Raw genomic sequence first — 56,662 nt, 5'->3', positions numbered from 1 at the left:
GCGAGACCACCGCACGGGTCACGATCACCTCGGTCGACAACCACGAGGCCGACGCGCCGTTCCCGTCACCGGAACCCACCGTGGCCCGCAACATGAACACCTTTCTGACGGTTCTCTTCCGCGGGAACTCGGTGATCTCCGACCTCGAACCCCAATTCAAGGACCGCGATCTGCTCGTCGACTGCGCCACGGATCTGATCAACGCCCAGGTCGACGCGATCGGGGATCGGTGACATGACCCCGGGACGCGACGGACGCAGCATCTCCGAACTTCTGGCAGACGAAGAGTATCGCCAGGACGCCCTCTACGACGCCATCGAGCGCCTGCGCGACCAGGACGCCCAGCTGTCGGCATCGGTTCCCTTCAGCCGCGGGCAGAAGATCATCGGGCTGACGGCACTCGCGGTCGTCGTCGTCTTGTTCGTGGTGTTCCCGGTCGGATCGGCCGCCGGTCTGATATCCATCGCGACGGTCGTCTATATCCTCGCGCTCATCGACCGGCTGACGATCTTCCGGCGCGGACTGGTCAACGGCGCCATCCAGATCAGCGACGAGCGCGCGCGGTCGATCCCCGACGACGACCTGCCGCCGTACACAGTGCTCGTGCCCGCCTACGGCGAGCCCGAGGTGGTCGGCGACCTCATCGCGGCCATGGAATCCATCGAGTACCCGCGCGAGAAGCTGCAGGTGTTGTTGCTGCTCGAAGAGGACGACGAACCGACGATCGCCGCGGCACGCGAGGTCGGCGAGAACGACCTGGTGACAGTGGTTCTCGTCCCACCGGCGCAACCCCGCACCAAACCGAAGGCCTGCAACTACGGGCTGCACTTCGCGACCGGGGACATCGTCACCATCTTCGACGCCGAGGACCTGCCCGACCCGCTGCAGCTGCGTCGCGCGGTGGCCGCCTTCCGGCAGGAGGACGACCGCGTCGTCTGTGTCCAGTGCGCCCTTAACTTCCACAATCCGCGCGACAACACCCTCACCGAGTGGTTCACCGCCGACTACGGGATCTGGTTCGGTTACCTGCTTCCCGGCCTGATGGTCAGTCGGGCGCCGATCCCGTTGGGCGGCACGTCGAATCACTTCCGACGCGACATCCTCGACGACATCGGCGCATGGGATCCGTTCAACGTCACCGAGGACGCCGACCTCGGCGTCCGCATCGCCGACCACGGCTACCGCACCGCGGTACTGGACTCGTTGACGCTCGAGGAGGCCAACGTCGACCCGATCAACTGGGTCCGTCAGCGATCACGCTGGTACAAGGGCTACATGCAGACCTGGCTGGTGCACATGCGCCGGCCGGTACAGCTGTGGCGGATTCTCGGGCCGGTCGCCTGGTACCGGTTCACGCTGCTCATCGCCGGGACACCGCTCATCGCCTGCATGAACATGGTGTTCTGGTTGATCATGGTCATCTGGATCGCCGGGCAGCCGGCGGTGTTCCACGATCTGTTCCCCGGCCCGATCTACTACCTGTCGCTGATCTCGCTGATCTTCGGCAACGGTGCCGCGATCTACATGAATCTGGTGGCGATCCGCGAGGACGGACGCAGCCCGCTGATGTGGTCGGCACTGATGATCCCCGCCTACTGGGTGATGATGAGCGTCGCCGCGATCAAGGGCATGTGGCAGATGCTGTTCAATCCGTCGTACTGGGAGAAGACCTTTCACGGGTTGTCGAGCGGATCTGCCGACAGCGACTCCAACGCGTCGGCGGAAGCGGAGCAATCCGCGAGCGGTGGGGGGAGCACCGCATGACCAGACGGCACGTGGTGGCCCTGTTCGTCGTGGTGTGGCTGGCCTACCTGGCGGTGGGGGTGTGGCTCGCCGCGGATGTCCGGTTCTACTTCGGAGATTCACTGTCCCGGGTGCAGTCGGCGCAGAGCGTGCTGTTCAGCCGCGACCCGCACCTGTCGGCGATCGGTTTCATCTTCACCCCGCTCACCGCGATCGTCCAGCTGCCGCTGACCGCGCTCACCCCGATCTTCCCGGCGATGACGACGTCCGCCCTCTCGGCGGCGGTGATGTCGTCGGGATTCATGGCCGGCTCCGTCGTCCAGTTGTCCGGCATCGGCCGGGATCGTGGTCTCGCGCCGTGGCTCTGGATCTCGATCACGGTCGGCTACGCGATCAACCCGATGATCGTGCTGTACGCGGCGAACGGGATGAGTGAGGCGCCGTATCTGTTCTTCCTGGTCTGGGCAGGCCGCAGGCTGATCCGGTGGGTCGACACCGACGACGTCCATGACCTCGTCACCGCCGGAATGGCTCTGGGCTTCGCCTACCTGACCCGCTACGACGGGGCGTTGGCGGCGTTGGGTGCCGGTATCGTCGTCGCCGTCGTCAGCTATCGCCGCGCCGACCGCACCGATCGGGTCACCCGTGCCGGGCTGGACATGCTGATCGTGGCGTTGCCCAGCGCCATCGCGTTCCTCGGCTGGGCGATCACAAGCTGGTTGATCACCGGTGACGCGCTGGCCCAGATGTCGTCGCAGTACGGAAACACGGCGATCATCGAACAGTCCGGCGGGACAGGAGTCACGGGTCCGTTCCAGGCGCTGCGGTTCTCGGTCATCGAACTGCTCATCCTGGCGCCACTGTTCCCGTTGCTGCTGGCGGCCGTCGCGATCGCGCGGATACGACGTCGCCGCTTCTATCCACTGCTCACCCCGATGGTGCTCGTCGGTGGGGTGCTGGCCTTCCAGATCTACAGCTATGCGCAGGGTTCCACGTTCGGCTTCCTGCGGTTCTACATCACGGTCGTGCCGTTGGCGTCCGGTGTCGCGTTGCTCGCCGTGCCCGCGCGGTCACCGTCGCCGTCGCGACGTCCGGGACGGCATGCCGACACCCCGCTGATCGTCGTGCGGCGTGGCCGGGGCCACTTCGTCATGGCCGTGGCCGCGGTGATCGCGGTTGCGGTCGCCGTCCCCACGACCGCGTACGGGATGTCGTCGACCAAGTATGCCCCGCAGGAGTTCCCGATCTACTCGGCGATCGGGCCGGACCGGCTTCCGGTCGACGAGAAGCGGCTCGACGGACAGCGGACCGTGCGGTCGTTCTCCACCGAGCGGTCCATGGCCCAGTATCTCGACGGACTGAATCTGCCCGACGGCAGCGTGCTGTGCGACACCGTCTACGGGTTCGCCGTCATCGCACAGTCGACACGCCCCAAACAGTTCGTCATCCCGTCCGACACGGATTTCACCGAGATCGTCAATGACCCGGCCGCGCATGGAGTCCGCTACATGCTCTCGGTGCCGAACGAAGGCCGCGGCGTCTCCGACGCACTCAACGTCCGATTCCCGACGCTCTACGAGAACGGCGGTGAGGTCGGCGTGCTGGTGATGGAGGCCCCGAATGTCGGCGCGGACCTACCGGACTGGCGGATCTACCGGGTCACCACCTCGGCGGACCTGGTGGCCTCGGACGAGGACGAACCCGTCAGGTGACCGTGTCGACGACGACCTGCCAGGCCGGGTCGGTCGGCCCGATGTCGTAGGTGCACTCGGTGGTGCGCGGGTCTGGGACGTAGGCCCACAGCAGTGCGCCGGCCGTCCCGGCGTCGCGTTGCTGACCGATCTTGATCCGCAGCCCGTCGGCGCGGGTCGTGACGTCGAGACAGGAACCGGCGTCGACCCCGATCTCGTTGACCATGATCGGCTTTCCGACCTCGCGGGCCTGCCGGATACGGGTCGGCAGGTCGCTGCCGGCCGGTCCGTAGTCGCTCAGATTGCCGCCGTAGTCATGGAAATCGAGGACATCGAGATGCTCCGAGCGGGCCACATCGGCGTAGTCATCGCCTTCGAGTCCGCATTGGTCTCCGCCGACGAATCCGGCGAAGATCGGGCGCCCGGGGTCGATGCCGTGCAGCATCCCGCCGGCGTCGTCGAAGAAGGTGCGCAACACCTGGGCGCCGCCCGGTGGGCACGCCCGCACCTGCCAGTCACAGCCGCGGGCGGTGCACACGCTCGCCTCCGGCTCGCCGACGATCTCCCAGCCGGCGATGGTCGGCCGTTCCTTCCACCGGTTCACCGCCGTGGTCAGCCACTCGGCGAACGTCATGCCGCCCAGGGTCCTCTCGGTGCGCCACCCGTCCTCGTACCAGGAGCGCTCCTTGAACCGGCCGTCCTCGCACTCGCCGGTGCTGCCGGTCAGGACGGGCAGCACCATCTGGCGGTGACGGGTGGCGGCGTCGAACACGGCGTCGAGCGGCTCGAAATCGATCAGACCGTTGTTCTTGTCGACCACGAACATCGAGAACAGGTTGAAGCGTGTCAGTGCGTGCGGAGGAAGCTTTCCGAAGTAGGCGTCGAGGTCCACCTCGGCGCCGCAACCGCGGTTCACCGACCAGTCGGTGCCGAGTTGGTACGCGTTGAATCCGGTGGGCCACCAGTCGTGGTTGTCGAGCCGCAGGCCGGTGTCGGTGACTGCGACCCGATCGCTGAAGTCCTTGGTGACCGAGGACGTGATCCGCGATTCGCCGCCGCCGATGCCGCAAGCGGTGATGCCGACCGTGACGGCGACGATGACACTCATAAGCGCGATGGCGCGTGGGTGACCCACTCCCGCAGGCTACCGCTGACTAACCTGCGAAGTATGGGGATGGTCGGCACTCGGGGATCGTCGCGGCGGCTGGCCGCCGGGCTCCTGTCGCTCGGAATGGGTATGGGCGTACTGGCGGGATGTGCCGGCGGCGACGAGTCGGCGGCACCGGCGAGCACGACGGCCGCCGCGAGCACCACATCGGCCGCGCCGTCGATGTCCACCTCAGCGGTGCCGACCACGGCCCCCGTCCTCCCGCCGCCGTACGTCGACCACGTCGAATGGGTGGACACGGCGGTCGGTCCGAGTCTGCAGGTCTACCCGACAACGTCCGGTCGCCGGACCGACAACGTCCGCGGGGCCGACATCGCCTGGGCGGAGGTGATCCGGCTCGCCCCCGACGGCGACACCCCGGGGATGCGCGCCCAGTTCGACTGTCACTGGGACTTCGCCCGGTTGGTGGAACCCGACAAGCCGAGCTGGAACATCGAGCCCGGGCGTCCCGTGGTGACCGACGACGAGATGATCGCGGCCCGTTGTAATCCGGGGTTCGCGGAGGAATAGCCTGCGGGCGCTCGCGTGCGGGTGTTGTTCAGCGCGTCACGAACTGGCGTCGATGGCCCGCCCAGCGGCAGATCACATAGATGACGAACGAGATCGTCGTGACGAACACCGACACCGGCAGGCCCGGTGCCAACGACATGATCAGCCCACCGACTGCGGCCACCTCGGCGAAGACGATCGAGACGATCACGGCCGTCGTCGGATTCGCGGTCAGCCTCGCCGCCGCAGCGGCGGGGGTGATCATCAGCGACATGACGAGCAGCGCGCCGATGATCTGCACACCCTGCGCGCAGGCGAGGCCCATCAGTACGGCGAACACCACCGACAGGGTGCGCAGCGGCACCCCGCTGGCCGCGGCCAGCCGAGGATCGAGGGACGCGAACAGCAGCGGCCGGTAGATGACGGCCATCACCGCGAGCACGACCACGGTGGTGATGGCCACGGCCGTCAGCCCGTCGGTCCCGACGCTCACCACCTGCCCGGTGAGCATCGCGAAACCCGTTCGGGCACTGCCGTAGAGCGCGAGGAACAGCACGCCGAGACCGAGGCCGAACGCCATCACCACGCCGATCACCGAATCTCGTTCGCGCGCACGGTTACCCATGTAGCCGAACACCGATGCCGCGATGACCGCCCCGATCACGCCGCCGACGTTGATCCCGACGCCGAGCAACAACGCCGCCGCCGCGCCGGTCACCGACAACTCGCTCACCCCGTGCACGGCGAACGACATCTGCCGCGCCACGATCAGCGGACCCAACAGACCGCCGAGCAGCCCGAGGAGGGCGATAGCCAGCAACGACTGCTGGACGAAGTCACGACTCAACAAGTCGGCGGTGGCGCTGAGATCCCAGAAGCTACTGAGCTCGATGTCCGCGGCCGCCAAAGGCTGTGCGAGCGTCATACGCCGGCGTCTCGCTCTCGGCCGGCCGCGGTGGGCGCCGGCGAGGTGGGCGGTTCGGCGAGGTGATCACAGTGATGGCTGTCCTCGCCGCCGATCACGAGAAGGCGACCGTTGACCCGCAATACCTCGACATCGCTGCCGTAGAGCTCCGACAACGTCCCGGTCGTCATCACCTCATCGGGTGTCCCGATGCGGAATCGCCCCCCGACCAGATACAGCACCCGGTCCACGTAGGGCAGGATCGGGTTGATCTCGTGGGTCACGAAGACGACCGCGGTGTTCGCGGATCGACGGCGTTCGTCGATCAGTTCGACGACCCGCTGCTGATTGGTGGGGTCCAGACTCGACAGCGGTTCGTCGCACAGCAGCAGCGACGGATTCGTGGTGAGCGCCTGCGCAACCCGCAACCGTTGCTGTTCGCCGCCCGAGAGCAGGCCCATCGGAGCGTTCGCATAGGCCGTCGCGCCGACCTCGGCGAGCGCGGCGTCCACGAGGCGGCGGCGACGGACACGTCCGCGCAGACCCACACCCCACCGTGAGCCGTCCACCCCGAACCCGACGAGATCGCGACCACGCATCGCCATCGGATCCGAGTCGTCGGCGTGCTGTTGCGGGATGTAGCCGATCGCGTCGGTGACCTCCAGGCGGCCCCGGTCGAGGCCGTACTGCCCCAGCAGACAACGCAGGAACGACGTCTTGCCGGAACCGTTGGGCCCCAGGACCGCGACGAACTCGCCACGCGAGATGGTCAGGTCCAGGTCGTCCCAGAGCACACGGCTGCCGAAGGCGAGTCGGGCGCGTTCAAACGTCGCGACCGGTGCCGCCGGGTCATCGTCGATGACCGTGCGTGCCGACGAATGATCGGGGTCTGCCATGAGGTTCAGTGTGCGGTATCCGAGTCGAGAGCGGTACGCAGTGCGTCGATCTGGGCGGTCTGCCACGCCACGTACCCGTCGACGCCGTCGGGCAGGGTCTCGGTGAACTCCACCACCGGGACGTTCGCGCCCTGGGCGGTGGCCAGAACCGCTTCGGTGACCGAGTCGACGGCCTGCGTGTTGTAGATCAACGAATGGACCTCATGGCCGGTGAGCAGGTCCTCCAACGCGGCGCGATCGGCCGCCGAGGGCGACTGCCCTTCCTCCACGGCCTGGGTGAATCCGGCGGGCGCGGCGTCGACGAGGCCGGCCTCGGCCAGCAGGTAGTCGGCGAGCGGTTCCGTCTGCGCGACCTCGGTGCCGTCATGGGCGGTGCGGATCTGCGCGAGATTCTCCTGCAGACCGTCGATCTCCGCGTTGAACGCCTCGGCGTTGGCCCGGTAGGCGTCGGCGTGGTCGGGGGCGATCTCCGCGAGCTGGTCGCCCACCTGGGTCGCGACCTCCCCGACCACCTCGAGGTCGTAGAAGACGTGCTCGTTCATCGCACTGTGATCGTGGTCGGCGTGGTCGTGATCACCGTGATCGTGGCCGGCGTGGTCGTCACCGCTCTCCGCGGAGTCGCTCTCCTGCGCCTCGCCGTCGGAGGCGTGCGCCTCGAAGAGCTCGAACGCGTTGACCGCCGGCACCCCGGTGTCGGCGACCGCGTCCTCGAGGTACTGGTCGTAGTGGCCACCGTTGAGCACGACGAGGTCGGCATCGGCGACCTCGGCGGTGTCGGCCGCGGACGGCTCGAACTCGTGTGGGTCCGCCGACGGATCGGTGAACATCGCCGTGACCGTTGCGTTCTCGCCGCCGACCGCGGACGCGACCGAGGCCCACACGTTCGTCGAGGTGACGACGGTCGGGGTTCCGGGTGCCGCGCCGGAAGCGTCGGTGCCGTTGTCGTCCGAGCAGCCCGAGAGTGCCAACGCTCCCGCGCCGATCAGGGCAACCGACGTGGTCAGTACTCGCCTCATCTGTCTCCGCCTCACGCAAATGACAATCGTTACGGAGAGAAGCGTAGGCGAACCCGGCGTCGAGTCGAAATCGGGCGACGTGGCCGAGGTCGCCGCGGCGCGCACGTTCCAACCAAACGCGCAGCCGGCAACCTGCGCGCGTGGTTGGCTGCCGCGCGTTTGAGCGCGTGCCCGCCGAACGGTGACCGCACGGGTCAGCCGTCGCCGACGACGACCGGCACGACGAAGCGTTCGAGCAGCGCCCGTTCCTCGTGATCCGAGGCGCCCGGGCTGGTCAGCAGGGAGACGATCACGCGGACCAGCCAGCGGGCGCGCTCGCGCAGGTCATCGAGGTCGGCGGTGGGCAGGATCTCGGTGAGGAAGACGACGGTGATCTGTTCGATCGCGGGGGAGACCAGGGCGAGCGAGGTCGACTGAGCGGCGGTATCGGGCACGAACCAGGCCGACAATGCTGGGTTCGATCGCACCCCGGCGACCGCGGTGGTGACCGCGGCGACGAGGCGGTCGGCCGGAAAGGTCTCGTCACCGACGGCCGCGGCGACCGATGCGCCCAGTTCGGTCGCGGCGCGGTCGACGTAAGCCGCGAGGAGTTCGGCCTTTCCGGCGTAGTAGCGGTACAGGGTCGCCCGCGAGCACCCGACCGCGTCGGCGAGGCCCCGCATGGTCACCGCCGCGACGCCGTTCTCGACGAACAGTTCTTCGGCGACGTCGAGGATGCGGGTCGTCGCGAGGTCGGCGCGTTCGGTCGCCAGCCAGTCCGATCGGGCCCCTCCAGACATTGACGGCTCAGACATGAAACGGAACACGGGTCGGACGTCGGACGTAGTTGCCGTCGGCCCACTCGATGCCGTCGAGATCGACGCTGAAGTCGGGGAATCGGGCGAGCAGTTCGGTCAGCGCGACGCGCGCCTGCATGCGGGCGGCCGCGGCGCCGAGGCAGTGGTGATTGCCGTGGCTGAACGTCAGGATGCCGCGGGGCCGGCGGGTGACGTCGAGGTCGTCGGCGTCGGGACCGAATGCTCGCGGATCGCGGTTGGCCGATGCGTAGCAGAGCAGCACTTTCCGTCCGGCCGGGATGGTGACCGGGCCGGACGGGTGGTCGGCGTAGGTGACATCTCGGGTCGTCGTCCGTGCCAGACCCTGCACCGGCGAGGTGAGACGCAGGAGTTCGTCGACGGCATCGGAGATCAACCCGGGGTCGTCGACGAGTCGCCGGCGCTGCGTGCGATGGCGTTCCAGCAGTCCCACACTCCCGCCGAGCATGCCCGTGGTGGTGTCGTTGCCGCCGGCGACCATCGTGAAGGTGAACGCCAGGATCGAGAGCAGTCCGCCCGGGTCATCGGGGTCGTCGGCGAGCCCGGCCGCCACGAGTTGGGAGACCGTGTCGTCGGCGGGATGGGTCTTGCGGAAGTCGACGAGGTCGGTGAAGTAGGCGAGCATCTCCATCGTCGCCGTCCCGGCGGTCTCGGCGGCCGCCGCCATCCCACCTGTGCCCGACGTCGCGCCCACGATCGCCTGCGTCCAGCCGTCGAACCGCCCCCAGTCCTCCTCCGGCACGCCGAGGTAGTGGGCGACGACCATGCTGGGCAGCGGCTTGAACAGTTCGCCGACGATGTCGGCGGGGCCATCGGTGGCCAGCCCGTCGAGCCGCTCGACCACGAACTCGCGCACCTGCGGCTCGATGTCGATCACCTGCCGCGGTGTGAAGCCCCGCGCGACCAGCTTGCGGAACGCAGTGTGCGACGGCGGATCCTGCATCACCATCGGCGGATGGTCGGCCATCCCGATCGCCTCGAGTTCGCCGTAGGTGACGGTCAGTCCCTGCGCCGACGAGAACGTCGCGGTGTCGTCGGCGGCCGCGAGCACATCGGCGTGGCGGGTGAGCACCCAGAAGTCGGCGGCCGGGTCGTCGGGGTGCGCCACCCGGTGCACGGGGTCGTGGTCACGCAATGCCGCATACATCGGATACGGATCGGCCCAGCCGGCGCCGGATCGAAGAGTGAAGGTCGCCGGGCGGTCGGACACTTCGGGCGTCATGTTCAGATCCTGAGACACTTTGTCAGAAGTGTCAACCGGTGGTGGAACTCTCGGCGAGATCCCGGACACGGTCTGCGGGGATCGGGGCAGTTGGGAGCGGGTGCGAAGAAGGCTCCCGACCGGTTTTCTCTAAGGTGGAGGGATGACCAGCCCACCGGTGCCGCGGCGCGTAGCACTCATCTCCGTGCACACGTCACCGCTGGCGCAGCCGGGCACCGGCGACGCGGGCGGGATGAACGTCTACGTCTGGCAGACGGCCACCCGGCTCGCGCAACGGGGGATCGAGGTGGAGATCTTCACCCGCGCGACGTCGTCGTCGGATGCGCCGATCGTCTCCGCGGCACCCGGCGTCACGGTCCGCAACGTGGTGGCCGGCCCGTTCGAGGGGCTCGACAAGCGCGACCTCCCGGCGCAACTCTGCGCGTTCACCGCAGGTGTGCTGCGCGCCGAGGCCATGCACAAGCCCGGGTACTACGACCTGATCCACTCGCACTACTGGCTCTCCGGGCAGGTCGGGTGGCTGGCCCGCGACCGGTGGGGCGTGCCACTGGTGCACACCGCGCACACCCTGGCCGCGGTGAAGAACGCCTCACTGGCGAAGGGCGACACCGCCGAACCGATGTTGCGGGTCATCGGCGAGCAGCAGGTCGTCGACGAAGCCGACCGCATGGTGGTCAACACCGACACCGAGGCCACCGAACTCGTCTCGATGTATCACGCCGATCGAGCCCGGATCGACGTGGTGAATCCGGGTGCCGATCTCGACACGTATGCGCCGGGCCCGCGGTCGGCGGCCCGCGCCGAACTCGGCCTGGACCCCGACGAGACGGTCCTGACGTTCGTCGGGCGCATACAGCCGCTGAAGGCGCCGGACATCTTGCTGTCGGCCGCGGCCCCGATCATCGGCCGGGCACGCACGACGGGGCGCCGCGTGCGGGTACTCGTCGTCGGCGGCCCGTCGGGAACGGGGCTCGATCAACCGACCGCACTCATCGATCTCGCCGACGAACTCGGCATCGGCGACGCCGTGTCCTTCCTGCCGCCGCAGCCCGCCGGACGGCTGGCCCAGGTCTACTGCGCATCCGACCTCGTCACGGTGCCCAGCTATTCGGAGAGCTTCGGCCTCGTCGCGATCGAGGCGCAGGCATGCGGGACCCCGGTCGTCGCCGCCGACGTCGGTGGGCTGAGTGTTGCTGTGGCCGACGGGAAGTCGGGAGTTCTCGTCGACGGTCACGACGTCGAGGACTGGACGGCGGCCATCGACGGTCTCCTCGCCGCGCCCGACCGGTTGGCCGACATGCGTCGCCACGCCCGTCCGCATGCCGAGCAATTCTCCTGGGAGCACACGTCCACCGAACTGTTGGCCAGCTACTCGGCGGCCATGCAGTCCTTCGCCGCCCGCAACCCCGGATCGATCGGCGCCGCCTCGGCGCGCCGTTCCGCCCGGCGTTGGCGGCGCGTCCGGGCGAAGATGCCGGTGGGGCAGTAGACAACCGCAGGAACTGTTGGGCAGCAACCGTAGTGGGGTGATCGCATGAATCAGGCGGAGATCGTCGACGTTCTCGAGAAGGCCCTGACCGAGCGTGAGATCGAATTCAGCCGTCGGGACGCGTCGGGCGCACAGGCCGATCACTTCGTCCTCGAACTCCCCGGCGACCGCAAGCTCACGACCACCGTCCTGCTGACCGCGGGGCCGCACGGTGTCCGGGTCGAGGCGTTCGTGTGCCGCCGGCCCGACGAAAACCACGAGACCGTCTATCGTTACCTGTTGCGGCGCAACCGACGTCTCTACGGCGTCGCCTACACCATCGACAACACCGGCGACATCTACCTCGTCGGGCGGATCTCCGGTGACGCGCTGACCGCCGACGAGCTCGACCGCGTGCTCGGACAGGTCCTCGAGGCCGCCGACGGCGACTTCAACACGCTCCTCGAACTCGGATTCCTGACGTCCATCCAGCGCGAATGGGCCTGGCGGGTGTCGCGCGGCGAGTCGCTGCGCAACCTCCTGGCCTTCGAGCACCTCATCGACAAGGACGCGCTACCCGAGCCCGGCGAACCCCTGCCCGGCCGGTACGTGCCCGGCGAGACCACCGCGGTCGACGCCGCGGGACTCCCTCCCGATCCCTGAGGAGCCTTCTCCCCCCGATCCCTGAGGAGCCCGGAGCTTGCGGAGGGCGTCTCGAAGGGTGGGGTTTCACTCCTCGTCGACGAACTCGAGGATGTCGCCGGGCTGGCAGTCGAGCACGCGACACATGGCCTCGAGCGTGCTGAACCGGATCGCCTTGGCGCGACCGTTCTTCAGCACCGACACGTTGGCCGGTGTGAGTCCGACGCGTTCGGCGAACTCGCCGACGCTCATCTTCCGTTTCGCCAGTTCCACATCGATGCGCACGATGATCGGCATCAGATCACCGCATCCATGTCGGTGCGCAGGTCGGTGGCCTGCCGGAGCAGCGCGCGCATGACGATCATCAGCAGACCGAACACCGCGACGAACGTCAGACACACGAACATCAGCAGCGGCAGACCCGGGTCGTCGGCGTTGACGCCCACGTAGACGAAGGCGGCCGCGAATGCGACCCAGCCGACGGCCACCGTCCAGACGATCACGTCCACCCAGATCAGCGACGCCCGGGTGAAGATCCGGTCGCCGCGGACCAAGGTGAGCAGTCGCCAGATGCAGACCAGCACCACCTCGACGCACAGGATCAGGAACGCCGCCAGCGCTGTCGCCGGCCAGCGCAGGTGGGCCGACTCGGGCGACTCGGCCGCCATGTGCGCGAACTGTCCCGGGAACGACAGCGTCTGCAGCACGATCAGTACGGCGAGCAGGACCAGCAGCGCGGCGCGAAGCGGGATGACGACTCGATTGTCGACGTTCATGTATCGATAATCGATGTGTAGCTATCGGAAGTCAATATTCTTGGTGGGTCGACGGGTAATTTGGGGGAGTCGCGGTCACGGTCGCCCGGGCGACGTAGAGTTGTGCGCTGTCCACGCATGATCTGCTACGGGGAAACGGATGATGCGGACACGCTCGGACAGATCGTGACAACGAGTGTTGCTACGATTTGTCGGAATCCCAACGGAGGTGTCATGAGCTTCAAGAGTCCCTTTCCCGATGTCGAGATCCCGAATCAGACTGTCTACGACTTCCTGTTCGGATCGATCGCCGACGACGACATGGATCGGGTCGCGCTGGTCGACCCCAAGTCCGGCGACGAGACGACCTACGCTCGCCTGATCGGGCAGATCCACGCCGCGGCGGGCGCCCTGGCGGCGAAGGGGATCGGTGTCGGTGACGTGGTCGGGATCCTGTCGCCCAACATCCCGGCGTTCGCGACCGTGTTCCACGGCATCCTGCGCGCAGGTGGCACGGCGACGACGATCAACGCACTGTTCACCGCGCCGGAGATCGCCAAGCAGCTCACCGATTCGAAGGCGAAGATGCTGGTCACGGTGTCTCCGCTGGCCGAACAGGCCAAGGCTGCGGCGAAGGAGGTCGGCATCTCGGATGCGGACCTGATCATCCTCGACGGCGCCGGACTCAAGGCGACCGGACACCCCAATGCGGTGGATCTGCTCGCCCCCAATCTCCCCGCACCCGACGTCACCATCGACCCGGTCACCCACGTGGCGGCGCTGCCGTACAGCTCCGGCACCACCGGCAACCCGAAGGGTGTTGCGCTCAGCCACCGCAACCTCGTCGCCAACGTCGCCCAGATCAAGCCACTGCAGGGCATGACCGCCGACGACGTGGTGATCGCGGTGCTGCCGTTCTTCCACATCTATGGCATGACCGTGCTGCTCAACGCGGCTCTCTACAACCGCGGCCGGCTGATCATCATGCCGAAGTTCGACCTGGTCGAGTTCCTCGAGAACATCCAGAACCACAAGGTGACCAGCGCCTACATCGCGCCGCCGGTCGCGGTCGCGCTGGCCAAGCACCCCATCGTCGACAGCTATGACCTGTCGTCGCTGGAGATGATGATGTCGGGTGCCGCGCCCCTCGACGACGAGCTCGGCAAGGCGGTTGCGAAACGGCTGGACCTGCACATGTTGCAGGGCTACGGGATGAGCGAGCTGTCGCCGGTGAGTCACCTGATCCCGATCGACACGCAAGCGGCCCTGGGTCAGGAGGATCCGCCGCTGTCGTCGACCGGATGGGCGATCCCCAACACCGAGAACAAGATCGTGGACCCGGCCACGGGCGACGAGATCGACCTGCCGAGCGAGGGGCTGTCCGAACCCGGGGAACTGTGGGTGAAGGGGCCGAACGTGATGCTCGGCTACCTCAACAACGAGCAGGCCACCGCCGACACCATCGACGCGGACGGCTACCTGCACACCGGTGACCTGGCCCAGGTCGATCCCACCGGCTGCGTCTACATCGTCGACCGGCTCAAGGAGCTGATCAAGTACAAGGGCTACCAGGTTCCGCCCGCCGAACTCGAGGCACTGCTGCTGACCAACCCGAAGATCGCTGACACCGCCGTTGTCGGTGCGGTCGACGACGACGGTGAGGAGATCCCCAAGGCGTTCGTCGTCAAGCAGGCCGACGCCGAGCTGACCGCCGATGAGGTGATCGAGTTCGTCGCGGCAAAGGTGGCTCCGCACAAGAAGGTTCGCGCGGTCGAGTTCATCGAGGCGATCCCGAAGTCCGCTTCCGGCAAGATCCTGCGCAAGGACCTGCGGAAGTAACCTTCGCTCGCGACGTCGAGTGGGTGCTCTTTCGTGTCGAGTGGGCGCTGTTTTCAGTCGACTGGGCGCGGGATTTCGTCGGCTGTGCGCGGTCAGGTGGATGGCCGCGCCCAGTCGACTGAAAACAGCGCCCACTCGACCTCCGTGCTGGTGGCGTCCGGAGCTTGGCTTACGACTGCCGCGCCCACTCGACGCAAAACAGCGCCCACTCGACCCTTGTGCTAGTTGATCTCTTCGAGATGCCGATCGTCGGGGATGTGCTGACGACGATGCCACCAGTAGGTGAAGACCCACAGGACCACACCGAGTAGCAGCAGCCAGCCGGCGATCACGTACTGCTCGTTGTCGGCGCGGGCGAACGGCAGCGTCAGCGCGCCCGAGGTGACCGCGCCGAGCACGGCGAACACCGTGTTCGTCTTGAAGTGCTTGTGCTGCACCTTGTCCCGGCGCAGAACCAGGACCGAGATGTTGACGACGGTGAACACCGCCAGCAACAGCAGGGCGGTGGTGCCGCCGAGGAGCCCGACGACGTTGCTCTCCGGGTCCGAGCTGACGTAGACGAGCAGGCAGAGCGCGATGACGGTGGTGAAGATGATCGCACCGAACGGGGTGCGGCGGCCCGGGTGGACGTAGGACAGGAACTTCGGCAGCACGCCCTGTCGCGACATCCCGTACAGCAGGCGGCTGGCCATCATCATGTTGATCAGCGCGGTGTTCGCGACGGCGAACATCGAGATCCACGGCAGCAGTTCGGTCATCGGGAAGTCCGGGGCCGCCGCCTCGACGACCTCGACGAGCGGGGTGTCGCTGTCGGCGAGATCGCCCACGGGGACGATCGCCACCGCCGCGATGGCGATCAGCACGTAGACCACCGCGGTGATCCCCAGGCCGGTCAGCATCACCTTCGGGAAGATCCGGGTGGGTTCCTTGCATTCCTCGGCCATGTTGACCGAGTCCTCGAATCCGACAAGGGCGAAGAACGCCAACGCGGTCGCCGCCGCCACCGCGACGAAGGCGTTCTTGTCCGCAGTGGTTTCGAAGGCCACCACCGCATCCCAGTGTTCGGCGTTGCCGCCGATGATGAACCAATAGCCGATGAAGATCACCAGCAGCAGGCCGGTGAGCTCGACCAGCGTCAGCACCACGTTGGTGCCCACACCTTCGGCGACGCCGCGGAAGTTGATGAACATGACGAGCAGCAGGAAGCCGATGGCGAAGAACAGCAGCGCCGGATTGGTCGATTCCGGGCTGTCGCCGCCGCTGAATGCGGTCAGCATGTTCGCCGAGAACGCGCGCGACGCAGTCGTTGCCGAGGTGATGCCGGAACACATCACCGTGAACAGGACGATGAAGGTCAGGAAGTGCACCCCGAACGCCTTGTGGACATACAGAGCGGCGCCGGCGGCCTGGGGATACTTGGTGACCAGTTCGAGATAGGAAAACGCGGTGAGGGTGGCGACGGCGAAGGCGATCAGGAACGGCAACCACGCCGCACCGCCCACCTCGCCCGCGACCTGGCCCGTCAGGGCGTAGACGCCGGTCCCCAGGATGTCGCCGATGATGAAGAGCAGCAGCAACTTCCAGCCGAGGACACGCTTGAGTTCGGGTTGTTGATCGGATTTGCCGGCGCCTGTCGCGCCGGTATCCGCGCTGACGGTCATGTAGTGAAGCTAGACCGGATTCCGGTGATTCGCGCGTTCGTTGACCGATTTGATGCGGACGGAATGCGCGGCCAGGGTGTGCGAGACTTCTCTCATGAGCAACGGCACCCTCATTCTGATGCGGCACGGCGAAAGCGAATGGAACGCGTCCAATCAGTTCACCGGATGGGTCGATGTGGCCCTCACCGAGAAAGGTGAGGCCGAGGCGCTACGAGCCGGTGAACTCCTCATCGAGCACGACGTCCTGCCCGACATCCTCTACACGTCGTTGTTGCGGCGGGCCATCCAGACCGCTCAGATCGCGCTCGACAAGGCCGACCGCCACTGGATTCCGGTCACCCGTGACTGGCGGCTCAACGAGCGCCACTACGGCAAGCTGCAGGGCCTCAACAAGGCCGAGATCAAAGAAGAGTTCGGGGACGAGCAGTTCATGCTTTGGCGCCGCAGCTATGACACCCCGCCGCCGCCGATCGACCCCACCGCCGAGTACAGCCAGACCGACGACGCGCGCTACGCCGATCTGGCCGAGGTGCCGCTGACCGAGTGCCTCAAAGACGTCGTCGAGCGGATGGTGCCGTATTTCACCGAGACCATCGCCGCCGACATCCGGGCGGGGAAGACCGTCCTCATCGCGGCGCACGGCAACTCGCTGCGCGCGCTCGTCAAGTACCTCGACGAGATCTCCGACGAGGACATCGCCGGCCTCAACATCCCCACCGGCAACCCGTTGCGCTACGACCTCGACGACGATCTGAAACCGCTCAATCCCGGCGGCACCTACCTCGATCCGGAGGCTGCGGCGGCCGGTGCGGCAGCGGTGGCGGCGCAGGGACAGAAGTGATCAGCGGCTGACCAGCTGTAATGAAAACGTCATGGTCCCGATGATGTGATGCACGCTACATTGGATGCCATGGCGAACGTCGGGAGTCTGAGGATCAATCATTCCCCAGCTCAGGAACGCTACGAGGCGATCCTGAAGCCGGGTTCCACAGCCGGGTCGACAGAGTCCGGGGACTACGTCATCGACGACGAGCAGGTCGTGGGCTACCTCGACTACGTGTCGGAGCCATATCAGGTGGTGTTGACCCACACCGTGATCCACGAGCAGTACAGCGGTCACGGTTACGCGGGGCAGCTCGTCCGGGAGGTCCTCGACGACATCCGCGACGCGGGCAAGCAGGTGGTGCCGGTCTGCTCGTACGTGCAGCGGTTCATCACGCAGCATCCGGAGTATGCGGACATGGCGGTGCCGGTACCGCAGTGAACCCGGGGGTGCGGTGGCAATAGCAGCGGCACCCCATCGGCACAGTGGGTAGGTGGAACGCCATATGAACAGCGGCAGAACAATGCCTTCGAATGTGCAGAGTGCGTTCGTCGGGCCGTAAGCTGCCATTGTGACCGTTGCACAGCTCGTCGCGGCGATCGCCATCGCTCTTGTCTGCCTTGCCGGTGGGATCATCATCGGATTCAGCGCGCGGCGCCATGGCCGTGGCCCACTCTTCTCCCGCACCAAGTCGTCGGCTGACGACCACCCGTCGGCGGAGACCGCATCCGCCGTGACGGGGCTGGTCAGCCGCCGGGTGATCGCCGCCAACGCACCGCGTGAGGTGGCCGAGACCGCCGAGCTCCGTGACTCGGACGTCTCCGTCACCACCGACGACGGGCGGATGACCAAGGCGGGGCTGCTCAGCCTCATCGTCCGCAACAGTGAGAACGCGGTCGCGGTGGTCGATCGATTCCGCGACGTCGTCTTGTTCAACAACCAGGCCGTCGAGCTGGGCGTCGTCCACGACCGGCTGCTCGCCGACGCGGTGTGGGACGCCGCCAAGGAAGTCCTCGACACCAAGGCCGAGGCCCGGTTCGAGTTCACCCCGGTCCAGTCGTCGTTCGGGTTCGTCTCCACCGGACGCGCGACCACCCGCCAGGTCGAGTCGGTTCGATGCCTGGTCCGTCTGGTCGCCCACGAGGACGAGAGTTACGCCGTGGTCTACGGCACCGACGACACCGAGCACAGCCGGGTCGAGGCCACCCGCCGCGACTTCGTCGCCAACGTCTCCCACGAGCTGAAGACGCCGGTCGGTGCGATCGGCCTGCTCGCCGAGGCGCTGCTCGAATCGTCCGACGACCCCGAATCCGTCGAGCACTTCGGCCGGCGGGTGCTCACCGAGGCCGATCGCCTCGGCAACATGGTCAGCGAACTCATCGCCCTGTCCCGCCTGCAGGGCGGCGAGACGCAGGAGTTCACCGCCGTCGACGTCGACGACCTGGTCCGCGAAGCAGTCGAGTCCTCGGCCACAACCGCGGAGGCGGCGGGCATCACGCTCCGGACCGACGACGACACCGGGCTGCACGTGCGTGGCGACCGTGTGCTGCTGCTGACCGCGATCAGCAACCTGGTGGTGAACGCGATCGCCTATTCGCCGGCGAACACGACCGTGTCCATCAGCCGACGGATCACCCCGATCGACGGACGGCCGATGGTCGCGATCGCGGTGACCGACCGCGGCATCGGCATCGCGCGCGAGGATCAGGAGCGCGTGTTCGAGCGGTTCTTCCGGGTCGACAAGGCTCGCTCGCGACTGACCGGTGGCACCGGGTTGGGCCTCGCGATCGTCAAGCACGCGGCGGCCAACCACGGCGGGTCGATCGGGTTGTGGAGCAAACCCGGCACCGGATCGACCTTCACCCTCTGCATCCCCGAGGACCTCACGGCCGAGATCGCAGGTGCCGGAGAGGTGCCCGATCTCGTGATCGACGACGGCGTGTCCGACCCGGTTGCCGTCGAACACCCCCAGAGCGAGCCGGGGATCGCCCGGACAGTCGACCATGCCCAACGACAAGAGGAACTTCATCGGTGACGCACGTACTGATCGTCGAGGACGAGGAATCCCTGGCCGACCCGCTGGCCTTTCTGCTCCGCAAAGAAGGTTTCGAGGCCAGTGTCATCAACGATGGGGCGCAAGCGATCTCGGCATTCGACCGAGTGAGCCCCGACATCGTGCTGCTGGACCTGATGCTGCCGGGCATGTCGGGTACCGAGATCTGCAAGGCCCTGCGCTCACGCTCGAGCGTCCCGGTGATCATGGTGACCGCGCGCGACAGCGAGATCGACAAGGTCGTCGGCCTCGAACTCGGTGCCGACGACTACGTCACCAAGCCGTACTCGGCCCGCGAACTGATCGCCCGCATCCGCGCGGTGCTGCGCCGCGGCGGTGACGTCGGCGAGGAGGAACTCGCCATCGGTGTCATCGAGGAGGGCCCGGTCCGCATGGACGTCGAGCGCCACACGGTCGCCGTCAACGGCGAGTCGATCACCTTGCCGCTCAAGGAGTTCGACCTCCTCGAATACCTGCTGCGCAACGCCGGCCGGGTGCTGACCCGCGGACAGCTGATCGACCGCGTGTGGGGCGCCGACTACGTCGGGGACACCAAGACCCTCGACGTGCACGTCAAGCGGCTGCGGTCCAAGATCGAGCCCGACCCCGGCAACCCCAAGCACCTGGTCACCGTCCGCGGCCTCGGCTACAAGTACGAGCCGTAAGCCACCGCTCCTCACCTCACCAACGTGCCCAGCACGGAGGTCGAGTGGGCAACGAAAGCTCACCTCCCAACGTGCCCAGCACGGAGGTCGAGTGGGCAACGAAGGCTCACCTCCCAACGTGCCCAGCACGGAGGTCGAGTGGGCGCTGTTTTCGGTCGAGTGGGCGCGGCATCCCGCCAAACGCACGATGCTTCGCCAACTTCCGCGCCCACTCGACCGAAAACAGCGCCCACTCGACACGAAAGGCAAAGCCGAGACGCACGAAACGCTTGCCGAAAAACCCCAACCGACCCACGAAACGCGGGCACAACCAACCCCTACTCCTCGATGAGGTTGTACTTCTGATCGCTGTCCCGCCGACTGGTCGCGGCCGTCGTCGCCGGGTGAACGGCGATGAGGCCCAGTCCGTTTCGTCGTCGGCAGGCGTCGGCCAGCGCCTTGTAGGCGCGTCGGCCGATGAGTTCGGTCAGTTCCGGCGCATACGACTGCCACACCTGGGTGGCGCCGACGTGGGCGTCGGGGGAGCCGGAGCAGTACCACTTGAGGTCGTGACCGCCCTCGCCCCAGCCGCGACGGTCGTACTCGGTGATCGTGGTGCGGAGCACCTCGGTGCCGTCCGGACGTTCCACCCAGTCCTGTTCGCGTCGGATGGGGAGTTGCCAGCAGACGTCGGGCTTGACGGTCAGGGGTTCCAGGCCCCGTTTCAGCGCCATCGAGTGCAGCGCGCATCCCTCGCCGCCGGCGAAGCCCGGACGGTTCAGGAAGATGCACGCGCCCTTGTGTTTCCGGGTCTTGAGGGCCGGTTCGTCGTCGAGGTCGCCCTCTTCGAGGTAGCCGCGTGGGCCGAGCGGATCCTTGCCCGTGCCCTTCTTGTAGAACTGCCAGTCGTCCTCGGTGAGCATCGCCATCGCCTTGGCGAGCTTCTTGCGGTCGTCCTTGTCGGACAGATATGCGCCGTGGCTGCAGCATCCGTCGTTCTCGCGGCCCTCGATGATGCCCTGGCAGGCCGGTGTCCCGAACACACATGTCCAATAGGACAGGAGCCAGGTCAGGTCGGCCTTGATTACGTGTTCCGGGTTCTCCGGATCGGCGAATTCGTACCATTCGCGCGGAAAGTCGAGATCGACCTCGGGCGCGGGGGTCATGCGTTCGGGGGCCGCGGGGCGCGAGGCTTCGGTACGGGTCACAACTCAACGGTAACCGCCGTCGGCGAGGTGGCGCCCGATGGGCGGACCCGCATGTTTGGGCCTGCCGCGTCCCGATGGCACCACGCCAGGCAGTACTCTTGGGGTCCGTGCGTCTAGGAGTGCTCGACGTGGGCAGCAACACCGTTCACCTGCTGGTCGTTGATGCCCATCGCGGTGGCCATCCCAACCCGATGAGTTCGACGAAGTCCGTTCTGCGGCTCGCCGAACAGATCGACGACCGCGGGTGTCTCACCGACCGCGCGGCGTCCAAGCTGATCGAGTCGGTCGACGAGTTCACCCACATCGCGTCGACGTCCGGTTGTGAACAGATCATGGCGTTCGCGACCTCCGCGGTACGCGATGCGAGCAACAGCGACGAGGTCCTCGCCCGCGTGGCCGCCAAGACCGGCGTCGAGGTGACGGTCCTGTCCGGCCACGACGAGGCCCGGCTCACCTCGCTGGCCGTGCGCCGCTGGTACGGCTGGAGCGCCGGCCGCATCCTCGCCCTCGACATCGGTGGCGGCTCGCTGGAGATGTCCAACGGCGTCGACGAGGAGCCCGACTCGGCGATGTCCCTGCCGCTCGGCGCGGGTCGCCTGACACGTGAGTGGTTGCCGGGTGACCCGCCGGATCGCCGCCGGGTCGCGGTGCTGCGGGATTGGCTCGACGCCGAGCTCCGGCCGGTGGCCAAGGAGCTGACCGCGCCGGGTCGCCCCGACCTCGCAGTGGGTACCTCCAAGACGTTCCGCAGTCTCGCCCGGCTGACCGGCGCCGCACCGTCGAGCGCGGGTCCGCGGGTGAAACGGGAGCTCACCTCCAACGGTCTGCGTCAGCTGATCTCGTTCATCTCGCGGATGACACGCGACGACCGCGCCGAACTCGAGGGTGTCAGCGCCGATCGGGCCGGACAGCTGGTGGCGGGAGCGCTCGTCGCGGAGGCGGCCATGCGGGCGATGTCAATAGATACACTTGAGATCTGTCCGTGGGCTCTGCGCGAGGGGGTCATCCTGCGACGGCTCGACGCCGAGCCGGTGCAGGCGGCGGAGGCCGTCGCGGCCGAGGCCGTCGGTTCCGGCGGCTGACGGTACGGACGAATCCGCAACCGGACGGGCGAGACAAGCGCCGACACGAACGAGCGTCCGGCGTGCGGGCGAGCAACATCGAGGACGGAGAGCACCCTGTATGGCTAGCGAATCGGGTTCCGGGGGACGAGCGAGCGGGCCTGATGACACCGACTCCCGACCGATCTCGGTCTCGGAGTTGTTGGCCCGCAGCCGGGAGGACGGCGGGACGTCGACCGCCCCGGGGCGCGAGTCGCGCAACCGGCGCCGGGTGGGCCGCGAGGGTGCGGTCTCGGTGTCGGAGCTGACCGGGGAGATCCCGCGCATCCGATCCGCCGATGCCGAGACCCCATCCTCGTCGGGCGAGTCCGCGCCGTCGACCGCACCGCGTCGTCGCGGCGCCGGCCCGGCCTCCGGACCGTTCCCGCGCTCGGCCACTCCCGTCGCGCGACGCTACGCGGAGGACCGTCCGGTACCCGACCGTTCCGTCGACCCGGCGCCGACACCCCGGCCGACCAGCTCTGATTCCTCGGCCCCGAGGCCGTCGACCCCCCGAACGTCACCGCCGGTGCCGTCGAGCGGCATGCCCGGGTTCGCCCCGCCGGCCACGCGCGACTTCAGTGCCGCCGACGTTGCCCAGCGCGCGTCGACGAAGCGGCCCGAACCGGCCGGCGCGTCGGCCGAGGAGACCGAGAACGCGAACGCGGTCACCGGCATCATCCCGGTGGTCGGCGACGATCGCGAGGGCCTCGTGGTGGTGGACTCCGACGATGTCGACGTCGTCGACCTCGCCGCCCCAGCGACATCGCCCGGCAGTGACACCACCACTGGCGAGAACTTCGGCGAGGTGATGGAGGACTTCGATTCCTACCGGGCGTTCGCCGACGTCGAGGAGGACGAGCCGAAGCCGCGTCGGAAGCTGTTCGGACGCCGCAAGAACAAGGATCGGTCGGCTCGTCCGGCAGCTGCCCGGGAACGCGAGCAGCGCGAGGCAGGCGCCGTCGACGAGGTCGCCGACGGCTCGGTCGACGACCAGACCGCCGACAACGGAGCCGTGCTGGGCATGATGGCCGCCCCGGTGGTCGCCGGAGCTGTGCACACCACCACCGACAACAGGCCCGACACCGACGACGCATCGGACGGCGACTCCCTCGGTGCCGACGCGACCGACACCTCGGCCGCCGAGGCGGGCACCACGGCGCCCGATTCTGCGGACACCGCCGAAACCCCCGGCGCCGACACCGAGATCGCCGACACCGAGAACGCCGGCTCCGCATCGGCGGCCGCCGGGCCCGACGCCGTCGACTCCGCGGACATCGCCGATCCGCCGTCGGCCCATCCGACGACGGACCACGACGTCGTCGGCGACACCGAATCGGCCGAGAGCGTCCCGTCGACGACCGCCGGGACCGCGGCGGAGACCACGAACACGGGCACCACGAACACGGATGCCGTCGCCACGTCCACCGACGCAGTGGCGTCCGCGGACCGCCCGGACGAGACGTCGCCGGTCCTCGCCTGGCTGCTGATCATCGGGCAGGCGCTGGCCGGACTGGCCGTCGGCGTCGGGCTGTTCTGGGGGTTCACCGAGCTGTGGAAGTGGAACGTGTACTTCGCGTTGGTGCTGGCCGTGCTGGTGATCTTCGGCATCGTCACCTTCGCGCACCTCGTGCGGCGCACCAAGGACCTGACCACCACACTGCTGGCGATGGGAGTGGGTCTGATCGTCACGATCGGTCCGCTCGTGTTGTTGGCCACCTGATCGGCTCGTGAACACCATCCTGCCTGCGCACCGCGGCGAGATCCCCGTCGCACTGTCCACCGCGTCGGTGTATCCGCAGAACACCGAAGCCGCGTTCGCCTACGCCGCCGAGCTGGGGTTCGACGGCGTCGAGCTGATGGTGTGGGGCGAACCGGTCAGCCAGGACATCAAGCACGTCGAGTACCTCTCGGAGCGCTACCAGGTCCCCGTGCTGTCGGTCCATGCGCCGTGTCTGCTGATCTCCCAGCGGGTGTGGGGGCGGGACCCGCTGGTGAAGCTCGGCCGCTCGGTCCAGGCGGCCGAGGACCTGGGCGCGCAGACGGTCGTGGTGCACCCGCCGTTCCGCTGGCAGCGTGCCTACGTCGAGGGGTTCGACGACCTCGTCGCCGAACTCGAGGACGACAGCGGCATCGACGTCGCGGTGGAGAACATGTTCCCGATGCGGGTGGACCGCCTGTTCGGGGCGGGCGAGCGGTCGGCGCGTCGGCTCCGCGAGCGGGGCGGCGGCCCGGGGATCTCCGCGTCCGCGTTCGGCAAGTCCATCGACCCAACCGACGACGGCTACGCGCACTACACCCTCGACCTCTCCCACACCGCGACGGCCGGCGCCGACGCGATCGCGATGTTCGAGCGGATGGGATCGGCGATGAGCCATCTCCACCTCGCCGACGGCGACGGCGCCGCCACCGACGAACACCTGATGCCCGGCGACGGCGATCAACCCTGCGCGGAGATCTGCCGCCGACTCGCCGACAGCGACTTCGCCGGCACCGTTGTGCTCGAGGTCACAACCAGCTCGGCCCGCACCAAACCCGAACGCAGTGCGCTGCTGGCCCGTTCGCTAGATTTTGCCCGGCGGCACCTCGCACGGGGGCTGTCTGCCGACGATGCCGGGCGTGTGCGTTCCGAACGGAGCTGACCTCCCGGCGCAGCCGAGGGGGAACCGACATGAGCCGTAAGCTTGCCGACCTGCTGACCCTCACCGAGGTGTCCCGGCCGGGAGAGGACCGCATCACCTACCGCGCGGTGATCGATCCGGTCTTCACGATCGGCCCCAAGGTGCACGGCGGCAGCCTGCAGATGATCGTCGCGCGTGCTGCGGCGCAAGCGCTGACCGACCTCGCGCCGGCCGGCGACGACCGAGCCCTGGGCAAGATGCCGGTCGCGATCACCAGCGACTTCCTCGCGGCGCCCGATGCCGCCGAGATCGACCTCGAGGTCACGGTCCGCAAACGTGGACGCACGGTCACCGTGATGACGGTGGATGCGGTGCAGAACGGCCGGACCATGGTGCCCTCGTCGGTGACCTGTGCCCGACCCGACACGGGCACCCCGCACCATTCGGCGCCGACGATCCTCGACGACACCGCGGCCGAGCCGCCCGCCGACGGCATCGGCATCGACAACTCCCCGGTATCCGAGGTCATGCACCTCGGGCCGGCGCTGGACCTCGTGCTGGATCCGGCCACATTCCCCATCGTCCGCGGGGAGACCGGCGCGCCCGTCGTGCGTGGGTGGGTCCGGCCCAAGGAGGACCGTGCACCCGACACCGATTTCGCGGTGCTGGTCTGCGACATCTCGCCGCCGGTGGTGATGAACCTCGCCCTGTTCGGCTGGGCCCCGACGGTGCAACTCACCACCTATGTGCGTCGTCACCCGGCGCCCGGGTGGCTGCGGTTCGCGGCGACGAGCACCGAGGTGGGACCCGGCATGTTCGAGGAGGATCACCTCGTGGTGGACTCGACCGGTACCGTCGTCGCGCAGTCGCGGCAGCTCGCCCTCATCCCGCAGCAGTCGTGACCGGCGCGACGCCAGGCATCAGTCCCCCAGACATCAGTTCAGAAAGGCATCACCAGTGACCGAACGCATCGCCATCGTCGGTGGCGGCAAGATCGGCGAAGCGCTCTTGGCCGGCCTGATCCAGTCCGGCAAGCAGACCAAGGATCTCGTCGTCGCCGAAAAGATGCCGAAACGTGCGAAGGAGATCGCCGACGAATACGGCGTGCTGGTCACCGACGTGACGACGGCCGCCGAGGGTGCGCACTACGTGTTCCTGGCGATCAAGCCCGACGACGTCGACTCGGTGTTGCGGGAACTGTCCAGCGCCGAGGATGCCGCCGAGACCGAACGTGTCACCGTCACCCTGGTCGCCGGGCTGCCGCTGTCGCGCTACGAGAACGGCCTGCAGGCGGGATCGCCGGTGGTGCGCGTCATGCCCAACACCCCGATGCTGGTCAACGAGGCGATGTCGGCGGTGTCGGTCGGCCGCTACGTCGGCGACGAACAGCTCGACGCGGTGGTGCGGCTACTCGAGACCGTCGGCAAGGTCGCGGTGGTACCGGAGCGGCACATGGACGCCGTCACCGCCATCTCCGGGTCCGGGCCCGCCTACGTGTTCCTCATGGCCGAGGCCATGATCGACGCGGGCGTCGCGCTCGGCCTCAGCCGGGTGCAGGCCGGCGAGCTGACCGTGCAGACCATCCGCGGTGCGGGTCTGCTGCTGAGCGAGTCGGGTCTGTCGCCGGTCGACCTGCGTGCCGCGGTCACCTCGCCCGGCGGAACGACCGCGGCGGCCATCCGGGAGTTCGAGGCGAACGGCTTCCGGCACGGTGTCTATGAGGCGACCCGGGCGTGTGCAGCGGCCAGCAAGAAGGCCGGACATCGACCCGACATTGAGGGTTTGAGCGGCCCCAACGGGGGGCGAAGCGACGTCGACGCCCCATGATTTTGGGGTAGTTTGGCGAGAAACCCCAGTATGTAGGGTCAGAAGGTCACAACCGGCGCAACATTCACACAACTCACGTCGCTTTTTTCACATCAGCCACGCTAAGCTCCTTTAAGCACGTGCGTGTCTGGTGTCCGCCGGAGGGGAAGCCGGCGGCCGCGACGCGTGCTCCGGAGGTATGAGTAATTCATGGCACCTGCAGACAATCCTGGTGACAGGACCGGCGCAGTGAGCAACGCGACCTCGGGCTCGCAGTTCCTCACGGTCGCCGAGGTCGCATCTCTGATGCGGGTTTCGAAGATGACGGTCTACCGGCTCGTGCACAGCGGTGAGCTGCCGGCAGTCCGTGTGGGCCGTTCGTTCCGGGTTCACGCCAAGGCCGTGCACGACTACCTGGAGACCTCGTACTTCGACGTCGGATAGTTCCGGCGCGAGGCTCTTCGATCCACGACGACTCCCTCGGTGGACGCACCTCAGGTGTGCTCCGCAGGGGGAGTCGTGGCGTCTGCGGATGACCGGATTTCTTCTGGTAGGCGACGAGAAGGTAATGTGGGAGGTCGCGTGCTGATGCCCCCGCGATGCGTCACGCACCGGCTGGGCACACCAGAGAAGTCAGTAGAACCGCGTCAACTGTGAGGAAGCACCCCAATGGGTTCAGTGATCAAGAAGCGCCGCAAGCGCATGTCGAAGAAGAAGCACCGTAAGCTCCTGCGACGGACCCGGGTGCAGCGCCGCAAGCTCGGCAAATAGTCGGCTCGGGGCGACGACCCCGTTCCGACGCCTCCGAAGAACCCGCCCTGGTGGCGGGTTCTTCGTCGTTTCTGCGCCGGCCTGACGGGTAGCCGGGCGGGTCGTCGCGCCCGCGGCTAACCTGGTGCCATGTCCGACGAGCAGCCCACAGCGCCCCGGACCGTCCTGGTCACCGGCGCGTCCACCTTCCTCGGCGGATACCTCGTGGCGCGCCTGGCGGCGAATCCCGCCATCGAACGGGTGCTGGCCGTCGACTCCCGCGTACCGCGCAAGGACCTCTTGCGGCGGATGGGTCGCGCGGAGTTCCTCCGGCTCGACATCCGTCGCCCGGCGATCGCCAAGGCGATCGCCGGATACGAGGTCGACACGGTGGTGCACGCGGCCACCTCGATCATGGAGACGGCCCCGCACTCGGCCGCGATCAAGGAGTTCAACGTCGTCGGCGCGATGCAGGTGTGCGCCGCCTGCCAGCGCAGCCCGTCGGTCAAGCGCCTCATCCTCCGGTCGACCGCGATGGTGTACGGCGCCAGCGGACACGACCCGTCGCACTTCTCCGAGGAAACCCCGGCGCGGCGCGAACCCAAACGCGGATACGGCCGCGACCTGCTCGACATCGAGGGCTACGTCCGCGGCCTCGGTCGTCGACGCCAGGACATCGAGGTCACCATCGTCCGGCCGCAGGCCATCCTCGGGCCACGCATCAACACCCGCATGGGGTCCTACCTCTCGCTGCCGATCGTGCCGACGGTGATCGGGTATCAGCCGCGACTGCAGTTCCTGCACGAAGAGGATGCGCTCGCCGCGATGGAGCACGTGACACTCACCGGAAAGACGGGGACCTTCAACGTATCCGGGGAGGGCGTGGTCACCCTCACGCAGGCGATCCGCCGGATCGGCCACATCGAACTCCCGGTTCCGAGCAGCCTGCTCGCACCGATCACCGGGGTGTTCCAGGATCTGCGGTCGGCGAAGCTGCGGTCGAGCCAGACCGAATACCTCACCTACGGACGGGTTCTCGACACCACCCGGATGCGTACCGAGCTCGGCTTCGCGCCACGCTTCACCACTCTCGAAACCGTCGACGACTTCATCGAGCGGGGGAGTTCGGCGCCGGTCATCGGCGCCGACTCGTGGCGCGGCATCGAGCGTCGCGTCGTCGCCGCGGCGCACCAACTCCAATGAGATGGTCAAGCGGGGGCAAAGAAATCCGGCCGATGTGAATCGTGGCTAGCCGCGACGCGCCGAGAGTCGATGCGATATGCGGCACAAACGAGCGCAAAGGTGAGTCACGCTCTAGACTTGGACGCCAGACCCACTCGGGGGGCGCGTACCATCGAGTCTGTTCGCCAATGGGGACGGTGGGGGGTTGACGATCAATTGACGCAGAGGTGAGGATCTTGGCAGGTGGCGGCGCTACGGACGCACGTACCGCAAAGGTGATCCAGCTGTATGCGACCCCCGGTGACGGAGTCGATTCGCGCGGGAGTCGGAGTGCAGCTCGGGAGCAGGGTCGCCGTCGGCATCCCAGTCAGCAGGCCGGGGGCTCCCACCCCGCCAAATCTGCACCCGCTCAACGCAAGTCCCGGCAGAATGCGCAACTCGGACATCCCAACACCGACGGCTTCGGGCGTCCCGCGGCGCCCGTGACGCCGATCAGCGACGACGTGCAGGTTCCCACCGAATCGCTCGGCGTCGAACACCTCGGACCGAACCGCTCGAGCCCACTGTTCTCGCTGTCCGGGATCCGGGGCGCGGTCGCCGATTCGTTGACCGCGACGGCCGGGTTCATCCGGGAGCGGATGACGGGTGATTACGAGGTCGACGAGTTCGGTTTCGACCCGCATTTCACCGAGTCGGTCTGGTTCCCCGCGGTGCGACAAGTGTATGACAACTGGTTCCGGGTCGAGGTGACCGGCGTCGAGAACCTGCCGGTCGAAGGCGGTGCGCTGCTCGTCGCGAACCACGCCGGCACCCTTCCGATCGATGCGATCATGACGTCGCTCGCGGTGCGCGAGAATCACCCGACCGGCCGTTTTCTTCGAGTTCTCGCCGCCGACATGGCCTTTGACACCCCCGCCGTCGGCGAGGTGGCCCGCCGGATCGGTGCCACACTCGCCTGCACCCAGGACGCCGACCGGCTGCTGCGCGCCGGTGAACTCACCGCCGTGTGGCCGGAGGGATACAAGGGAATCGGCAAGCTCTACAAGGACCGCTACAAGCTGCAGCGTTTCGGTCGCGGTGGATTCGTGACGACGGCACTGCGCAACGCGGCACCGATCATCCCGGTGTCGATCGTCGGGTCCGAGGAGATCTACCCGATGCTCGCCGATCTGAAGCCGCTCGCCAAGATCCTTGGGCTGCCGTACTTCCCGATCACGCCGATCTTCCCGTGGCTCGGTCCGCTCGGGATGGTCCCGCTCCCGTCGAAGTGGCACATCCACTTCGGCCGGCCCATCGAGACCGGCTCGTTCGACGAGGCGTCCGCCGACGACCCGATGGTGGTCTTCGACCTCACCGACCACGTCCGTGAAGAGATCCAGCAGACCTTGTTCCGGATGCTCAGTCGTCGCGGTAGCGTCTACTTCGGCTGACGGGCGGGTGCTCGCACCCGCGCGGCCGCACGGTGAGGCGACGAAGGGCGGGCGTGGATGAAGGCAGTGGCGTGTCAGCACGGGGAGCTCTCCGTCGTCGATCTACCCACTCCCACGCCCGGGCCCGGCCAGGTCCTCATCCGCGTGGTCCGCGCCGGCATCTGCGGCTCCGATCTGCACGCCCGGACCCACGGCGACGCCAGCGCGGATGTGGCCGACGAGGTCGGCTATCACGCGTTCATGCGCTCCGACGAGTCGGTCGTCATGGGTCATGAGTTCACCGGCGACGTCGTGTCCTACGGTCCCGGCTGCCGCAAGCGGTGGGCGCCGGGCACCCCGGTGGTGTCGGTGCCGATGATCAAGCACGGCGACGACGCGCATCTGACGGGTCTGTCGGCCCGCGCGCCCGGCGCCTACGCGGATCTGATGCTGGTCTCCGAAGACCTCACGATGCCCGTCCCCGACGGGGTTCCGGCCGAGCACGCTGCCCTCACCGAGCCCCTCGCGGTCGCCCATCACGCGGTGCGGCGCGGCGACGTCGGCAAGCGCGACGTCGCGGTGGTGATCGGCTGCGGACCGATCGGCCTCGCGGTGATCCTGATGCTGAAGGCGGCAGGCGTGCGGTCGGTGGTCGCCTCCGACCTGTCCGCGGGGCGGCGCGATCTGGCCCGTCGCTGCGGCGCCGACGTCGTGGTGGACCCGCGCGCGGATTCGCCGTGGCAGGCGTGCACACAGCGGCGTCGCTACCTCACCGACGCATCCGACCTGTTCGACACCGCGTTCTCCGCGATGCACGAGCTCCAGCGGATTCCGGGAGTGCCGTGGGCCAAGGTGATGCGGGTGGCCGAACGGATCGGCGCAACCCCGCAGGGGCCGGTCGTGTTCGAATGCGTCGGTGTGCCCGGCATCATCGAGGACATCTGCTCGCACGCCCCGTTCCGGTCGCGGGTCGTGGTGGTCGGGGTGTGCATGCAGCCCGACACCTTCCGACCCGCGATGCCGATCAACAAGGAGATCGAGCTGCGCTTCGTGTTCGCCTACGATCCCGGCGAATATCACGACACGCTGCAGATGATCGCCGACGGAAAGGTGGACCCGGGCCCGCTGATCACCGCCACGGTCGGCCTCGGTGGTGTCGCCGCGGCCTTCGACGCGCTGGGGTCGGCGGAACACCATGCGAAGGTGCTCATCGACCCGACCTCGGACGTCGCCACCTTGTAGGCGGCCAGTCCGCGGCCGGGTCAGTCCTCGTCGGTCGCGGCGATCCGGCCGGACCGGACCGCCGCCACCAACGTCTCGTGGTCGGCCTCCGTCCGGTCGGCATAGCGCACCGCGTACCGGCCGATGACCTCGTCCAGATCGGAGTCGTCCTCGAAGTAGCCGCTCAATTCACGTGGATCGAGCGAGCGGGAATGCGCGCGGGCGAGCAACGCACCGGCCAGGCGCCCGTAGTCGTCGAGATGATCGCGCTCCAACGCGGTCGGGTCGATGTCGCCCTTCAAGTTGCGGAACTGCCGCACGATGAACGGCATCCCGTCGATGGTGGTCCAGCCGAGCAGGATGTCGGTCTCGGTCTGCACGAGACGCGCGCCATGCACGATCCGCTTGCCCTCGTGTCGCGGCGTGGGCCCGGTGAACCGTGACGACAGGAACGGCGCGAGCGACGACGGCTGCGCCTGCTTGAGCTGCAGCACCAGGACCTCGTCGGCGTTGCCGAGCATCAACGCCACATAGCTTCGCAGGCCGACGCTGCCGGTGCCGACGATCCGGAACGCGACGTCCGCGACGGAGTACCGCGCGATCAGATTGCGCCGCGACTCGCGCAGCGTGTCGGCATAGCGTTCCAGGCCGTCGACGACGGCATCGGCCACCGAAGAGTCGACCGACGTCAGGATCGGCGGATCCTCGACGAATCGCCTACTGCTGATACCGGTTTCGTGATCGTCGAGGTGCTCTGTCCATTTCGCCGCCACCTTCGCGCTGGTGTTGCGGCGGGCCTTCTTGGCCGCTTTCGCGAAGTCGTCGAGCAGTTCGTCGGCCTTCACCCGCTCGAGCACGGATTCGTCGGGCAGCGCATTCCAGGCGCGCAGGAACGGGACCTCCGCGAGACCCCGGATCGTCCGCCGGTACGACTTCACCGCGTCCTCGGCGGCCTCGACACACCCGGATTCGGAGACGCCGCCCTCCCGGCCGGCGAGGACCAGACTCGCCGCGAGGCGTTTGAGGTCCCACTCCCACGGGCCCGGGATGGTCTCGTCGAAATCGTTGATGTCCATCACGATCTGCCCGTCCGGCGAGCCGTAGAGGCCGAAGTTGGCAGCGTGCGCGTCGCCGCAGAGCTGCGCCGTCAGGCCGCTGGCCGGGCTGTCCGCGAGGTCGGCCGCCATCAGGCCGGCCGCGCCGCGGAAGAACGCGAAGGGCGACGCGATCATCCGGCCGATCCGCATCGGGATCAGATTCGGCAGCCGGCCCGCGTTGCTCGCGTCGACGAAGTCCAGGACATCGGGACGCGACCCACCCTCGGCGGCGTGGTCGTGCGCGTCGATGGGGATCTGCGCACGCAGGGCGCGTCCCCGTTCGACGACCTCGTCGGACTCGACACGCGTGCGCAGGTCCACGCGTTTGCGTTGCTTCGCCACAGGGCGAATCTAGTGGATACCGGCCTGCTCAGCCGCGATGCTGGCGGATCAGCCGGGTGGCCGTCGCGGCGCCGGCCCCCGCGGCGCCGAGCACCAACGCGGTGGTCGCTCCGTACTTCGCGGCCTTGCGGGCGGTGCGGAAGTCGTAGATCTCCCAGCCGCGGACCTTCGCGACGTCACGCAGGTCGGCGTCCGGGTTGATCGCCACCGCGGTCCCCACCAGCGACAGCATCGGCACGTCGTTGTGCGAATCCGAATACGCGGTGCAGCGCTTGAGATTCAGGCCCTCGCGGATCGCCAGTGCCCGCACCGCGTGCGCCTTGCCCGGCCCGTGCAAGATGTCGCCGACGAGACGGCCGGTGAACACGCCGTCGACGCTCTCGGCGACGGTGCCCAGCGCTCCGGTCAGCCCGAGGCGTTCGGCGATCGTCTGCGCGAGCTCCACCGGCGTCGCGGTCACCAGCCACACCTGCTGCCCGGCGTCGAGGTGGCGTTGTGCCAGCGCACGCGTCCCCGGCCAGATCTTCTCCGCGATGTAGTCGTCGTAGATCATCTCGCCGAGTTCGGCGAGCTCGGAGGTGCGGCGTCCGGCGATGAACGACAACGCCTTCTCCCGGCCCTCGGCGACGTCGGCCGCGTTCTCCTTGCCGGTGAGCTGGAACTTGGCCTGTGTCCACGCGAAGTCGAGGATGTCGCCGTAGGAGAAGTACTTGTGCGCGGCCAGACCACGCGCGAAATGGATGATCGAGGCGCCCTGCACCAGCGTGTTGTCGACGTCGAAGAACGCGGCCGCGGTCAGGTCGCGGGGCGTGCTGGTGGGCTCGATGTCGTCGCTCGGGCGTGCCCGCAGCGAGTCCACGGCCGCCTTGGCGCTGGCCTCACCCGCGAGCCGCTGACGCAGTTCGTGGGCGGTCTGCCGGAACCGGCCGCTGGTCGCCCGGGCGCGTTCGGAGATCCAGGTGGCGACCCGCGACGCCTCTTCGTCGTCGGCGTCGTCGAACTCGTCGGAATCCTCGTCGCTGTTCGCGCCACCGTCCGGGTCCATCGCGTCGGCGTGCGCTTCCCAGTCCTCGCCATCGATCGCGATGTCGTCGCCGACGGCGTCGGCGGCCGTCTCCTCGGTCTCCTCAGGCGTCGGATCGTCGTTGCGATCTGCGTCCTCGGAGCCCGGGACCTCCTCGGCCACGGCTCACCTCCACTCCGCTCGTCGCCCCCGGTCCGGAACTCCGGAACCTCACAGTAGCCGCGGTCCAGCGTAGTCGGGAGCAATCGCGAGCAGTGACACACTGATCTGCGTGACCGGTCACCCGGCCGGGTCCCCCGATCACAGGAGGCTGTCATGTCGTTGACGCTGTTGACGCGGGCCGGCTGCTCGGCGTGCGCCACCGCACGCGCCGAATTGGCGCGTATCTGTGCGGATCTCGGAGTCGAGTTCGACGAGGTCGACGTGGACCGGGCCGCCGACGACGGCGATCCGATGGTGCGTGCGGAGTTCGGTGATCGGCTCCCGGTGGTGTTGCTCGACGACGAGGAACACAGCTACTGGGAGGTCGACGAGCCGCGGCTGCGCGCCGACATCGCCTCTCGGCGGCCGTGACGTCGGCCGCTCGCGTTGCGGGTGGGCCAGGGGAGGAACACGTTATCGCGCGGTATACGCTGACCCGTGATATCGGGGGTTCTTCAAGTGGGCGTGGGGGCGCCCCGGAGGCCGGAAGAAGGTGACCAGGGCGTGAGCGGCAGGGCGACGTCATCGGAGCCGTCGTCGGATGACCCCGGCTCCGATGACCCCGACTCAGAGATCCCCGAGCCGACCGTCACCCGTCTGGCGACCTATCTGCACGTGCTGCATTCGTTCTCCCAGCGGGGCATCCTGGTGGCCTCCAGCGGTCAGTTGGCCACGGCGGCCGGGGTGAACTCGTCGATCCTGCGCAAAGACCTCTCGCATGTCGGTGCCAACGGTGTGCGCGGCGTCGGCTACGACGTCGGACGCCTCACCGCGCGGATCGCGATGGTTCTGCACACCGACAGCACCCACACCGTCGCACTCGCCGGTGCCGGACGTCTCGGGCGCGCCTTGCTCGCCCACGCCGGATTCGACCGGGGATTCCGGGTCGCGGCGATGTTCGACGCGGACCCGGACATCGTCGGGACCGTGGTGGAGCCGGGCGGGCCTACGGTCGCGCCGCTGGCCGCGATCGCCGACGTCTGCGCAGGTAGAGACGTCGAACCCATCGAGATCGGCGTCATCGCCACCGCGGAGGACGACGCCCAGGCGGCCTGCGAAGCGTTCGTCGGAGTGGGTGTGCGTCAGCTGTTGAACGTAACGCCGACGACTCTGAACACGGACTCCGATGTCGTCGTGAGACAGGTTGATCTAGCCTTGGAGCTACAGGTGTTGGCGTTCAACGCGTCGCGTTCGCGTGTCCGCCGACCAGTCATGGGTGAGGAAACGGTGACGGCGTGAGTGTTTTGTTGTTCGGGGTCTCGCACCGCAGCGCACCGGTCGAGGTGCTCGAGCGGTTGGCGGTCTCCGACCACGATCGACCCAAGCTCGTCGACGAACTGCTGTCGTCGCGGGCCATCTCGGAGGCGATGCTCGTCTCCACGTGCAACCGCGTGGAGATCTATGCGGTCGTCGACGCCTTCCACCCTGCCCTCGAGGCGGTCGGAGCGGTGCTCGGCGACCACTCGGGGATGACGGTCAACGAGATGACCCGCCACGCCTACGTGCGGTACTCCGAGGCCGCCGTCGAACACCTCTTCACCGTCGCCGCCGGACTCGATTCGCTCGTCGTCGGTGAGCAGCAGATCCTCGGTCAGATCCGCAACGCCTACCTCGACGCCGATTCCAACCAGTCCGCCGGCCGGGTGCTGCACGAACTCGCCCAGCAGGCGTTGCGCGTCGGCAAGCGGGTGCACACCGAGACCGGCATCGACCGTGCCGGCGCATCCGTCGTGTCGGTGGCGCTGCACCGCGCCCAGGCGCTGCTCGCCCGGGAACCTCGCGGCGGCGCCATGCGGTCCGCGGTCGTCGTCGGCGCCGGCGCCATGGGTGGCCTGGCCACCGCACAACTCGCCCGCGAGGGCGTCGACGACCTGGTCGTCGTCAACCGCACCGTCGCCAACGCGCAACACCTGGCGGGCAACGTCGCCGCCACGCACGGCATCACCGTGCGCGGTGTGGGCCTCGACGACCTGCCGGCCGTGATGGCTTCGGCCGACGTCGTGGTGACCTGCACCGGATCGGTCGGTTCGGTCGTCGGCGTCGGTGAGGTGCACTCTGCGCTGGCCGCGCGGACCGCCGCCGGACCTCTCGTCATCTGCGATCTCGGGTTGCCGCGCAACGTCGACCCCGCCGCCGGTCGGCTCCCCGGCGTGCACGTGGTCGACATCGAAGGTCTGCGTGGCGACTCGGAGACCCAGGCCGCCGAGAACGACACCAGCGCAGCCCGCTCCATCGTCGCCGCCGAACTCGCCGACTACCTGACCCATCAGCGTCAGGCCGAGGTCACCCCGACCGTCGCCGCGCTGCGGCAGCGTGCCGCCGACGTCGTGGAGGCGGAGATCCTGCGGCTCGACGCCCGCCTACCCGGTCTCGACGATCCGATGCGCGACGAGGTCGCCAAGACCGTGCGCCGTGTCGTCGACAAGTTGCTGCACGCGCCCACCGTGCGGGTCAAGCAACTCGCGTCGACCCCCAACGGCGACCACTACGCCGAGGCGCTGCGTGAACTGTTCGAACTGAAGCCGGGCGCCGCGGAGTCGGTGTCGGCCCCGGAGGCCACCGGGCTCGGCGACAGCGGTCCCGGCCGGACCGAGAAGTGAGCGCGGCAGCGAGCCCCGACGTGATCCGGATCGGTACGCGGGGATCATTGCTGGCCCGGACCCAGGCCCAGACCGTCGCCGACGCCCTGATCGCGGCCGGACATCCGGCCGAACTGGTCATCATCAAGACCGCCGGTGACGCCTCGCAGGCGCCGGTCGCCGAGATCGGCGTGGGTGTGTTCACCACCGCCATCCGCGTCGCCCTGCAGAATCGCGAGGTCGACGTCGCGATCCACTCCTACAAGGATCTGCCCACCGCGCCCGAGCCCGGCCTCGTCATACCGGCCATTCCGCCCCGCGAGGATCCGCGCGATGCGCTGGTCAGCCGCGGCGGGATGGTGCTCGGTGAACTGCCGCCCGGGTCCACCGTCGGGACCTCGGCACCCCGGCGGGCGGCACAGCTTAGAGCATTGGGTCTCGGTTTGGAAATCCGCCCCCTACGAGGCAACCTTGATTCTCGGTTGGGCAAAGTCGCCAGCGGTGAACTCGACGCAGTCGTGGTCGCCCGGGCCGGTCTGGTACGGATCGGCAGAGCCGATGAGGTCACCGAGTCGCTGGACCCGGTGGTCCTGCTACCGGCACCGGCACAGGGCGCCTTGGCCGTGGAGTGCCGCTCCGACGATGCCGAACTGGTGAGAATACTCGCCGAGTTGGACGACGCGTCCACACGTGCGGCGATCGACGCCGAGCGATCGGTGCTCGCGGCCCTGGAGGCCGGGTGCACCGCTCCGGTCGGGGCGATCGCCGAGGTGGTCGAGTCGATCGACGACGACGGGCGGATCTTCGCCGAGCTGTCGCTGCGTGCGGCGGTGGCGGCCGAGGACGGATCGGATGTGATCCGGGCTTCGGTGGTGGGACCGATCGATCGTGCGGAGCAACTCGGCAAGAATCTCGCCGCCGAACTGCTGGAGTTGGGAGCGGGCGAGCTCGTATCGCAACTCCGGTAGCAGAAGGAACTGCAGCTCCGAACCAGGGGCAGGAGAGTGCGAACTCATGAGCCGTACGAAAAAGGTCAATCCGGGACGGATCTTGTCGGCGCCGGGAGCGAAGCGAGCGGGCCGGATCCTTTTCGTCGGGTCGGGTCCGGGGGATCCCGATCTGTTGACCGTGCGCGCCCGCAATGCCATCGAGAAGGCCACCACCGCCTACATCGACCCCGACGTCCCGTCCGGGGTGGTCGAGATGCTTGGTGCCGCCCATCTGGACGAGACCGTCGAGTCGACACGGTCGGGTAGGGCCGCCACCAAGAGCTCCAAGAAGGCCCAGGACGGCACCGCCAAGGCGGATACCGCGTCCGACGGCGCGACTGCCGATGGCGTGAACGCCGACGGCGCGAACGCTGACGGCGACGACGCGGAGACCACCGGGGACTCGGTGGTCCATCCCGCACTCGGTGATCCCGCCGAGGTCGCCAAGACGCTGGTCGCCGCCGCGAAGGCCGGCGAGGACGTCGTGCGGGTGGTGTCCGGCGATCCGCTGACCACCGACTCGGTGCTGGCCGAGGTCAACGCCGTTGCGCGCACCACGGTCGGGTTCGAGGTGCTGCCGGGGCTGCCCGCCGCATCGGTCGTGCCGAGCTACGCCGGTATGCCGCTCGGTTCCACCCACAGCGAGGCCGACGTCCGCGCCGAGGGCGTCGACTGGGCTGCGCTCGCGGCCGCACCGGGTCCGCTGGTGCTGCACGCCACCGCCGGCCACCTCGCCGAGACCGCGAGCGCGCTGACCGAGCACGGGATGGCCGCCCAGACGCCGGTCGCGATCACCGTCAACGGAACCACCTGCGCGCAGCGCACCATCGAGGCGACGCTGGCCACCCTCAACGAGCAGGGCAATGCGCTTGTCGGTCCGCTGATCCTCACCGTTGGCAAGGTCGTCGCGCAGCGCGGCAAGCTCTCCTGGTGGGAGTCACGGGCGCTCTACGGCTGGACCGTGTTGGTGCCGCGCACCAAGGATCAGGCCGGTGACATGAGCGAGCGGCTGCGCAGCCACGGCGCCATCCCCAAGGAGGTGCCGACGATCGCCGTCGAACCGCCGCGGAGTCCCGCCCAGATGGAAAGGGCCGTCAAGGGTTTGGTCGACGGTCGCTACCAGTGGGTGGTGTTCACCTCCACCAACGCGGTGCGCGCCGTGTGGGAGAAGTTCGCCGAGTTCGGACTCGACGCCCGCGCATTCTCCGGCGTGAAGATCGCCTGCGTCGGCGAGGCCACCGCGGAGAAGGTGCGCACGTTCGGTATTCAGCCGGAGCTGCTGCCGTCCGGTGAGCAGAGCTCGCTCGGACTGCTCGACGACTTCCCGCCGTACGACGACGTCTTCGACCCGGTCAACCGAATCCTGTTGCCGCGCGCCGACATCGCCACCGAGACCCTGTCCGAGGGGCTGCGTGAACGTGGCTGGGAGATCGACGACGTGACCGCGTACCGGACGGTGCGCGCCGCGCCGCCGCCCGCCGAGACGCGCGAGATGATCAAGACCGGTGGCTTCGACGCCGTCTGCTTCACCTCGAGCTCCACCGTCCGCAACCTCGTCGGCATCGCCGGAAAGCCGCACGCACGCACCATCGTTGCGTGCATCGGACCGAAGACGGCCGAGACCGCAACCGAATTCGGCCTCCGAGTCGACGTGCAGCCGGAGAACGCGTCGGTGCACGAGCTGGTCGACGCGCTCGCCGAGCACGCCGCACGGCTTCGGGCTGAGGGTGCACTTCCGCCGCCGCGGAAGAAGTCGCGTCGGTCGCGGTCCTGATGCCCCCCGGTCCCTGAGGCGCCGCCCTGAGGTGCGAGCTTGCGAGCGTCACCCCCTGGTCCCTGAGGAGCGAGCTTGCGAGCGTCACCCCCTGGTCCCTGAGGAGCGAGGCGCTAGCCGAGCGTCACGAAGGGCCCTTCGTGACACCCCTCCGCTAGCGCTCCGGGGTTCCTCAGGGATCAGTTGAGACACGCGAAGGAGCAGACATGGCACCGACCATCCGTCCCCGCCGCCTGCGGTCGACACCCGCGCTGCGCCGCCTCGTCGCCGAGACGACCCTGGCGCCGCAGGATCTCGTGTTGCCGATGTTCGTCGCCGACGGCATCGACGCGCCCCGGGAGATCTCGTCGATGCCCGGTGTCTACCAGCACACCTTCGACTCGCTGCGCACGGCCGCCGACGACGCGGTCCGCGCCGGGGTCGGCGGACTGATGCTGTTCGGTGTGCCGGCCCCCGACGACAAGGACGCGGTCGGCTCCGGCGCCGACGACGATGAGGGCGTGCTGAACCGGGCGCTGCGGACGCTTTCCGACGATCTCGGCGACAGCACCGTCCTGATGGCCGACACCTGCCTCGACGAGTTCACCGACCACGGTCACTGCGGCGTCGTCGACGGCCGCGGCCGCGTCGACAACGACGCCACGCTCGAGCGCTACGTGTCGATGTCGCTGGCCCAGGCCCGCGCGGGTGCGCATCTGCTGGGGCCGAGCGGGATGATGGACGGTCAGGTCGCCGCGATCCGCGCCGGCCTGGACGCCGAGGGGTTCACCGACACCGGAATCCTCGCCTACGCCGCCAAGTACGCGTCGGCGTTCTACGGGCCGTTCCGCGAGGCCGTCGGCTCGTCGCTGCAGGGTGACCGGCGCACGTATCAGCAGGACGCCGCGAACCGTATCGAGGCGATGCGCGAGATCCGCCTCGACATCGAGGAGGGCGCCGACCTGGTGATGGTGAAGCCCGCCATGAGTTACCTCGACATCGTCCGCGACGCCGCCGAGATCGCCGACGTCCCGGTGGCCGCCTACCAGATCAGCGGCGAGTACTCGATGATCACCGCCGCCGCCGAACGCGGCTGGATCGACCGCGACGCCGCGGCGCTGGAGTCGCTCACCTCCATCAAACGCGCCGGTGCGTTGATCATTCTGAGCTACTTCGCCACCGAGGTCGCGACCCGGCTGCGCTGACGGTCACGGCCACCGACCCGCGGATCCCCATTCACTACCCTGGAGACCATGACCGCTCCGCTCGAACCAGCGTCGACAGACCCGGGGGCACGCCCCCGTAGGCCCGACGCCGTCTCCATCGCCACCGAACTCTGGGTGGTGGTCATCCTCGGTCAGCTCATCGCCTTCATCGGTCAATACCCGTCGCTGCGCGAGACGTGGGATCAACAGGTCGGCGCCCTGCCGGCCGACACCCCGCAGGAGGAGCTCGACCTGCTGACGTCGTCGGTCACCCTGATCGTCGTACTCGGTCTGCTGGCACTCGCACTGACCGTCGCGTCCGGCGCCGCGGTGCTGCTGACCCGCAACGGCTACAACTGGGCGCGGCTCGTCGTCGCCGCCATGGGTGTGTTCATCGCGGTGAACCTGATGTTCTCGCTGTTCGGCGACGTCCAACCCACCTGGGTGATGGTCCCGCTGGTGATCAGCGGCGTCGCCGCACTCGGCGCGTCCGTGCTGCTCCTACGCCGGGAGAGCGAACAGTACTGCCGGGACATGACCGCCCACCGACGCCGCCCGAGTGGGCCACCGAATCCGCCGCAGCAGGGACCACCCTGGGGCGGCGGCCACGGCCAGCAGCACGGCCCGGCCCCGTGGACGTATGGTGGCGGGCAGCACAGCGGCGGCCACCAGACCCATCCGGATCGTCCGCGTTCGAACGAAGGAAACGAATCCCGTGGTGAGTCCTGACCCTGCACACCGACCGAAGCTTGTCGTGTGGGCCTACCGGTGCTGGATGACCTCCGGTGCCCTGATGGTGGCCATCGGCGTGTTCTGCGCCTATCTCGGGGTCACCAGCGCCGCATCGGCGTTGTTCCCGGTCGGCATCGGCATCCTCGTCGCCGCGGTGGGTGGCGGATTCCTCGTGATGGGCGGTCGGGCATACGCGGGCGACGCCCGTTGGCGCTCGTCGCTGGCCGCACTGACCCTGGTCGTCGTCATCATGTTGTTGTTCTTGAGCTTCTTCGTCCCGATCCTGGCCTTCGCGCTGATGGCGTCGCTCGTCGCCCTGTTCGGATCGCTGCTTGCCTTCCGCCCGGAGTCCGAGCAGTGGTACGCGACCTTCGACCCGGACGCCCCGACAAACCAGAGCCCCAGGTGACCGACGCCGCACCAGCTGACGAGCCCGACCCCGACGAGGCCCACGGCACCGACGAGGCCGACCAGCCCCAAAGCGCCGACCAGCCCGACAGCGCCGATCAGCCCGACACCGCCGACGAGGCGGTGAGTCGCGATGCTCCCGAGCCGCCCGTCGACGAGGGCGAGCTGCTGTTCTACGAGCCCGGCGGAAGCTGGTGGGTGGTCGCGATCGGGCCGGTGCTGATCGGCGCCGTCCTGGCGATGGAGATCGCCGGCCCCGGACAGGTCCATTGGCTGGTGCTGGGCATCTTCGCCGCGATCCTCGTGGGCTTCTCGGTGGTGCAGGTCTATGCCGCCCGCACCCACGTCAGCGTCCGCCTCACCGAGGCGACGCTACGCCAGGGCACCCAGACGTTGCCGCTGACCGACATCGCGGTCGTCTATCCCGCCAACAACAGCCCGGAACACCAGACGTGGGAGAGCGCCCGCGCACTCGGCGAGCTGCCCGCCGTCCCGCGTCGCCGCAAGGGCGTCGGTGTGAAGCTCGCCGACGGCACGATCGCGCAGGCGTGGGCTCGCGACGTCGACCGGTTCCGCACCGAACTCACCGAAGCGCATCTCGCGGCGCAGATCGGGCGCGATTCCTGACCGGTGCGTGGCCGAGCAGCGGTCAGTCGTCAGCCGTTCTGCAACATCGGCGCGGCCATCAGCTCCTCGGGGATACCGAAGGCGTCGACGATCGTGCGCAGATGCGGCCGCAGCTCCTGACACAGTTCGTTGACGCCGCGCCGGACCGCCTTGGCCCGCTCCACCGACACGTGCCGGTGCATCAGGAACCACGCCATGTCGTCCTCGAGTGCCGAGTACACGAACAGGTCGCAGATCTTGCCGAGAAGCTCTGCCGCCGACCGTGAATCGCAGTCCTCGATGGCCTGCACGAAGGCCTCGAGCACGATGCGCTCGGTTCGCACGCGGCCCACCTTCAGCAGATGATCCTGTGCCCGGTTGAACACCTCGAACGGATCGTTCTCGTCGTCGGTGGCGCGGCGCAGCCGCTGCGCACACGTACGCACCAGATGATCCTCGCGATTGCGGAACAGACGGACCTGCGTACCCCGATCGGTCAGGTTCGACTTCTCGGTGTCCTCGTCCGATCCGTCCAGCAACGTCTGGACCACTTGTCGGACAGCAGTTTTCTCGACGACGACGTCGCGAGCCATGCTCGCGATGAACTTGACCCAACCGCCGGCGGACAGACCTTGGACGTCGTCGGCGTAGGCCGACAACACCTCTTTGGCCACCAGCTGCGTCAGAACTGTGTTGTCACCCTCGAACGTGGTGAACACGTCGATGTCGCCGCGCATGATGGAGAGCTGGTTCTCGTCCAGATAGCCTGCGCCGCCACACGCCTCACGGCTGACGTTGATCGAGTGCGACGCATGCCAGGTGGAGTACGCCTTCAATCCCGCTGCGGCACTCTCCAGCTCGCGCTGACGGCCGGCGTCCGAATCGTCAGGAGCCAGTGACTGCACCTCGTGCAGCTCCTCGGTCAGCTCGTTCTGCGCGAACATGATCGCATACGATTTTGCGATGAGCGGCAACAACTTTCGTTGATGTCCGAGGTAGTCCATGACGACGATCTCGTTGTCCTCGTCGTCGGGGGCCTCGAACTGACGTCGGATCGACCCGTAGCGCGCCGCCAACGCCAGAGCCTTGCGCCCCGCCGCGCCCGCCGTGGCGGCCACACTCACCCGGCCGCGGATCAGTGTGCCGAGCATGGTGAAGAACCGGCGGTTGGGATTCTCGATGGGGGAGTCATAGGTGCCGTCGGCCTCGACATCGGCGTAACGGTTGAGCAGATTCTCGGCCGGGATGCGCACGTTGTCGAACACGATGCGGCCGTTGTCGACACCGGCCAGCCCGCCCTTGTAGCCGCAGTCGCTGGTGGTGACGCCCGGCAGGTCGTTGCCTTCGGCGTCGCGGATCGGCACCACGAAGCAGTGCACCCCGCGGCTGGTCGGCTCCTCGCCGGGGCCGCCGGTGATCAACTGGGCGAACACCGCCGCCACGGTGGCATGCTGTGCGGCGCCGCCGATGTAGTCCTTGCGCGCCGACGGTGTCGGCGAGTGGATCACGAACTCACGGGTGTCCGGGTCGTAGGTCGCCGTGGTCTCCAGCGCCTGCACGTTGGAGCCGTGCCCGGTCTCGGTCATCGCGAAACAACCGAGGAGATCGAGGTTGATGGTGTCGGTGACGTAGCGGTCGTGGTGGCGCGCGGTGCCCAGGTTCTCGATGGCGCCGCCGAACAGTCCCCACTGCACACCGGCCTTCACCATCAGGGACAGGTCGGCGTAACCGAGCATCTCGATCGCCGTGATCGACGCCCCGACGTCGCCGGTACCCCCGTGCTCGCTGGCGAACCCGGCCGCGGAGAACCCGCTGCCGCCGAGTTCGCGCATCTCCTCCAGCATGCGGGCACGCGCCTGATCCAGGGTCAGCGACGGATCGGGGAGCAGATCGGAGCGGCCCGCGAACTTCTCGCGCGCCATGTCGCGGGTGGCTCGCCATCTCCCGTCGAGTTCGTAGCGGAGGTTGTCGACGAGAAGTGCTCGCTCGTCGTCGGACAGGTCGTCGGTGGGTGGCGTGACGGTCTCGGGATCGTCACGGACCTCGCGGTCGGCGGTCGGGCCGGCAGGGCTCTCGGTGGATGTCGCCATGGCTCCAGGCTACGGACTCGTCGACGGCCATTTCAGAAGTTTGTGACGCACGCCGCTGGCCGGCTGCTTCGGTGGCAGTCGGCAGCCGCGACTGCTACCGAACCGCACGGAGAGGTGCTATTTTTTGCCACGTGCACAGCGTGTGCTGCCCGCCGGCGGGTGGTGGGCAGCCTTGCTTTCAGGAGGTGGGAAGCTGTGTTCGGATCGAGTCAGTGCAGTGGTGGCGGTCACGATGACAAGTGCCACGGTTATGTGTTGGCGATCGGTTCTGCCGGCCCGGTGAGTCGATGCTCGACGGCGGTCGGCTCGCGGTGGCATCAGGTCACCCTGTGCGCGACACCTCCTCCCGACGTCGTCGATCGCTGAGTTCCGGGCGGGATCTGCTCCCGCATCCGAAGAGCTCGACCACCAATCGTGCGGTCATCTTCGAGTAGCCGTCCATCCATTGGTGGTTCGGCACCGAAGTCATCTGTGGGTCAGCGAACTGCCACCGTTCCGGAGCGCGTCGGGCGGGCGGTCTCAGAAGAGGTACGGCGATGAACAACATGGCGATGAGCAACACGGCGAAGAACTCGATCGGCAACGAGGTGCACCACTCGATCGCCGACCTCGCCCGGCGGCTGCACGACGTCCCCGAGGAATCCGAGCACGACGACGGGCTGTTGCGGTCGGTGACCGCCGCGGCGATCGAGAACGTGCCGGGCGCGCGGCATGCGGGCGTGCTGCTCGTCGACAAGAAGCGCAACTTCGAGACGATCGCGCCGACCGGTCCGGTGATGAGCCAGGTCGACCGAATCCAGGTCGAGACCGGCGAAGGCCCCTGTCTGCAGGCGGCCTGGAACCACCAGATGGTGCTCATCAACGACATCGCGGGCGACCCGCGCTGGCCGGCCTTCTCCGCCCGGGTGGTGAACGACACCCCGGTGCGCGCCGGACTGTCGTTTCATCTGTTCACCCACAAGGGGACGATCGGAGCGCTCAATCTGTTCGCCGACGAGGTCGATGCGTTCTCGGTGGAATCCGAGGAGGTCGGACTGATCTTCGCCACGCATGCCGCGCTCGCTCTCGGAGCCGTTCGCCAACAGCAGGACTTCCGCAGCGCGCTGGCCAGTCGAGACACCATCGGACAGGCCAAAGGCATGCTGATGGAACGGTTTTCGATTGACGCCATCGCGGCGTTCGAGCTGCTGCGACGGCTCTCGCAGGACACCAACACCCCGCTCGTGGATGTGGCCCGGCAGGTCATCGACGCCGAGAAGCCGGTGAAGGCGTGATCATTCCGGCGAAATCACCCGGCCGCCGACGACCCCGTCGTCGCAACCGGCCGGCCGCCTGCGGAGGCACGAGTTCGTCAGGGATCACGAAGCCGCCGACCGGCTCGGTGCAGGTGAGTACGTATGCGGTACCTGCGTGCTTCACGTGCAGAATCCCGGCTGTGCTCAATGCGTCGACCCGGTCGCCCAGGCGCAGCACGATGCGGTCCGGGCCGTACTCGGCCGAGATCGGGCTGCCGGGGCGCACCTCGCGGCGGTAGTGCCGGCGGATACCGAAGAACATGAAGTAGCCGACGATCCCGACGATCATGACCGTCATGTAGCCGCCGATGGCCATGGTCTCCCACGTCACTCCGCCGGTTTCCCTGGCGTGCAGTGTCACTCCGATCATGGGCACGGGTGCCGTGGCCAAGGTCAGGTATGCGCCCGGACTTCGTCGTGCGGCGCGGGCGAGCCGATCGGGCAGGTCCGGGCCGGCGATGGCGGACGCCCGGATCACGCCGTCGGCCCCGAACGTGACGTGTGGCGGGGGTGGTGGACAGGCCGGCGCCGGCGCGACCCGAGAGGTGTGATTGCGGGTGTGCCCGCGCCGGTATCGCTCAGTGAGATCGGCGTGCGCCCGCGGTGGCACCATCTCGTCCGGGATGGTCAGAGTGGTTGGGCCCCCGCTGATCACCAGCACCGACCCGATGTGCCGTACCCGGTCGATCTGGCCGACCGCGACCGCTTCGTACACATCGCCGTGGCCGAATCCGATCCACTGCGGCCCGACGTCGGCGTACAGCGGTGTGCCGGCCGGGATCTTGCGGTGCGCGTGCCGGGGTCCGGTGGTGAGCAGGAGTATCGCGAGAAGCATCACGAACGACGCGGCGCCGACGACCGGCGACAGCGCCAGGGTGACCATCGCGCCGGGGCCGGTGCCGAGGTCGCCGAACACCATGTCGGCGATGTTCCAGACAATCGGGCTGACGACGCACGCCGGCGCGAGGACGAACCAGATCGCACGCATCCCGAGGTACTCGGCGCGTGCCATCCGCGTGACGATCTCGCGGTTCGCGAGGGCATGTGTGCGGGTTCCGCCGTCGGGCAGGCGGGTGGTTCGGAGGGTCTCGTGCACGGCTGGCTCCCGGGCTGTCGGCGGCATCATCGCGGATTGGACGCGCCCGGAGGTGGAAAAGTTGCCCGAGATGGAAGTCCCCACGATGGGGGCGAGCGGACGCGCTCGGCTCCGGTGAATACTGACATCCATGCCGAGTGCACCGCCCACCACCGACGACCCCGCAGACTTCCGCGTCCACGTCGTCGCGGAATCGATCCGCCTGTTCGCCGAGCAGGGTTACGAGGCCACCACCGTCGAGCAGGTCGCGGCGGCCGCGGGCATCTCGCGTCGCACGTTCTTTCGTCAGTTCGGCGCCAAGGAAGATGTCATCTTCGCCGACCACGAATCGTTGCTCACCCAGGTGTCGGCGCATCTCGCGGCCGACGATGCCGACCCCTATGCAGCCGTCTGTTCGGCGGCCGAGGTCGTCTTCCTGCATTTCCGGGACAGTCGCGAGATGGCGGTGCGGCGGCTGCGCGTCGTGCAGGGGGTGCCGGCGCTTCGTGACCGGGAGCTGGTCACCACGTATCGGTATCAGCGGGTGTTCGAGGACTTCCTGCGCGCCCGATTGCCCGAGGAGTCCCCGGCCCGGCTGATCGGCTATGCCGCCGCCGTGACGAGTGCGCACAACTTCCTGTTGCGCGCCATGATCCGCGGCGACGAGGACGCCACCCTGGAACGCCTGCGTGCCGAACTGGGTCACCTGCGCGGTGCCTTCACCAGGCCGGAGGCGGCGTTGGGCGACGATCTGTCGGTTGCCGTCGCGGTCGTCACGCGGCCGGTGGGGTCGTCGCCGGAGGAGGTCGGCCGACTGGTCGCCGAACAACTGCGTGCGGCGCAGCAACATCGCGGACAATAGAGATCGGACCCGTCGAGGGGTTTGGCACTAAGTGCCGCCCGCGTCTACAGTGAACACTAGAGATGGCACGCAGTGCCACACATTGAGCCGATAGGAGTGACCCATGGCGTTCGGCAATCCCGACTTCAACGTCTTCGAACTGCCCGAAGAGCACGTCGCGCTGCGTGAGGCCATCCGTGCGCTGTCCGAGAAGGAGATCGAGCCCCACGCGGCGGACGTCGACGAGAACTCGCGTTTCCCGCAGGAGGCACTCGATGCCCTGGTCGCGTCGGGCTTCAACGCGATCCACGTCCCCGAGGAGTACGACGGCCAGGGCGCCGACTCCGTCGCCGCGTGCATCGTCATCGAAGAGGTCGCCCGCGTGTGCGCGTCGTCGTCGCTGATCCCGGCGGTCAACAAGCTCGGGACCATGGGTCTGATCCTCAACGGCTCCGACGAACTGAAGAAGCAGGTGCTTCCGTCGATCGCGTCCGGCGAGGCGATGGCGTCCTACGCCCTGTCCGAGCGGGAGGCCGGCTCCGACGCCGGGTCGATGAAGACCCGCGCCCGTAAGGACGGCAGCAACTGGGTGATCAACGGCTCCAAGTGCTGGATCACCAACGGCGGCAAGTCGAGCTGGTACACCGTGATGGCCGTGACCGATCCGGAGAAGGGCGCCAACGGCATCTCGTCGTTCATGGTCCACAAGGACGACCCGGGCTTCACCGTCGGACCGCTGGAGAAGAAGCTGGGCATCAAGGGATCGCCCACCGCCGAGCTGTATTTCGAGGACTGCACCATCCCCGAGGACCGCATCGTCGGCGCCGAGGGCACCGGTTTCAAGACCGCCCTGCAGACCCTCGACCACACCCGGCCGACCATCGGCGCGCAGGCCGTCGGCATCGCACAGGGTGCGCTCGACAAGGCGATCGAATACGTCAAGGACCGCAAGCAGTTCGGGCAGTCGATCAGCAAGTTCCAGGGCGTCGAGTTCATGATCGCCGACATGGCGATGAAGGTGGAGGCCGCGCGCCTGATGGTGTACACGTCGGCCGCCCGTGCCGAGCGTGGCGAGGGCAACCTCGGGTTCATCTCCGCCGCGTCGAAGTGCTTCGCCTCCGACGTCGCCATGGAGGTCACCACCGACGCCGTGCAGCTGTTCGGCGGCGCGGGTTACACCCGCGATTTCCCCGTCGAGCGGATGATGCGCGACGCCAAGATCACCCAGATCTACGAGGGCACCAACCAGATTCAGCGCGTCGTGATGAGCCGCGCGTTGCTGCGCTGACGCGGTCCCCGCGCTCTAGGTCGTCGAAAGGGGCGCCCACTCCGTCGAGTGGGTGCCCCTTTCCGTCGACTGGGTGCCGTTCCCCGTCGAGTGGGTGCCACTTCGCGTCGAGTGGGTGCCGTTTCGCGTCGACTGGGCACGGAGCGACTCGGCGCGTGCGCGGAATCGACGGCTCGGCATGGAACCAACAGGGCCGTGATCGCGTCGAAGATGCATGACGCTCGACGATCTTGCGATACCCCGCACCATCTCCCGCAAGGACGCACTGGTCGACCTCGGGATGACACCGCAGCAGTTCGCGGCGGAGTTCAGCGTGTTGCGCGGCACCAAGCATCTGCATCGGAGTGAGCTCATGACGGCGCAGGAACGGATCGTCGCTGTCGTGAATCAAGCCCACGGAGATCCGGTGGTCGCCGGCGAGTCCGCGCTGATCATGTATGGCAGCCGGTGGCACGACCAGGACTTCACGATCGAGCTGATTCGTGGGACGTCCGGTTCAGGACGTCCGGCACGGGGGACGGTGACCCGCCGGCTCGACCTCCCGTCGTCGGAGATCGTCGAGATCCGAGGGGTGAAGGTCACGTCCCCGATACGGACGGCGTTCGACCTCGGACGGCAGCGCTCACGGATGCAGGCGATCGGTGACCTCGACGCGCTCGCCGCGGTGACACCCCTGGACCTCGACGAACTGATGGCATTCGCTGTGGAACACAAGCGGTCCCGATATGTCACCGTTCTGCGAGAGCTCATTCCACTCATCGACGGGCGTGCCGAGTCACCGCGCGAAGCTGCGTTGCGGCTGTTCATGCACGACGCCGGACTGCCCAGGCCCGACCTTCAGGTCGAGATCTTCGACGAGTACGGGATGCTGTTCGCCCGATGTGATCTCGCGTATGAGGCGGCGAAGATCGCCATTGAGTACGACGGCGAGGCGTACCACTCGACGCCTGAACAGCAAGCGAGCGATGGGGCACGGGACGCCGAGCTCGACCGGCTGCAGTGGGAGGTCGTCCGAGTCACGGCGAAGCGCCTTCGTGAGGAGCCCTTCGGGGTCATCAAGGAGATCTGGGACAAGCTCCATGCCCGTGGCTTCTATTTCTGCTGACGCCCAGTCGACGGAAAGTGGCGCCCAGTCGACGGGAAACGGCGCCCAGTCGACGGGAAGGGTCAGGCGTAAGCCGGGCGGAACTCCAGCCGTGCACCCTGCTTGCGTGCCGCCGTGCGGAAATCGTTCAGGGCCCGGCCCATGTGGAAGCCGTTGGTGACGATCAGCGCGCCGGTGGCACCCATGTGCTTGAGCATCGCGACGGTGTTCGTGGCGTTGGCGACGGTGCTGGTCGAGGCGGCCTCGTTGATCATCTGCCAGATCGGCACACCGCGCCGGATCAGTCCGACGTTCATGAACTGCGCTTCGGACACCGGCAGCCACCAGGTGTTGCCGCCGGAGACGATCATCCGGTTGAACGGATGCGACAACGCCAGGTTGGCGGCGACGTTCATCCGCTGCTCCAGGATGGCCGGCGTCTGCCCGAAGGTACCCATCTTGGCGCCCAGCACGACGATGTAGCGAGTCGGCGGACTCTGCCACAGGAAGAGGCTGTTGGGCGAGAAGATGTCGGCGCTACCGAATGCCGGAGTGGGCGTTTCGGCGCGCGCCGGCGCGGCGACGGTCACGCTCAGCGTGGTGAGAAGTGCGATCAGTATTGCGGCCACCCGAACTCGCATGGCACGAGTGTACGCAAAATTGTTCGCTGTGCTGAAGAGTTTTGACGACCTCGCATCCCGTGTCCCGGTCAGGAGGGTCAGAAAGGTCAGATCACTCAGGTCAGAGCGATGTACTTGACCGACAAGTACTCCTCGATTCCCTCCGTGCCGCCTTCGCGGCCGATACCCGATTGCTTGACGCCGCCGAACGGCGCTGCGGGATCGGAGATCACGCCTCGGTTCACGCCCACCATGCCGGAGTCCAGCGCAGCCGACACGCGCATGCAGCGTTCCAGGTCGCGGCTGTAGAAGTACGACGCCAGGCCGAACTCGGTGGAGTTGGCCGCCTTGACGGCATCGGCCTCGGAGTCGAAGGTGCTGATCACCGCGACGGGGCCGAAGATCTCGTCGCGGGTCACCGGGGCGTACGGGTCGACCTGATCGAGCACGGTCGCCGGGTAGAAGAACCCTTTGCCCTCGGGCAGCTTGCCGCCCAGTCGAACCCGGGCGCCGTCGGCGACGGCACCGTCGACGGCGTCGGCGACCTTGTCGCGCTGCTTGGCGCTGACCAGCGGTCCGAGGGTGACGCCGTCCTCGTAGCCCGCCCCCAGTCGGACCGCCGCCATCTTCTCGGTGAGCTTCGCGGTGAACTCCTCGGCGACGCCCGACTGCACCAGGAACCGGTTGGCCGCGGTGCACGCCTCGCCGCCGTTGCGCATCTTGGCCAGGTAGGCGCCTTCGACGGCGGCATCGATGTCGGCGTCGTCGAACACCAGGAACGGCGCGTTGCCACCGAGTTCCATGGAGGTGCGTTGCACGCGATCGGCCGCCTGTGCCAACAGGTTCCGACCCACCGGTGTCGAGCCGGTGAAGCTGATCTTGCGAATGCGGTCGTCGGTGATGATCGCCGACGACACGTCGCCGGCGTTGCTGGTCGGCAGCACCGACAACACACCCGGCGGCAATCCGGCCTCGGCGAACACGGCGGCCAGCGCCAACATGGTCAGCGGGGTCTCGTGGGCCGGTTTGACCAGCATGACGTTGCCGGCGGCCAGCGCCGGACCGATCTTGCGGGTCCCCATGGCGAGCGGGAAGTTCCACGGCGTGATGGCCAGCGACGGACCGACCGGTGCGTGCGACACCAGGATTCGGCCGTTGCCTGCAGGTGCGTTCGCGAAGCGGCCGCTGATGCGGACCGCCTCTTCGGCGAACCATCGCAGGAACTCGGTGCCGTACTTCGTCTCGGCCTGGCTGTCGGGCAGTGCGCGGCCGAGTTCGATTGTCATCAGCATCGCGATGTCGTCGGCGCGCTCGGTGAGCAGATCGAACGTACGGCGCAGGATCTCGCCGCGCTCACGCGGCGGTGTCGCCGCCCAGTCGTCGGCGGCCGCGACCGCTGTGTCCAGAGCCTGCCGGGCATCGTCGACGCCGGCGTCGGCAACGGAGACCAGCGATTCCTCGGTGGCCGGGTCATTCACCGCGAACGTGGCTCCCGACGACGACGGCACCGATTCGCCGTTGATCCACAATCCGGTGGGCACACCGTCGAGGACGGTCTGCGGGTTGGCAATGATCGTGTCGGTCATGAGATCTCACTTTCTCGTCGGGGCGAGTGGGTTCGGGTCACGCCGGTGTCAGCGCCTCGATGACGATGCCGAGGGCCTCACGCAGCAGGTCGTCGTCGATGACCAGCGGTGGCAGCAGCCGCAGGATGTTGCCGTACGTGCCGCAGGTCAGGACCACCACCCCGCGCGAGAACGCGTGGGCGGCGGCAGCTTTGGCCAGTTCCGGGTCGGGTTCGGTGGTGCCGGGTTTGACCAGCTCGATGGCGACCATCGCGCCGCGCCCGCGGACCTCACCGATCACACCACGACCCTGAGCCGCGAGTGACTCGGCGGTCGACGACAGTGCCGCGATCGCGATCTCGCCGATCCGGCGGGCCCGGGCGTTCAGGTCGAGAGACGACATCTGCTCGATCGCGGCCAGCGCGGCCGCGCATGCCACCGGGTTGCCGCCGTAGGTGCCGCCGAGGCCGCCGGGATGCACGGCTTCCATCAGCTCGGTACGACCGGTCACCGCCGACAGCGGCATGCCGCCGGCAATGCCCTTGGCCATCGTGATGATGTCGGGGATCACCCCTTCGTGCTCGCAGGCGAACCAGTCGCCGGTGCGGCAGAACCCGCTCTGCACCTCGTCGGCGATGAACACCACACAGTTCTCGCGGCACCAGGCGGCGAGGGTGGGCAGGAACCCCGGCGCGGGCACGATGAATCCGCCCTCGCCCTGGATGGGTTCGACGATGACCGCGGCCAGGCTGTCGGCGGTGATCTGCTTGTCGATCATGCCGATGGCCCGCTCGGCGGCGGCAACGCCGTCGACGCCGGTGTCGTCACGGAACGGGTAGCTCATCGGCATCCGGTAGACCTCGGGGGCGAACGGTCCGAAATTGTGCTTGTAGGGAATGGATTTGGCGGTCAGGGCCATCGTGAGGTTGGTGCGCCCGTGGTACGCGTGGTCGAAGGCGACGACCGCGCTCCGGCCGGTGGCCAGGCGCGCGATCTTGATCGCGTTCTCCACCGCCTCGGCGCCCGAGTTGAACAGGGCGGTGCGTTTGTCGTGGTCGCCGGGCGTGATCTCGTTCAGTTTCTCCGCGACCGCCACGTAGCCTTCGTAGGGCGACACCATGAAACAGGTATGGGTGAAGTGATGGGCCTGTGTCGCAACGGCTTCGGCGACGGCCGGGTTGCTGGCGCCGACCCCGGTCACGGCGATGCCGGATGCGAGGTCGATCAGCGAGTTGCCGTCGACGTCGACGATGATGCCGCCGTCGGCGTCGACGGCGTACACGGGGGCCGCCGATCCGACCGCGGTGGGCACCGAGCTGCGTCGACGTTCGGTCAGTTCGGCCGACCGCGGACCCGGCAGGTCGGTCACCAGGTGTCGCTTCTGCGGAAGCCGATGCGTGATGGTGGTCATCTGGTCCTCGTCGGTTCGGTGCGGTCTTCTCGGTCGCCCGGAAGAATGCTCGACCCCAGTCTTCGCCGACGATCGCCGCAGGGTGACCTGACAGTTTGTCCATGAGAAGTCTCGGTGCGCTCCATTGTGTCCATCGCCTGCCGGTAGGGTGGGAGTTATGACCACGGTGCGGTGGCTGCTGGCCCAGCGGCGGCTGCAGTTGACGCTGCGGGGCGGGATGGCCGGCCTCGACCGTCAGCTCGATTGCGCGGTCAGCAGCGAGTTGCTCGACGCTGCGTCGTGGCTCTCCGGTGGCGAGGTGCTGCTCACCACCGGGCTGCGACTCGGGGACCCGGGTGTGTGGCGCGACTACCTGAAGCATCTCGACGATGTCGGCGTCGCCGCGGTTGGTCTGGGGGTCGGGTTCGGTTTCGACACGGTGCCCGACGAGATGGCCGCCGCCGCAGAAGATCTGGGTCTGCCGCTGTTCGAGGTCCCGCTGCCGGTGCCGTTCTCGGCGATCACTCGGGCGGTGCTCGATCAGATCGCGGCGCAACGATCGTCGCGGCTGGTCGCGGCCACCAAGGCGCAGCCGAAGATGACGCGCGCGGCGGCGTCGGGCGGGTCGGCGGCCGTGGTTCGGGAGCTCGCGGACGCGGTGGGCCAGAATGTGGTGCTGCTCGACCCCGGGCTCGCGGTGGTCGCCAGTGCGCCGCGGACGATGCCGTCGGCCGACCTCAACCACATTCGGGATCTGCTGGGGCGCGACCCGGCGTCCGCGGGGGCGGTGTGGATCACCGACGACATCACGATGACGGTGGCCCGCATCGGATCTGGCGGACACACATACGGCCATCTGGGCGTCGTCGGGCGTGAGGCCCTCGATGATGTGGCCCGCATGCTGGTCGGACATGCCATCTCGCTGCTGGCGATCGAGCAAGCGAGGTCGGGCGAGGTGAGTCGAGACGTCGTCGAGCTGTACGACGACGCGCTCGCCGTGGCGATCGACGGGGACTCAGGGCCCGGTGTCCTTCGTGTTCTCGGTCGGGCCGCGGATAGGGCCGGCCGGGTGCGTGCGGTCGTGTTCCGGTTCACCGACGAGGAGGCCGCGGCCCGGAGTCGTCGCCGGGTGGTCGATGAGCTCGACCATCGCTGGCGTCCCGCCGTCGTGCATCGCGACAGGGCGGATCTGCTGGTGGTGCTGCGCGGTGACGATGCCGACGACATGGCGGCCGGGCTGCTCACGCAGGTGAACTCGGCCGGTCCGGCGGCGGCCGGGATCGGGCCGGCCACTGCGGTCGGCGACGTCGCCGAGTCGGTTCGGCAGGCGCGGCTGGCGTGCCGGTCCGCGGCGCCGGGCCAGCTCGTAGACCTCGAGGGCAGCCGGTCGCTGCTGGCCGTCGACCCGGTTCGGCAGGCGCTGTCCGATGCGTACGTCCAGCGGCTCGCGCCCGTGCTCGACCACGATGCCGAGCACGGGACAGACCTGCGGGCGAGCCTGCTGGCCTACCTGGAGGCGAACGGCAATTGGGGTGTGGCGGCGGCAGCGCAAGGCGTGCACCGGCATACGCTGCGGCACCGGATGGAACGGGTCGAGGACATGCTCGACGTCGACCTCGACGATGCCCGGACCAGGGCCGAGTTGTTGCTGATGCTGTTGGGTGGCACCGCATGAGGCGGATTGCTGCGGTGCTCGCCGCGACGGTGCTCGTGGTGGGCGGCTGCGCACAGTCCGTCGATGATCCCGCGCCGTCGACACCGAGCTCCGCGCCCGTGTCCGAAACGGATAGCGCTCAGCAACATCTGGTGAATCTCGGGGACAGCTTCAGCGCCGCTGCGGGTGTGCAGCCACTCGTCGCCGGATCGCCGGTGATGTGTTTGCGGTCGTCGCTCAACTTCGCCCATCTCGTGGCGGCCGACGGAGGTTTCCGCCTCACCGACGTGAGCTGTAGTGGCGCGGACACAACGGATTTCACCGATCCGCAGTACGAGGGTGTAGCGGCGCAACTCGACGCGATCACCGACGATTCCGACGTGATCACGGTGATGATCGGCGGCAACGACAGCGCGTTGTACTCGACTGCCATCCGGGAGTGTTCGGATCTCGCTGCACAGGACGTCGCGGGGGCTCCGTGCCAGGCCGAGCACGGCGACGATTACACCGACATCATCGAAAGCGACACGTACCCAGCGCTTGTCGAGGCGCTTGGTGAGGTGCGTGCCCGGGCCCCGGACGCCGACATGCTCGTCGTCGGTTATCCCTGGATACTTCCCGCGAGCGGCGGCTGCTACCCGACGATGCGTGTCGCCGCGGGTGATGTTCCGTATCTCCGTGCGCTGCAGGCCGATCTGAACGATGCGATTCGACGCGCTGCCGAACGGTCGGGCGCGAGATTCGTCGACATGTCGGCGGTGTCCGAGGGGCGTGATGCGTGCGCGCCTTCCGGGCAGCGGTGGATCGAACCGCAGAACGGCGCGTCCGGCGCGGCCCCGGTGCACCCGAATGCGGAGGGGCAGAGGGCGATCGCGGATCAGGTCAGCGCGGCACTCGAGTGACCGTCACCCGCGCCTGCCCGTCAACGCGGGTGGGTGATGATGGTTTCGCCGGTGCGTAGGTTGTGCCAGGTGATAGTGCGGTCGGTGTGCATGGTGGGTATCCAGCCGCCGTCGTGTTTGCGATGGTGATCAGGGCGGCAGAGTGGTGCGAAGTTGTAGGGCACGCTCCAGCCGCCGGCCAGGGGGTCGGCATGGTTGAACTTGACCAGGTGGTCGAGTTCGCATTCGTGGGACGGGCGGCTGCAGTAGGGGTAGCGGCAGCGTCGATCAAGGTAGGTGATCTCGGCGCGTAGCCGGTCAGATGGTCTGTAGATGAGGGCGCCGGGTGGTGGGATGTCGAATCCGCCGTGCCCGGTGGGGTCGATGGGTGGCGCCAAACCTCGGTTGCCGACCACGATCAGTCGGCTGGCCGGTTTCGGAGTGGTGAGGGCCGGGATGGTGATGATCTTGGCCCGTTGTGCCAGGTCGGCGGCGTGGGCTGGATCGATGGCGCCGTAGCCCTGCAGTCGGGTGGGTTCGGTGCCGGTCGGGTCGTGCAGCAGGGTCCAGGCGGGTGGGGTCGGGAGGTCGGTGGGCGCTGGGGCGGTGTCGGTCTGTTTGGTGCTGTCGGCGTCTTCGGCGTTGCCGGAGTCGTCAGTGGTATCGGCGCCGTTCTCGGTCGTGTCGCCATGAGGTTCCCCCCGAACCGTAGAGGCATCGATAATGAGGAGCACGATGCCAGAGAAGCGCAAGAAGTACGACCGGGAGTTTCGTGATGGGGCGGTCCGGATCGTCGAGGAGACGGGTAAGCCGATCG

General features: G+C 68.0%; 54 protein-coding genes (1 of these 54 cut by a window edge). 36 read left to right on the top strand and 18 right to left on the bottom strand.

Translation table 11 applies throughout. From position 1 onward, the window contains the following. The 3 genes in view from V1Y59_RS22455 to V1Y59_RS22445 are tightly spaced (at most 1 nt apart) and all read left to right on the top strand, a layout consistent with a single transcriptional unit that may run on beyond the window. Window positions 1–233 carry the final stretch of a hypothetical protein gene (locus V1Y59_RS22455; RefSeq protein ID WP_330507260.1) on the top strand. It extends 1,291 nt beyond the left edge of the window, so 233 of the gene's 1,524 nt are visible here — the last part of the coding sequence; the start codon falls outside the window, past its left edge; it ends in the stop codon at window positions 231–233. A 1-nt stretch (window position 234) separates the two neighbouring features. Then, window positions 235–1,764 carry a glycosyltransferase gene (locus V1Y59_RS22450; RefSeq protein WP_330507259.1) on the top strand — a complete coding sequence of 510 codons (1,530 nt, stop codon included), beginning with the start codon at window positions 235–237 and terminating at the stop codon, window positions 1,762–1,764. Beyond that, window positions 1,761–3,455, top strand: a complete 1,695-nt coding sequence (locus V1Y59_RS22445) for a glycosyltransferase family 39 protein (protein ID WP_330507257.1) — start codon at window positions 1,761–1,763, stop codon at window positions 3,453–3,455. Before V1Y59_RS22450 ends, V1Y59_RS22445 begins: the two co-directional genes overlap by 4 nt. Here the strand turns inward: V1Y59_RS22445 and V1Y59_RS22440 are convergent. Then, the gene (locus tag V1Y59_RS22440) at window positions 3,448–4,542 is read right to left on the bottom strand and encodes a glycoside hydrolase 5 family protein (RefSeq protein ID WP_431309274.1); all 1,095 of its coding nucleotides are present in this window, start codon (window positions 4,540–4,542) and stop codon (window positions 3,448–3,450) included. The two genes, V1Y59_RS22445 and V1Y59_RS22440, sit on opposite strands and share 8 nt — an antisense overlap. A 60-nt stretch (window positions 4,543–4,602) precedes the next feature. Here V1Y59_RS22440 and V1Y59_RS22435 point away from each other — a divergent pair, with 60 nt between their 5' ends. Then, window positions 4,603–5,112: a DUF2599 domain-containing protein gene (locus tag V1Y59_RS22435; RefSeq protein WP_330507255.1), complete on the top strand. Its 510-nt coding sequence runs from the start codon at window positions 4,603–4,605 to the stop codon at window positions 5,110–5,112. A gap of 28 nt (window positions 5,113–5,140) precedes the next feature. On the opposite strand, the gene V1Y59_RS22430 is transcribed toward V1Y59_RS22435, so the two are convergent. The 5 genes from V1Y59_RS22430 to V1Y59_RS22410 form a co-directional block, all read right to left on the bottom strand. Continuing rightward, a complete protein-coding gene (locus tag V1Y59_RS22430; protein WP_330507254.1) occupies window positions 5,141–6,016 on the bottom strand; it encodes a metal ABC transporter permease in 876 nt (291 codons plus the stop codon). Continuing rightward, window positions 6,013–6,891, bottom strand: coding sequence for a metal ABC transporter ATP-binding protein (locus V1Y59_RS22425; RefSeq protein ID WP_330507253.1), 879 nt, complete (start codon window positions 6,889–6,891; stop codon window positions 6,013–6,015). The genes V1Y59_RS22430 and V1Y59_RS22425 overlap by 4 nt, the downstream gene beginning before the upstream one ends. 5 nt (window positions 6,892–6,896) lie before the next feature. Then, a complete protein-coding gene (locus V1Y59_RS22420; protein WP_330507252.1) occupies window positions 6,897–7,907 on the bottom strand; it encodes a metal ABC transporter solute-binding protein, Zn/Mn family in 1,011 nt (336 codons plus the stop codon). Window positions 7,908–8,101: 194 nt separating this feature from the next. Continuing rightward, window positions 8,102–8,686 carry a TetR/AcrR family transcriptional regulator gene (locus V1Y59_RS22415; protein WP_330507251.1) on the bottom strand — a complete coding sequence of 195 codons (585 nt, stop codon included), beginning with the start codon at window positions 8,684–8,686 and terminating at the stop codon, window positions 8,102–8,104. A gap of 7 nt (window positions 8,687–8,693) precedes the next feature. Further along, window positions 8,694–9,944 carry a cytochrome P450 gene (locus tag V1Y59_RS22410; protein ID WP_330507250.1) on the bottom strand — a complete coding sequence of 417 codons (1,251 nt, stop codon included), beginning with the start codon at window positions 9,942–9,944 and terminating at the stop codon, window positions 8,694–8,696. Between the two features lie 142 nt (window positions 9,945–10,086). On the opposite strand from V1Y59_RS22410, the gene mshA reads away from it, so the two are divergent. After that, window positions 10,087–11,433 carry a D-inositol-3-phosphate glycosyltransferase gene (gene mshA, locus V1Y59_RS22405; protein ID WP_330507249.1) on the top strand — a complete coding sequence of 449 codons (1,347 nt, stop codon included), beginning with the start codon at window positions 10,087–10,089 and terminating at the stop codon, window positions 11,431–11,433. Window positions 11,434–11,478: 45 nt separating this feature from the next. Continuing rightward, window positions 11,479–12,075 (top strand): type III secretion system chaperone family protein, encoded by a 597-nt coding sequence (locus V1Y59_RS22400; protein WP_330507248.1) that lies wholly within the window; start codon window positions 11,479–11,481, stop codon window positions 12,073–12,075. A gap of 66 nt (window positions 12,076–12,141) precedes the next feature. Here the strand turns inward: V1Y59_RS22400 and V1Y59_RS22395 are convergent, their stop codons facing one another. Both V1Y59_RS22395 and V1Y59_RS22390 read right to left on the bottom strand, forming a co-directional pair. Further along, on the bottom strand, window positions 12,142–12,351 hold the full coding sequence (locus V1Y59_RS22395; protein WP_330507247.1) for a helix-turn-helix domain-containing protein: 210 nt from the start codon (window positions 12,349–12,351) through the stop codon (window positions 12,142–12,144). Beyond that, window positions 12,351–12,830, bottom strand: coding sequence for a DUF2975 domain-containing protein (locus V1Y59_RS22390; RefSeq protein WP_330507246.1), 480 nt, complete (start codon window positions 12,828–12,830; stop codon window positions 12,351–12,353). Before V1Y59_RS22390 ends, V1Y59_RS22395 begins: the two co-directional genes overlap by 1 nt. Before the next feature lie 213 nt (window positions 12,831–13,043). Here V1Y59_RS22390 and V1Y59_RS22385 point away from each other — a divergent pair, with 213 nt between their 5' ends. Then, the gene (locus tag V1Y59_RS22385; protein ID WP_330507245.1) at window positions 13,044–14,648 is read left to right on the top strand and encodes an AMP-binding protein; all 1,605 of its coding nucleotides are present in this window, start codon (window positions 13,044–13,046) and stop codon (window positions 14,646–14,648) included. A 221-nt stretch (window positions 14,649–14,869) separates the two neighbouring features. Here the strand turns inward: V1Y59_RS22385 and V1Y59_RS22380 are convergent, their stop codons facing one another. Beyond that, window positions 14,870–16,309, bottom strand: a complete 1,440-nt coding sequence (locus V1Y59_RS22380) for an APC family permease (protein ID WP_330507244.1) — start codon at window positions 16,307–16,309, stop codon at window positions 14,870–14,872. Window positions 16,310–16,403: 94 nt separating this feature from the next. On the opposite strand from V1Y59_RS22380, the gene V1Y59_RS22375 reads away from it, so the two are divergent. From V1Y59_RS22375 to V1Y59_RS22360, 4 genes are all read left to right on the top strand, one after another. Continuing rightward, complete coding sequence (locus V1Y59_RS22375; protein ID WP_330507243.1) at window positions 16,404–17,150, top strand: phosphoglyceromutase; 747 nt, start codon at window positions 16,404–16,406, stop codon at window positions 17,148–17,150. A 69-nt stretch (window positions 17,151–17,219) separates the two neighbouring features. Then, window positions 17,220–17,573: a GNAT family N-acetyltransferase gene (locus V1Y59_RS22370; protein ID WP_330507242.1), complete on the top strand. Its 354-nt coding sequence runs from the start codon at window positions 17,220–17,222 to the stop codon at window positions 17,571–17,573. Window positions 17,574–17,703: 130 nt separating this feature from the next. After that, on the top strand, window positions 17,704–19,167 hold the full coding sequence (locus V1Y59_RS22365) for a sensor histidine kinase (protein WP_330507241.1): 1,464 nt from the start codon (window positions 17,704–17,706) through the stop codon (window positions 19,165–19,167). Then, on the top strand, window positions 19,164–19,850 hold the full coding sequence (locus tag V1Y59_RS22360; protein ID WP_330507240.1) for a response regulator transcription factor: 687 nt from the start codon (window positions 19,164–19,166) through the stop codon (window positions 19,848–19,850). Before V1Y59_RS22365 ends, V1Y59_RS22360 begins: the two co-directional genes overlap by 4 nt. Before the next feature lie 317 nt (window positions 19,851–20,167). Here V1Y59_RS22360 and V1Y59_RS22355 read toward each other — a convergent pair whose 3' ends face one another. Next, complete coding sequence (locus V1Y59_RS22355) at window positions 20,168–20,995, bottom strand: DUF3109 family protein (RefSeq protein ID WP_330507266.1); 828 nt, start codon at window positions 20,993–20,995, stop codon at window positions 20,168–20,170. A 149-nt stretch (window positions 20,996–21,144) separates the two neighbouring features. Here V1Y59_RS22355 and V1Y59_RS22350 point away from each other — a divergent pair, with 149 nt between their 5' ends. The 10 genes from V1Y59_RS22350 to V1Y59_RS22305 all read left to right on the top strand — a co-directional run bounded on the left by V1Y59_RS22350 (window position 21,145) and on the right by V1Y59_RS22305 (window position 31,147). Beyond that, on the top strand, window positions 21,145–22,119 hold the full coding sequence (locus tag V1Y59_RS22350; protein ID WP_330507239.1) for a Ppx/GppA family phosphatase: 975 nt from the start codon (window positions 21,145–21,147) through the stop codon (window positions 22,117–22,119). A 100-nt stretch (window positions 22,120–22,219) separates the two neighbouring features. After that, complete coding sequence (locus V1Y59_RS22345) at window positions 22,220–23,860, top strand: hypothetical protein (protein ID WP_330507238.1); 1,641 nt, start codon at window positions 22,220–22,222, stop codon at window positions 23,858–23,860. A gap of 7 nt (window positions 23,861–23,867) precedes the next feature. Continuing rightward, on the top strand, window positions 23,868–24,779 hold the full coding sequence (locus tag V1Y59_RS22340; protein ID WP_330507237.1) for a sugar phosphate isomerase/epimerase family protein: 912 nt from the start codon (window positions 23,868–23,870) through the stop codon (window positions 24,777–24,779). A 29-nt stretch (window positions 24,780–24,808) separates the two neighbouring features. Next, entirely contained in the window at window positions 24,809–25,660 is an 852-nt protein-coding gene (locus V1Y59_RS22335; RefSeq protein WP_330507236.1) for a thioesterase family protein, read from the top strand. A 55-nt stretch (window positions 25,661–25,715) separates the two neighbouring features. Then, window positions 25,716–26,585 (top strand): pyrroline-5-carboxylate reductase, encoded by an 870-nt coding sequence (proC, locus tag V1Y59_RS22330; RefSeq protein WP_330507235.1) that lies wholly within the window; start codon window positions 25,716–25,718, stop codon window positions 26,583–26,585. A 189-nt stretch (window positions 26,586–26,774) separates the two neighbouring features. Further along, entirely contained in the window at window positions 26,775–27,008 is a 234-nt protein-coding gene (locus V1Y59_RS22325) for a helix-turn-helix domain-containing protein (RefSeq protein WP_330507234.1), read from the top strand. A gap of 225 nt (window positions 27,009–27,233) precedes the next feature. Beyond that, window positions 27,234–27,335 (top strand): 30S ribosomal protein bS22, encoded by a 102-nt coding sequence (locus V1Y59_RS22320; protein ID WP_003402602.1) that lies wholly within the window; start codon window positions 27,234–27,236, stop codon window positions 27,333–27,335. A 129-nt stretch (window positions 27,336–27,464) separates the two neighbouring features. After that, window positions 27,465–28,517, top strand: coding sequence for an NAD-dependent epimerase/dehydratase family protein (locus V1Y59_RS22315; protein WP_330507233.1), 1,053 nt, complete (start codon window positions 27,465–27,467; stop codon window positions 28,515–28,517). A gap of 206 nt (window positions 28,518–28,723) precedes the next feature. Beyond that, window positions 28,724–29,926: a lysophospholipid acyltransferase family protein gene (locus V1Y59_RS22310; RefSeq protein ID WP_330507232.1), complete on the top strand. Its 1,203-nt coding sequence runs from the start codon at window positions 28,724–28,726 to the stop codon at window positions 29,924–29,926. A gap of 57 nt (window positions 29,927–29,983) precedes the next feature. After that, entirely contained in the window at window positions 29,984–31,147 is a 1,164-nt protein-coding gene (locus V1Y59_RS22305; RefSeq protein ID WP_330507231.1) for a zinc-binding dehydrogenase, read from the top strand. A 20-nt stretch (window positions 31,148–31,167) separates the two neighbouring features. On the opposite strand, the gene V1Y59_RS22300 is transcribed toward V1Y59_RS22305, so the two are convergent. Both V1Y59_RS22300 and V1Y59_RS22295 read right to left on the bottom strand, forming a co-directional pair. Further along, window positions 31,168–32,565, bottom strand: coding sequence for a DUF2252 domain-containing protein (locus tag V1Y59_RS22300; protein ID WP_330507230.1), 1,398 nt, complete (start codon window positions 32,563–32,565; stop codon window positions 31,168–31,170). A 28-nt stretch (window positions 32,566–32,593) separates the two neighbouring features. After that, entirely contained in the window at window positions 32,594–33,610 is a 1,017-nt protein-coding gene (locus V1Y59_RS22295; protein WP_330507265.1) for an HAD family hydrolase, read from the bottom strand. 294 nt (window positions 33,611–33,904) lie between these two features. On the opposite strand from V1Y59_RS22295, the gene V1Y59_RS22290 reads away from it, so the two are divergent. The 9 genes from V1Y59_RS22290 to V1Y59_RS22250 all read left to right on the top strand — a co-directional run bounded on the left by V1Y59_RS22290 (window position 33,905) and on the right by V1Y59_RS22250 (window position 42,083). Next, on the top strand, window positions 33,905–34,162 hold the full coding sequence (locus V1Y59_RS22290) for a glutaredoxin family protein (protein ID WP_330436605.1): 258 nt from the start codon (window positions 33,905–33,907) through the stop codon (window positions 34,160–34,162). 132 nt (window positions 34,163–34,294) lie between these two features. Then, entirely contained in the window at window positions 34,295–35,029 is a 735-nt protein-coding gene (locus V1Y59_RS22285; RefSeq protein ID WP_330507229.1) for a redox-sensing transcriptional repressor Rex, read from the top strand. Then, the gene (locus V1Y59_RS22280) at window positions 35,026–36,390 is read left to right on the top strand and encodes a glutamyl-tRNA reductase (protein WP_330436603.1); all 1,365 of its coding nucleotides are present in this window, start codon (window positions 35,026–35,028) and stop codon (window positions 36,388–36,390) included. The genes V1Y59_RS22285 and V1Y59_RS22280 overlap by 4 nt, the downstream gene beginning before the upstream one ends. Further along, complete coding sequence (gene hemC / locus V1Y59_RS22275; protein WP_330436602.1) at window positions 36,387–37,337, top strand: hydroxymethylbilane synthase; 951 nt, start codon at window positions 36,387–36,389, stop codon at window positions 37,335–37,337. Before V1Y59_RS22280 ends, hemC begins: the two co-directional genes overlap by 4 nt. A 46-nt stretch (window positions 37,338–37,383) precedes the next feature. Then, window positions 37,384–39,132: a bifunctional uroporphyrinogen-III C-methyltransferase/uroporphyrinogen-III synthase gene (locus tag V1Y59_RS22270; RefSeq protein WP_330507228.1), complete on the top strand. Its 1,749-nt coding sequence runs from the start codon at window positions 37,384–37,386 to the stop codon at window positions 39,130–39,132. Window positions 39,133–39,338: 206 nt separating this feature from the next. Next, the gene (gene hemB, locus V1Y59_RS22265) at window positions 39,339–40,316 is read left to right on the top strand and encodes a porphobilinogen synthase (RefSeq protein ID WP_330507227.1); all 978 of its coding nucleotides are present in this window, start codon (window positions 39,339–39,341) and stop codon (window positions 40,314–40,316) included. A 48-nt stretch (window positions 40,317–40,364) separates the two neighbouring features. Beyond that, window positions 40,365–41,045 (top strand): hypothetical protein, encoded by a 681-nt coding sequence (locus tag V1Y59_RS22260; protein ID WP_330507226.1) that lies wholly within the window; start codon window positions 40,365–40,367, stop codon window positions 41,043–41,045. 46 nt (window positions 41,046–41,091) lie between these two features. After that, complete coding sequence (locus tag V1Y59_RS22255; protein WP_330436598.1) at window positions 41,092–41,457, top strand: hypothetical protein; 366 nt, start codon at window positions 41,092–41,094, stop codon at window positions 41,455–41,457. Next, window positions 41,454–42,083, top strand: a complete 630-nt coding sequence (locus tag V1Y59_RS22250) for a DUF3093 domain-containing protein (protein WP_330507225.1) — start codon at window positions 41,454–41,456, stop codon at window positions 42,081–42,083. The genes V1Y59_RS22255 and V1Y59_RS22250 overlap by 4 nt, the downstream gene beginning before the upstream one ends. 29 nt (window positions 42,084–42,112) lie before the next feature. Here the strand turns inward: V1Y59_RS22250 and V1Y59_RS22245 are convergent, their stop codons facing one another. Continuing rightward, a complete protein-coding gene (locus V1Y59_RS22245) occupies window positions 42,113–44,152 on the bottom strand; it encodes an acyl-CoA dehydrogenase family protein (protein WP_330507224.1) in 2,040 nt (679 codons plus the stop codon). Between the two features lie 536 nt (window positions 44,153–44,688). Between V1Y59_RS22245 and V1Y59_RS22240 the strand changes: the two genes are divergently transcribed. Then, window positions 44,689–45,426 (top strand): GAF and ANTAR domain-containing protein, encoded by a 738-nt coding sequence (locus V1Y59_RS22240; protein WP_330507223.1) that lies wholly within the window; start codon window positions 44,689–44,691, stop codon window positions 45,424–45,426. On the opposite strand, the gene V1Y59_RS22235 is transcribed toward V1Y59_RS22240, so the two are convergent. Continuing rightward, window positions 45,395–46,543: a hypothetical protein gene (locus tag V1Y59_RS22235; RefSeq protein ID WP_330507222.1), complete on the bottom strand. Its 1,149-nt coding sequence runs from the start codon at window positions 46,541–46,543 to the stop codon at window positions 45,395–45,397. The genes V1Y59_RS22240 and V1Y59_RS22235 overlap by 32 nt on opposite strands. A gap of 130 nt (window positions 46,544–46,673) precedes the next feature. Between V1Y59_RS22235 and V1Y59_RS22230 the strand changes: the two genes are divergently transcribed. From V1Y59_RS22230 to V1Y59_RS22220, 3 genes are all read left to right on the top strand, one after another. Further along, a complete protein-coding gene (locus V1Y59_RS22230; RefSeq protein WP_330507221.1) occupies window positions 46,674–47,384 on the top strand; it encodes a TetR family transcriptional regulator in 711 nt (236 codons plus the stop codon). 103 nt (window positions 47,385–47,487) lie between these two features. Further along, complete coding sequence (locus V1Y59_RS22225; protein ID WP_330436587.1) at window positions 47,488–48,651, top strand: acyl-CoA dehydrogenase; 1,164 nt, start codon at window positions 47,488–47,490, stop codon at window positions 48,649–48,651. 214 nt (window positions 48,652–48,865) lie between these two features. Beyond that, window positions 48,866–49,756: an endonuclease domain-containing protein gene (locus tag V1Y59_RS22220; protein ID WP_330507220.1), complete on the top strand. Its 891-nt coding sequence runs from the start codon at window positions 48,866–48,868 to the stop codon at window positions 49,754–49,756. Window positions 49,757–49,818: 62 nt separating this feature from the next. On the opposite strand, the gene V1Y59_RS22215 is transcribed toward V1Y59_RS22220, so the two are convergent. The 3 genes from V1Y59_RS22215 to gabT form a co-directional block, all read right to left on the bottom strand. Beyond that, window positions 49,819–50,376 (bottom strand): YdcF family protein, encoded by a 558-nt coding sequence (locus V1Y59_RS22215; RefSeq protein WP_330507219.1) that lies wholly within the window; start codon window positions 50,374–50,376, stop codon window positions 49,819–49,821. Window positions 50,377–50,471: 95 nt separating this feature from the next. Beyond that, window positions 50,472–51,941: an NAD-dependent succinate-semialdehyde dehydrogenase gene (locus V1Y59_RS22210; protein ID WP_330507218.1), complete on the bottom strand. Its 1,470-nt coding sequence runs from the start codon at window positions 51,939–51,941 to the stop codon at window positions 50,472–50,474. A 37-nt stretch (window positions 51,942–51,978) separates the two neighbouring features. Further along, window positions 51,979–53,331 carry a 4-aminobutyrate--2-oxoglutarate transaminase gene (gabT, locus tag V1Y59_RS22205; protein ID WP_330507217.1) on the bottom strand — a complete coding sequence of 451 codons (1,353 nt, stop codon included), beginning with the start codon at window positions 53,329–53,331 and terminating at the stop codon, window positions 51,979–51,981. 157 nt (window positions 53,332–53,488) lie between these two features. Between gabT and V1Y59_RS22200 the strand changes: the two genes are divergently transcribed. Next, on the top strand, window positions 53,489–54,985 hold the full coding sequence (locus V1Y59_RS22200) for a PucR family transcriptional regulator (RefSeq protein ID WP_330507216.1): 1,497 nt from the start codon (window positions 53,489–53,491) through the stop codon (window positions 54,983–54,985). After that, window positions 54,982–55,866, top strand: a complete 885-nt coding sequence (locus V1Y59_RS22195; protein WP_330507215.1) for an SGNH/GDSL hydrolase family protein — start codon at window positions 54,982–54,984, stop codon at window positions 55,864–55,866. Before V1Y59_RS22200 ends, V1Y59_RS22195 begins: the two co-directional genes overlap by 4 nt. A 20-nt stretch (window positions 55,867–55,886) precedes the next feature. On the opposite strand, the gene V1Y59_RS22190 is transcribed toward V1Y59_RS22195, so the two are convergent. Then, window positions 55,887–56,579 carry an HNH endonuclease signature motif containing protein gene (locus V1Y59_RS22190; protein ID WP_330507214.1) on the bottom strand — a complete coding sequence of 231 codons (693 nt, stop codon included), beginning with the start codon at window positions 56,577–56,579 and terminating at the stop codon, window positions 55,887–55,889. Window positions 56,580–56,662 lie beyond the last annotated feature (83 nt).

The sequence above is a fragment of the Gordonia prachuapensis genome, assembly GCF_036350515.1.
Taxonomy (GTDB): Bacteria; Actinomycetota; Actinomycetes; order Mycobacteriales; family Mycobacteriaceae; genus Gordonia; species Gordonia prachuapensis.
Note: the sequence above shows the minus strand (reverse complement) of the source record. Positions and strands in the feature narration are given on the sequence as shown.

Excerpts from the sequence above, each read along its gene's own strand:
- V1Y59_RS22375 (WP_330507243.1), top strand. The coding sequence starts at position 16,404 with ATGAGCAACGGCACCCTCATTCTGATGCGGCACGGCGAAAGCGAATGG.
- V1Y59_RS22195 (WP_330507215.1), top strand. The coding sequence starts at position 54,982 with ATGAGGCGGATTGCTGCGGTGCTCGCCGCGACGGTGCTCGTGGTGGGC.
- V1Y59_RS22440 (WP_431309274.1), bottom strand. The coding sequence starts at position 4,542 with ATGAGTGTCATCGTCGCCGTCACGGTCGGCATCACCGCTTGCGGCATC.
- V1Y59_RS22315 (WP_330507233.1), top strand. The coding sequence starts at position 27,465 with ATGTCCGACGAGCAGCCCACAGCGCCCCGGACCGTCCTGGTCACCGGC.
- V1Y59_RS22400 (WP_330507248.1), top strand. The coding sequence starts at position 11,479 with ATGAATCAGGCGGAGATCGTCGACGTTCTCGAGAAGGCCCTGACCGAG.
- V1Y59_RS22200 (WP_330507216.1), top strand. The coding sequence starts at position 53,489 with ATGACCACGGTGCGGTGGCTGCTGGCCCAGCGGCGGCTGCAGTTGACG.
- hemB (WP_330507227.1), top strand. The coding sequence starts at position 39,339 with ATGGCACCGACCATCCGTCCCCGCCGCCTGCGGTCGACACCCGCGCTG.
- V1Y59_RS22255 (WP_330436598.1), top strand. The coding sequence starts at position 41,092 with ATGACCTCCGGTGCCCTGATGGTGGCCATCGGCGTGTTCTGCGCCTAT.
- V1Y59_RS22335 (WP_330507236.1), top strand. The coding sequence starts at position 24,809 with ATGAGCCGTAAGCTTGCCGACCTGCTGACCCTCACCGAGGTGTCCCGG.
- V1Y59_RS22325 (WP_330507234.1), top strand. The coding sequence starts at position 26,775 with ATGGCACCTGCAGACAATCCTGGTGACAGGACCGGCGCAGTGAGCAAC.
- V1Y59_RS22370 (WP_330507242.1), top strand. The coding sequence starts at position 17,220 with ATGGCGAACGTCGGGAGTCTGAGGATCAATCATTCCCCAGCTCAGGAA.
- V1Y59_RS22220 (WP_330507220.1), top strand. The coding sequence starts at position 48,866 with ATGACGCTCGACGATCTTGCGATACCCCGCACCATCTCCCGCAAGGAC.
- V1Y59_RS22390 (WP_330507246.1), bottom strand. The coding sequence starts at position 12,830 with ATGAACGTCGACAATCGAGTCGTCATCCCGCTTCGCGCCGCGCTGCTG.
- V1Y59_RS22225 (WP_330436587.1), top strand. The coding sequence starts at position 47,488 with ATGGCGTTCGGCAATCCCGACTTCAACGTCTTCGAACTGCCCGAAGAG.
- V1Y59_RS22420 (WP_330507252.1), bottom strand. The coding sequence starts at position 7,907 with ATGAGGCGAGTACTGACCACGTCGGTTGCCCTGATCGGCGCGGGAGCG.
- V1Y59_RS22240 (WP_330507223.1), top strand. The coding sequence starts at position 44,689 with ATGAACAACATGGCGATGAGCAACACGGCGAAGAACTCGATCGGCAAC.
- V1Y59_RS22230 (WP_330507221.1), top strand. The coding sequence starts at position 46,674 with ATGCCGAGTGCACCGCCCACCACCGACGACCCCGCAGACTTCCGCGTC.
- V1Y59_RS22290 (WP_330436605.1), top strand. The coding sequence starts at position 33,905 with ATGTCGTTGACGCTGTTGACGCGGGCCGGCTGCTCGGCGTGCGCCACC.
- V1Y59_RS22435 (WP_330507255.1), top strand. The coding sequence starts at position 4,603 with ATGGGGATGGTCGGCACTCGGGGATCGTCGCGGCGGCTGGCCGCCGGG.
- V1Y59_RS22210 (WP_330507218.1), bottom strand. The coding sequence starts at position 51,941 with ATGACCGACACGATCATTGCCAACCCGCAGACCGTCCTCGACGGTGTG.
- V1Y59_RS22415 (WP_330507251.1), bottom strand. The coding sequence starts at position 8,686 with ATGTCTGGAGGGGCCCGATCGGACTGGCTGGCGACCGAACGCGCCGAC.
- V1Y59_RS22320 (WP_003402602.1), top strand. The coding sequence starts at position 27,234 with ATGGGTTCAGTGATCAAGAAGCGCCGCAAGCGCATGTCGAAGAAGAAG.
- V1Y59_RS22430 (WP_330507254.1), bottom strand. The coding sequence starts at position 6,016 with ATGACGCTCGCACAGCCTTTGGCGGCCGCGGACATCGAGCTCAGTAGC.
- V1Y59_RS22450 (WP_330507259.1), top strand. The coding sequence starts at position 235 with ATGACCCCGGGACGCGACGGACGCAGCATCTCCGAACTTCTGGCAGAC.
- V1Y59_RS22215 (WP_330507219.1), bottom strand. The coding sequence starts at position 50,376 with ATGCGAGTTCGGGTGGCCGCAATACTGATCGCACTTCTCACCACGCTG.
- V1Y59_RS22410 (WP_330507250.1), bottom strand. The coding sequence starts at position 9,944 with ATGACGCCCGAAGTGTCCGACCGCCCGGCGACCTTCACTCTTCGATCC.
- V1Y59_RS22385 (WP_330507245.1), top strand. The coding sequence starts at position 13,044 with ATGAGCTTCAAGAGTCCCTTTCCCGATGTCGAGATCCCGAATCAGACT.
- V1Y59_RS22425 (WP_330507253.1), bottom strand. The coding sequence starts at position 6,891 with ATGGCAGACCCCGATCATTCGTCGGCACGCACGGTCATCGACGATGAC.
- V1Y59_RS22295 (WP_330507265.1), bottom strand. The coding sequence starts at position 33,610 with ATGGACCCGGACGGTGGCGCGAACAGCGACGAGGATTCCGACGAGTTC.
- V1Y59_RS22355 (WP_330507266.1), bottom strand. The coding sequence starts at position 20,995 with ATGACCCCCGCGCCCGAGGTCGATCTCGACTTTCCGCGCGAATGGTAC.
- V1Y59_RS22305 (WP_330507231.1), top strand. The coding sequence starts at position 29,984 with ATGAAGGCAGTGGCGTGTCAGCACGGGGAGCTCTCCGTCGTCGATCTA.
- V1Y59_RS22245 (WP_330507224.1), bottom strand. The coding sequence starts at position 44,152 with ATGGCGACATCCACCGAGAGCCCTGCCGGCCCGACCGCCGACCGCGAG.
- gabT (WP_330507217.1), bottom strand. The coding sequence starts at position 53,331 with ATGACCACCATCACGCATCGGCTTCCGCAGAAGCGACACCTGGTGACC.
- V1Y59_RS22345 (WP_330507238.1), top strand. The coding sequence starts at position 22,220 with ATGGCTAGCGAATCGGGTTCCGGGGGACGAGCGAGCGGGCCTGATGAC.
- V1Y59_RS22260 (WP_330507226.1), top strand. The coding sequence starts at position 40,365 with ATGACCGCTCCGCTCGAACCAGCGTCGACAGACCCGGGGGCACGCCCC.
- V1Y59_RS22380 (WP_330507244.1), bottom strand. The coding sequence starts at position 16,309 with ATGACCGTCAGCGCGGATACCGGCGCGACAGGCGCCGGCAAATCCGAT.
- mshA (WP_330507249.1), top strand. The coding sequence starts at position 10,087 with ATGACCAGCCCACCGGTGCCGCGGCGCGTAGCACTCATCTCCGTGCAC.
- V1Y59_RS22445 (WP_330507257.1), top strand. The coding sequence starts at position 1,761 with ATGACCAGACGGCACGTGGTGGCCCTGTTCGTCGTGGTGTGGCTGGCC.
- V1Y59_RS22270 (WP_330507228.1), top strand. The coding sequence starts at position 37,384 with ATGAGCCGTACGAAAAAGGTCAATCCGGGACGGATCTTGTCGGCGCCG.
- V1Y59_RS22395 (WP_330507247.1), bottom strand. The coding sequence starts at position 12,351 with ATGCCGATCATCGTGCGCATCGATGTGGAACTGGCGAAACGGAAGATG.